General features: G+C 71.0%; 33 protein-coding genes, 1 tRNA gene, 1 pseudogene and 1 riboswitch. Of the genes and pseudogenes, 16 read left to right on the plus strand and 19 right to left on the minus strand.

Going from position 1 to position 42413, the window contains the following annotated elements; all coding sequences use genetic code 11:
* The first annotated feature begins 48 nt into the window (after positions 1-48).
* Entirely contained in the window at positions 49-954 is a 906-nt protein-coding gene (locus EF387_RS08230; RefSeq protein WP_202918176.1) for an RNA polymerase sigma factor SigF, read from the plus strand.
* A 429-nt stretch (positions 955-1383) separates the two neighbouring features.
* Positions 1384-3087: a ricin-type beta-trefoil lectin domain protein gene (locus EF387_RS49400; protein ID WP_202918177.1), complete on the plus strand. Its 1704-nt coding sequence runs from the start codon at positions 1384-1386 to the stop codon at positions 3085-3087.
* Positions 3088-3166: 79 nt separating this feature from the next.
* On the opposite strand, the gene hutI is transcribed toward EF387_RS49400, so the two are convergent.
* The 4 genes from hutI to hutU are packed head-to-tail and all read right to left on the minus strand — an operon-like array spanning position 3167 to position 8635.
* Positions 3167-4384, minus strand: coding sequence for an imidazolonepropionase (gene hutI / locus EF387_RS08240; RefSeq protein ID WP_128375849.1), 1218 nt, complete (start codon positions 4382-4384; stop codon positions 3167-3169).
* Complete coding sequence (locus tag EF387_RS08245) at positions 4381-5730, minus strand: formimidoylglutamate deiminase (protein ID WP_128375850.1); 1350 nt, start codon at positions 5728-5730, stop codon at positions 4381-4383. The genes hutI and EF387_RS08245 overlap by 4 nt, the downstream gene beginning before the upstream one ends.
* Positions 5727-6929 carry an allantoate amidohydrolase gene (locus EF387_RS08250; protein WP_128375944.1) on the minus strand — a complete coding sequence of 401 codons (1203 nt, stop codon included), beginning with the start codon at positions 6927-6929 and terminating at the stop codon, positions 5727-5729. Before EF387_RS08250 ends, EF387_RS08245 begins: the two co-directional genes overlap by 4 nt.
* A 41-nt stretch (positions 6930-6970) precedes the next feature.
* Positions 6971-8635 (minus strand): urocanate hydratase, encoded by a 1665-nt coding sequence (gene hutU, locus EF387_RS08255; protein WP_128375851.1) that lies wholly within the window; start codon positions 8633-8635, stop codon positions 6971-6973.
* A 276-nt stretch (positions 8636-8911) separates the two neighbouring features.
* Here hutU and EF387_RS08260 point away from each other — a divergent pair, with 276 nt between their 5' ends.
* The 5 genes and pseudogenes from EF387_RS08260 to EF387_RS08280 all read left to right on the plus strand — a co-directional run bounded on the left by EF387_RS08260 (position 8912) and on the right by EF387_RS08280 (position 13601).
* Positions 8912-10384 carry a type III PLP-dependent enzyme domain-containing protein gene (locus tag EF387_RS08260; protein ID WP_128375852.1) on the plus strand — a complete coding sequence of 491 codons (1473 nt, stop codon included), beginning with the start codon at positions 8912-8914 and terminating at the stop codon, positions 10382-10384.
* Positions 10385-10557: 173 nt separating this feature from the next.
* Positions 10558-10965 carry a hypothetical protein gene (locus EF387_RS08265; RefSeq protein WP_128375853.1) on the plus strand — a complete coding sequence of 136 codons (408 nt, stop codon included), beginning with the start codon at positions 10558-10560 and terminating at the stop codon, positions 10963-10965.
* Positions 10962-11684: pseudogene (locus EF387_RS08270) on the plus strand (hypothetical protein); the annotation flags it as partial. The gene EF387_RS08265 and the pseudogene EF387_RS08270, both read left to right, overlap by 4 nt.
* A gap of 980 nt (positions 11685-12664) precedes the next feature.
* The gene (locus EF387_RS08275; protein ID WP_202918178.1) at positions 12665-13195 is read left to right on the plus strand and encodes a roadblock/LC7 domain-containing protein; all 531 of its coding nucleotides are present in this window, start codon (positions 12665-12667) and stop codon (positions 13193-13195) included.
* 31 nt (positions 13196-13226) lie between these two features.
* Complete coding sequence (locus tag EF387_RS08280) at positions 13227-13601, plus strand: roadblock/LC7 domain-containing protein (protein ID WP_128375855.1); 375 nt, start codon at positions 13227-13229, stop codon at positions 13599-13601.
* A 161-nt stretch (positions 13602-13762) separates the two neighbouring features.
* Here EF387_RS08280 and EF387_RS08285 read toward each other — a convergent pair whose 3' ends face one another.
* Positions 13763-14332 carry a hypothetical protein gene (locus tag EF387_RS08285; protein WP_128375856.1) on the minus strand — a complete coding sequence of 190 codons (570 nt, stop codon included), beginning with the start codon at positions 14330-14332 and terminating at the stop codon, positions 13763-13765.
* A gap of 140 nt (positions 14333-14472) precedes the next feature.
* Here EF387_RS08285 and EF387_RS47390 point away from each other — a divergent pair, with 140 nt between their 5' ends.
* On the plus strand, positions 14473-14778 hold the full coding sequence (locus tag EF387_RS47390) for a DUF7336 domain-containing protein (protein WP_238431402.1): 306 nt from the start codon (positions 14473-14475) through the stop codon (positions 14776-14778).
* Between the two features lie 52 nt (positions 14779-14830).
* Here EF387_RS47390 and EF387_RS08295 read toward each other — a convergent pair whose 3' ends face one another.
* Entirely contained in the window at positions 14831-15658 is an 828-nt protein-coding gene (locus EF387_RS08295) for a MurR/RpiR family transcriptional regulator (protein WP_128375857.1), read from the minus strand.
* 136 nt (positions 15659-15794) lie between these two features.
* Between EF387_RS08295 and EF387_RS08300 the strand changes: the two genes are divergently transcribed.
* Positions 15795-16220: a hypothetical protein gene (locus EF387_RS08300; RefSeq protein ID WP_128375858.1), complete on the plus strand. Its 426-nt coding sequence runs from the start codon at positions 15795-15797 to the stop codon at positions 16218-16220.
* Between the two features lie 627 nt (positions 16221-16847).
* Here the strand turns inward: EF387_RS08300 and EF387_RS08305 are convergent.
* Entirely contained in the window at positions 16848-18239 is a 1392-nt protein-coding gene (locus EF387_RS08305; RefSeq protein WP_128375859.1) for a cystathionine beta-synthase, read from the minus strand.
* A gap of 226 nt (positions 18240-18465) precedes the next feature.
* Here EF387_RS08305 and EF387_RS08310 point away from each other — a divergent pair, with 226 nt between their 5' ends.
* The 3 genes from EF387_RS08310 (at position 18466) to EF387_RS08320 (ending at position 22261) form a co-directional block, all read left to right on the plus strand.
* A complete protein-coding gene (locus EF387_RS08310; RefSeq protein WP_202918180.1) occupies positions 18466-19488 on the plus strand; it encodes an SGNH/GDSL hydrolase family protein in 1023 nt (340 codons plus the stop codon).
* Positions 19489-19980: 492 nt separating this feature from the next.
* The gene (locus EF387_RS08315; RefSeq protein ID WP_128375860.1) at positions 19981-21201 is read left to right on the plus strand and encodes an acetyl-CoA C-acetyltransferase; all 1221 of its coding nucleotides are present in this window, start codon (positions 19981-19983) and stop codon (positions 21199-21201) included.
* Positions 21202-21478: 277 nt separating this feature from the next.
* The gene (locus tag EF387_RS08320) at positions 21479-22261 is read left to right on the plus strand and encodes a hypothetical protein (RefSeq protein WP_128375947.1); all 783 of its coding nucleotides are present in this window, start codon (positions 21479-21481) and stop codon (positions 22259-22261) included.
* Positions 22262-22335: 74 nt separating this feature from the next.
* On the opposite strand, the gene EF387_RS08325 is transcribed toward EF387_RS08320, so the two are convergent.
* Positions 22336-22647 (minus strand): hypothetical protein, encoded by a 312-nt coding sequence (locus tag EF387_RS08325; RefSeq protein WP_202918181.1) that lies wholly within the window; start codon positions 22645-22647, stop codon positions 22336-22338.
* A gap of 101 nt (positions 22648-22748) precedes the next feature.
* Here EF387_RS08325 and EF387_RS08330 point away from each other — a divergent pair, with 101 nt between their 5' ends.
* Positions 22749-22979 carry a DUF4287 domain-containing protein gene (locus EF387_RS08330; protein WP_128375861.1) on the plus strand — a complete coding sequence of 77 codons (231 nt, stop codon included), beginning with the start codon at positions 22749-22751 and terminating at the stop codon, positions 22977-22979.
* 183 nt (positions 22980-23162) lie between these two features.
* Here the strand turns inward: EF387_RS08330 and EF387_RS08335 are convergent, their stop codons facing one another.
* On the minus strand, positions 23163-24059 hold the full coding sequence (locus EF387_RS08335; protein ID WP_128375862.1) for a Bax inhibitor-1/YccA family protein: 897 nt from the start codon (positions 24057-24059) through the stop codon (positions 23163-23165).
* Between the two features lie 1048 nt (positions 24060-25107).
* On the opposite strand from EF387_RS08335, the gene EF387_RS08345 reads away from it, so the two are divergent.
* On the plus strand, positions 25108-25311 hold the full coding sequence (locus EF387_RS08345) for a DUF1330 domain-containing protein (protein ID WP_420802542.1): 204 nt from the start codon (positions 25108-25110) through the stop codon (positions 25309-25311).
* Positions 25312-25813: 502 nt separating this feature from the next.
* Here EF387_RS08345 and EF387_RS08350 read toward each other — a convergent pair.
* Positions 25814-25896: transfer RNA gene (locus tag EF387_RS08350), tRNA-Leu, on the minus strand.
* Positions 25897-26335: 439 nt separating this feature from the next.
* Here EF387_RS08350 and EF387_RS08355 point away from each other — a divergent pair.
* Together EF387_RS08355 and EF387_RS08360 are read left to right on the plus strand one after the other, a co-directional pair.
* Complete coding sequence (locus tag EF387_RS08355) at positions 26336-27106, plus strand: ABC transporter ATP-binding protein (RefSeq protein ID WP_128375863.1); 771 nt, start codon at positions 26336-26338, stop codon at positions 27104-27106.
* Positions 27107-27696: 590 nt separating this feature from the next.
* Positions 27697-30237 (plus strand): ABC transporter permease, encoded by a 2541-nt coding sequence (locus EF387_RS08360; RefSeq protein ID WP_128375864.1) that lies wholly within the window; start codon positions 27697-27699, stop codon positions 30235-30237.
* Positions 30238-30404: 167 nt separating this feature from the next.
* Here EF387_RS08360 and EF387_RS08365 read toward each other — a convergent pair whose 3' ends face one another.
* The 9 genes from EF387_RS08365 to EF387_RS08405 all read right to left on the minus strand — a co-directional run bounded on the left by EF387_RS08365 (position 30405) and on the right by EF387_RS08405 (position 42197).
* The gene (locus EF387_RS08365) at positions 30405-31706 is read right to left on the minus strand and encodes a class I SAM-dependent methyltransferase (RefSeq protein ID WP_128375865.1); all 1302 of its coding nucleotides are present in this window, start codon (positions 31704-31706) and stop codon (positions 30405-30407) included.
* 277 nt (positions 31707-31983) lie between these two features.
* Positions 31984-33390, minus strand: coding sequence for an NAD(P)/FAD-dependent oxidoreductase (locus EF387_RS08370; RefSeq protein WP_128375866.1), 1407 nt, complete (start codon positions 33388-33390; stop codon positions 31984-31986).
* Positions 33391-33799: 409 nt separating this feature from the next.
* Positions 33800-34786, minus strand: a complete 987-nt coding sequence (locus EF387_RS08375; RefSeq protein ID WP_128375867.1) for a Ppx/GppA phosphatase family protein — start codon at positions 34784-34786, stop codon at positions 33800-33802.
* Positions 34783-35400, minus strand: a complete 618-nt coding sequence (locus tag EF387_RS08380; protein WP_128375868.1) for a DUF501 domain-containing protein — start codon at positions 35398-35400, stop codon at positions 34783-34785. Before EF387_RS08380 ends, EF387_RS08375 begins: the two co-directional genes overlap by 4 nt.
* Positions 35401-35453: 53 nt before the next feature.
* The gene (locus EF387_RS08385) at positions 35454-35966 is read right to left on the minus strand and encodes an FtsB family cell division protein (protein WP_128375869.1); all 513 of its coding nucleotides are present in this window, start codon (positions 35964-35966) and stop codon (positions 35454-35456) included.
* 111 nt (positions 35967-36077) lie between these two features.
* Positions 36078-37358 carry a phosphopyruvate hydratase gene (gene eno, locus EF387_RS08390; protein WP_128375870.1) on the minus strand — a complete coding sequence of 427 codons (1281 nt, stop codon included), beginning with the start codon at positions 37356-37358 and terminating at the stop codon, positions 36078-36080.
* A gap of 1229 nt (positions 37359-38587) precedes the next feature.
* Complete coding sequence (locus EF387_RS08395) at positions 38588-39268, minus strand: LysM peptidoglycan-binding domain-containing protein (RefSeq protein ID WP_128375871.1); 681 nt, start codon at positions 39266-39268, stop codon at positions 38588-38590.
* A 4-nt stretch (positions 39269-39272) separates the two neighbouring features.
* Positions 39273-39437: riboswitch (cyclic di-AMP (ydaO/yuaA leader) on the minus strand.
* A gap of 199 nt (positions 39438-39636) precedes the next feature.
* The gene (locus EF387_RS08400) at positions 39637-40722 is read right to left on the minus strand and encodes a LysM peptidoglycan-binding domain-containing protein (RefSeq protein ID WP_128375872.1); all 1086 of its coding nucleotides are present in this window, start codon (positions 40720-40722) and stop codon (positions 39637-39639) included.
* A 179-nt stretch (positions 40723-40901) separates the two neighbouring features.
* Complete coding sequence (locus EF387_RS08405) at positions 40902-42197, minus strand: cytochrome P450 family protein (RefSeq protein WP_128375873.1); 1296 nt, start codon at positions 42195-42197, stop codon at positions 40902-40904.
* Positions 42198-42413: the final 216 nt, after the last annotated feature.

The following is a 42413-nucleotide window of genomic DNA, read 5'->3' on the forward strand; positions in this document are numbered from 1 at the left end:
CACACCGCAGTGCACGAAAGAGGCATCGGCGGCCATACGCCGAGAACGATGGAGGACACCATGTCACCCCGGCTCGACGGATCGCATACCCAGCAGGCGACGTCGACACCCCCACCGGAACCCGAAGAATCCGACGCGTCCCCGGAGGCCCTCGCCGGGCTCCCCGAGATCCCCCCGTACGACGAGGTGGGACCCGCGGACGCCCGGGCCCTCTCCAAGACCCTCTTCGAGCGGCTCGCATCCCTCGAGGAAGGCACGCACGACTATTCCTATGTGCGCAACACCCTGGTCGAACTGAACCTCGCGCTGGTCAAGTTCGCCGCCGCCCGGTTCCGCTCCCGCAGCGAGCCGATGGAGGACATTATCCAGGTCGGCACGATCGGCCTGATCAAGGCGATCGACCGCTTCGAGCTGACTCGTGGGGTCGAGTTCCCCACTTTCGCGATGCCGACCATCGTCGGCGAGATCAAGCGGTTCTTCCGCGACACGAGCTGGTCGGTACGGGTCCCCCGCAGACTGCAGGAGCTCCGGCTCGACCTGGCCAAGGCGGGCGACGAACTGGCTCAGCAGCTCGACCGCGCTCCGACGGTGGGAGAGCTGGCGGAGCGGCTCGGCATCTCCAACGACGAAGTCGTCGAGGGCATGGCCGCGTCGAACGCGTACACAGCTTCGTCCCTCGACGCCCAGCCGGAGGAGGACGACTCCGAGGGCGCCCTCGCGGACCGCATCGGCTACGAGGACCACGGACTCGAGGGCATCGAGTACGTCGAGTCCCTCAAGCCGTTGATAGCTGAGCTGCCCTCGCGGGACCGCAAGATCCTCTCCCTGCGCTTCGTCGCCGGCATGACCCAGTCGGAGATCGGCGATGAACTGGGCATCTCCCAGATGCACGTGTCCCGGTTGCTGTCCCGCACCCTGGTGCGCCTGCGCAAGGGCCTGACACTCGACGAGTAAGACGAACGAGACGGCTCGACACGAGACGGCTCGACGAACGAGACGACGAGAAGAACAACAGGAAACAGAGGGACAGAGCACCTGCCTCCACCGCACGCCCCGGCCCCACCCGGGGCGTGCGCGCGTTGCGGCGCAGCAAGTCCCCGTCCCCCTCTACCCTCACCGGCATCCCACCGCCAGGCAGGCACCGGCCGCTTTCCAACCACTTCCAGACTTAGTACGGACCTAGGGCCTGCCAACCCCCCGCAAAAGAGACACACAGCCGGACCAAGGCCTCCACCGTTACCAAGTCGCGGCCTAACCATGCTCGTTACCGGAGGAAACACCTTTTCCCCCCGGAGCACCCTCGTTCACTATGGGCACCCCACGTACCGCCGGTAGCACAACCGCGGGCCGAGAACATGCGGGGTTTGCAAGGAGGGCCGGGGAATGACACGGGGCGGGCACAATGAGGACGGGACCTCGGCCGAGGAGGGTGTGCACACCACCGCTCCGGACGCGCGGCTGACCGAGCTGCTGCGCGGCGACACCGCCACCGCCTTCCCGGCACTGCGGGAACTGCGCCGCCGCTACCGCCCCTCCGTACTGCGGTACGCCCGCCTGTGCACCGCCGGGGAAGCGGCCGCCCGCCAGCTCACAGCCCAGGCTTTCGCTCTGGCGACACGTGACACCGCCCGCGGCACCGAACCGCCCGGCCCCTGGCTCCACCAGCTTCTGCTGCTGGTCGGGCGGGCAGCCGCCGCGTGGGCCACCGACGACCGCGGCGAACGCCTCGACCCCGGTCATCTCGCCCAGCTCCGCACCGCGGGCCCCGACGGGCTGGTCCCGCCGATGCTCGCCGCGTTCCAGGGCCTGCCGTCCCGTGTGCAGGGCCTCGTCTGGTACGGGATCGTCGAGCAGGTGCCGGACCCGGTCACCGCCGCCTATCTGGGCTTCACCTCGCAGGAGGTGTCGTACGGGATCGACGCGGCCTTCGACGCGGTGCGCCGCGCAAGTCTCAGGGAACGGCTGGCCCGCAGCGGCGACCCGCGCTGCCAGGACTTCCGCCGGCTGATCGAGGCAGCGGCGGATCCGGGCCGCCCCCGGCACAGCGCCGATCTGCACGACCACATGATGCGGTGCGCCCACTGCTCCGCCGCGTACGAGGAGCTGACCGCGCTGCGCGAGAGCCCTCGCGAGGCGTTGGCCGAGGGGCTGCTGGGCTGGGGCGGAACCGCGTACGTCATGGGCGGCGCGGCCGAGTCGCGCACCCCCGCCCCGCTGCCCCGCACGCGCTGGTGGCCGTCGCGCCGGCTAGCGCTCGCCTCGGCCGCGTTCGGGGTCGCGGTCGTGCCGCTGCTCGCCTACCTGCTGTCGTCGGGCGGTTCGGGCCCGGCCCCGATGTCAGCGGAGGAGACGAGACCGATGACGGCGCCCCCGGCGACGATCACGGCGACCGTCTCCCCCACTCCGTCGCCGACGCCGTCGCGTTCGCAGAAGGCCAAGGTCCCGGCGTCGAGCTCGACCCGCCCGGCCACGAAGTCCCCCACCCCGAAGCCGAGTCCGACGCGTGCGAAGCCCTCGGACCCGAAGGCGGCGAACGGCGGGTACGCGCAGTTCGTGAACGTCGGCACCGGCATGTGTCTCGACATCCGGGGCGGCGACATGGCCCTGGGCACGGATGTCTTCGCCACGCCCTGCTCCGCGTCGCGGACACAGAAGTGGCGCGTCGACACCGCCCGCGGGGTCATCCGGTCGTACGCGAATCCCGGCTTCTGCCTGGACAGCCGGGGCTACCGGGGCGGCGGGTACCCCGGAGGGGGCGGTTACCCGGGTGGTGGTGGCTATCCCGGCGGATACGGGGGAGGCGGCTCGTACAGCGGCGGCTCGTACGGCGGCGGTGGCTGGTACGGAGGCGGCTACGGCGGTGGCGACCACACCGGCTCTTACGACTGGGGCTACCGGACCATCGGGATCTGGGAGTGCTCCGCCGTCGACGGCCCCAACGGCATGAACCTGAAGTTCTCCGTGAACGGCGACGGAACGATCCGCCCGGCCGTCAATCCCTCCCTCGCGGTGACCGAGTACGGGGACAGCGTGGGCCTGACGGGCAGCCAGGGCCGCCCCGAACAGCGCTGGCGGACCGGGAACTGAGCCCCCGTCTGCGACGGGCTACGGCTCCGCGACCGCGTACGGCTGCGTATGACGGTGCGCACCGGGTCGCGCGCGCTGGTCAGACCTCCCGTACGCCCCGCCGCCACACCGCCGAGACCAGGGGGACGCCTGGTCGGTAGGCCAGGTGGACATGGCTCGGGGCGTCCAGGATCGCGAGATCGGCGAACGCGCCCGGGATGAGCCGGCCGACGTCGGTGCGGCGCAGGGCCGCCGCGCCGCCCGCCGTGGCCGACCAGACCGCCTCGTCGGGGGTCATCCCCATGTCCCGTACGGCGAGTGCGACGCAGAACGGCACGGAGGTCGTGAAGGACGAGCCCGGGTTGCAGTCGGTGGACAGCGCGACGGTCGCGCCCGCGTCCAGCAGCCGCCGTGCGTTCGGCCACTCGGCGCGAGTGGAGAACTCCGCGCCGGGCAGCAGAGTGGCGACGGTGCGGCTGCCCGCGAGCGCGTCCACGTCGGCGTCCGTGAGATGGGTGCAGTGGTCGGCGCTCGCGGCGTCCACTTCCACCGCGAGCTGGACGCCGGGTCCGTAGGAGAGCTGGTTGGCGTGGACCCGTGGGTGCAGCCCCCTGGCCTTGCCGGCCGCGAGGACCGTGCGCGCCTGGCCGCCGTCGAACGCGCCCTTCTCGCAGAACACGTCGATCCACCGGGCGTGGGGTGCGCAGGCGTCGAGCATCTCGCCGGTCACCAGCTCCACGTAACCGGCCGGGTCCGCCTCGTACTCGGGAGCGACGATGTGCGCGCCGAGGTAGGTGACCTCGTCGGTGTGCCGGGCGGCGATGCGCAGGGCGCGGGCCTCGTCCTCGACGGTCAGCCCGTAGCCGGACTTGGTCTCGAAGGTGGTCGTGCCCTGGCGCAGGGCCTCGCGCAGATAGCGGGTGAGGTTCCGCTCCAGTTCCTCGTCGGAGGCGTGGCGGGTGGCGACGACGGTGGTGGCGATGCCGCCCGCGGAGTAGGTGCGGCCGGACATCCGGGCGTTGAACTCCTGGGTGCGGTCACCGGCGAAGACCAGGTGCGAGTGGGAGTCGACGAAGCCCGGAATCACCGCGCGGCCGCCGGCGTCGACCCGGTTGTCAGTGGCGGGTGCTTTGCTTGTCTCACCGATCCACGCGATGCGGTCGCCTTCGATGACGACGGCCGCGTCCTGGATCAGACCGAGGGGAGAGGTGTCGCCGAGGGAGGGGTCGTTGGTGACGAGACTGGCGATGTTGGTGATGGCGGTGGTGGTTCCACTGCCGGCGCTGGTGGCGCTGGTGATGCCGCTGCCGGTGGTCATGATGTCCTCGCTGGGGTGCGCAGGGCTTCGACGGCGTCCGCGAGCGCGGTGGGCACATCCGGTACGAGCGTGTGCACCCCGTCGCGTACGACGTGGCGGCCGCCGACGACCGTATGCCGCACATCCGCGGCCGTCGCGGCGAATACGGCCGTCTCGGCGCCGAACCGCGGCAGCGGTCCGGCCGTCCTGACCGAGTCGAGGGCGATGGTCGTGAAATCGGCCAGACTGCCCGCCTCCAGGGTGCCCGCCCCGTCCCAGCCGAGGGCGGCGTGCCCGTCCGCGGATGCGGCGCGCAGCAGGGCGGCGGCCGTCCAGTGACCTCGGGTCCGGCTGCGCAGACGCTCGTCGAGTTCCATGGCGCGGGCCTCTTCGAGCAGGTCGATGACGGCGTGGCTGTCGGAGCCGAGCGAGAGCGGTGAGCCGGCCTTCTGCAGCGCTGCCGCCGGGCCGATGCCGTCGGCCAGGTCGCGTTCGGTGGTGGGACACATGCAGGTGCCGGTGCCCGAGCCGCCGATGAGGCGGATGTCCTCGTCCGTCAGATGGGTGTTGTGCACTCCGGTGGTGCGCGGGCCCAGCACTCCGTGGTCGGCGAGGAGCTGGGTGGGCGTGCGGCCGTGGGCCTCCCGGCAGGCGTCGTTCTCGGCGGTCTGCTCGGAGAGGTGGACGTGGAGGGGGGTGCCGCGCTCCTCCACCCAGCGCACCACGGTCGCCAACTGGTCCGCGGGGACGGCGCGCACCGAGTGAACGGCGGCACCGATCCGTACGTGATCGCGATCCTTGAGAACTGAACAGCGTTCCGCCCAGGCATCCGCTGTGCCGTCGGAGAAGCGGAGCTGATGGCTGTTCGGGGGCAGCCCGAAGCCGGAGGAGAGGTACACCGTGTCGAGCAGGGTGATCCGGAGGCCGGCATCGTGCGCGGCGGCGATCAGGGCCTCGCCCATGGCGTTCGGGTCGGCGTACGGGGTGCCGCCCGGGGCGTGGTGGACGTAGTGGAACTCCCCGACGGCGGTGATCCCCGCGAGGGCCATCTCGGCGTACACCGCGCGGGCGAGCGCGTGGTAGGTGTCGGGGGTGAGGTGGTCCGCGATCCGGTACATCACCTCGCGCCAGGTCCAGAAGGTGCCGGAGCCGACCTGGACGGTGGCGCGCAGGGCGCGGTGGAAGGCGTGGCTGTGGGTGTTGGCGAGGCCGGGGAGGGTGAGGCCGCGCAGGACCTCCGCGCCGGGTGGCGGGGCGGGCGTCCCCTCGCGCACGGCCGCGATCCTGCCGTCCCGCACCTCGACGGTCACATCCGGCTCGACGTGGTCGCCGAGCCAGGCGTGCTCCAGCCAGTACGTCTGCGTCACCTGCGGGCCAGCCCTTCCAGTACGTCGGCGAGTGCGGTCACCCCGGCCACACAGTCGTCCTCGGCGGCGTACTCCGCCGGGGAGTGCGAGATTCCGGTGGGGTTGCGCACGAACAGCATGGCGGTCGGCACGGTCCCGGAGAGGATTCCGGCGTCGTGTCCCGCACCCGTACCCAGAACGGGGACCTTGAGGCCTGCTTCCTTGCCGAGGATGCGGGCGAGTTCGTCGCGCAGGGCGTGGTCGAACTCGACGACGGGGGTGAACGACTCGCGGACGACGTCGAGTTCGACGCCGTGCTCGGCCGCGAAGTCGTGGGCCGCCTCCTCGATGCCGGTGACCATGGCGTCCAGGGTGGTCTGGTCGGCGGCCCGGGAGTCGAGCCAGCCGCGCACCAGGGAGGGGATGGCGTTGACGCCGTTGGGCTCGACGGCGATCTTGCCGAAGGTGGCGACGGCGCCGGCGAGCCGTGCCTCACGGCGGGCGGCGAGGACGGTCTCGGCGTACGAGAGCATCGGGTCGCGCCGGTCCCCCAGGCGGGTGGTGCCCGCGTGGTTGGCCTGCCCGCGGAAGTCGAACCGCCACCGGCCGTGGGGCCAGATGGCGCTGGCGATCCCGACCCGGTCACCGTTCAGGTCGAGCGCCCTCCCCTGCTCGACATGGAGTTCGACGAACGCCCCGATCCGGGAGAGCCGCTCGGGATCGGCCCCGATGGCGTCGGGGTCGTAGCCGGCGGCCTCCATGGCCTGCGGAAGGGTGATCCCGTCGGCGTCGGTGAGCCGGTGGGCCTCCGCGATGCCGAGCCGGCCCGCCGTCAGCCGTGACCCCACACAGGCGAGCCCGAACCGCGCCCCCTCCTCGTCACCGAAGTTGACGATGCCGAGGGGTTTGCCGAACTCCACTCCCCTGCCGCGTAGTTCGTCCAGCGCGGCGAATGCGGACACGACACCGAGGGGCCCGTCGAAGGCTCCCCCGTCGGGCACGGAGTCGAGGTGCGAGCCGGTGACGACGGCGTCCCCGGCGGCGGGATCGCCCAGCCAGGCCCACTGGTTGCCGTTCCGGTCGACCTCGTAGGCCAGCCCGCGCGCCTCGGCCTGTTCCCGGAACCAGCTCCGGCAGTCCGAGTCGGCCGCGGTCCAGGCGAACCGTCGGTAGCCGCCGGAGCCGGGGTGCCGTCCCACGGGCGAGAGGTCGCGCCACATCTCCTGGAAGGCGGCCGGGGCGGGCGGGTGGCCGTTCCGCGTCACGCCGGCTCCTCCCGCATCGGAACCCGGACCCCGCGCTCGTCGGCGACCGACTCGGCGATGTCGTACCCGGCGTCGACGTGCCGGATGACGCCCATCCCGGGGTCGTTGGTGAGGACGCGCCGGATTTTCTCGCCCGCGAGCGCCGTCCCGTCGGCCACGGTCACCTGGCCGGCGTGGATCGAGCGGCCCATACCGACGCCGCCCCCGTGGTGGATGGACACCCACGACGCCCCGGACGCCACGTTCACCATCGCGTTCAGCAGCGGCCAGTCCGCGATCGCGTCGGAGCCGTCGAGCATGGCCTCGGTCTCGCGGTAGGGGGAGGCGACGGAGCCGCAGTCGAGGTGGTCGCGGCCGATGACGAGCGGAGCGGTCAGCTCGCCGGAGGCGACCATGTCGTTGAAGCGTTCGCCCGCGCGGTCGCGTTCGCCGTAGCCGAGCCAGCAGATCCGGGCGGGCAGGCCCTGGAAGTGGACGCGCTCCCCGGCCATCCTGATCCAGCGGGCGAGGGACTCGTTCTCCGGGAAGAGGTCCAGGATCGCCTTGTCCGTGGTGGCGATGTCCTTGGGGTCGCCGGAGAGCGCGGCCCACCGGAAGGGGCCCTTGCCCTCGCAGAAGAGCGGGCGAATGTAGGCGGGCACGAAGCCGGGGAAGGCGAACGCCCGCTCGTACCCGGCGAGCTGGGCTTCTCCGCGGATGGAGTTGCCGTAGTCGAAGACCTCTGCGCCGGCGTCGAGGAAGCCGACCATCGCCTCGACGTGCCGCGCCATGGACTCCCGGGCGCGGGTGGTGAAGCCCGCCGGGTCCTTGGCCGCGTAGGAGGCCATCTCCTCGAATTCCACACCCAGCGGGAGGTAGGCGAGCGGGTCGTGGGCGGAGGTCTGGTCGGTGACGATGTCGATGGGGGCGCCCATCGCGAGGAGTCGCGGGAGGAGTTCGGCGGCGTTGCCGAGGACGCCGATGGACAGCGGGCGGCGGGCGTCGCGTGCCTCGACGGCCAGTTGGAGGGCTTGGTCGAGGGAGTCGGCCCGCACATCGAGGTACCGGTGCTCGATACGGCGCTCGATGGCGCGCGGATCGCAGTCGATACAGATCGCGACACCGTCGTTCATGGTGACGGCGAGGGGCTGGGCGCCGCCCATGCCGCCGAGACCGGCGGTCAGTGTGATGGTTCCGGCCAGCGAGCCGCCGAACTTCTTCGCGGCGACGGCGGCGAACGTCTCGTAGGTGCCCTGCAGGATGCCCTGGGTGCCGATGTAGATCCACGACCCGGCGGTCATCTGCCCGTACATGGTCAGGCCGAGCTGCTCCAGCCGTCGGAACTCCTCCCAGTTGGCCCAGTCGCCGACGAGATTGGAGTTGGCGATGAGGACGCGCGGCGCCCATTCGTGGGTCCGCATGACACCCACGGGGCGGCCGGACTGGACGAGCATCGTCTCATCCGGCTTCAGGGTCCGCAGCGTACGGACCATGGCGTCGAAGGAGCGCCAGTCGCGGGCGGCCTTGCCGGTGCCTCCGTAGACGACGAGCTTGTCGGGGTGTTCGGCGACCTCGGGGTCGAGGTTGTTCTGCAGCATCCGCAGGGCGGCCTCCTGCTGCCATCCCAGGGCGCTCAGTTCCGTGCCGCGCGGTGCCGAGACGGGCGGGCGGGGTCCTGACATGGTCTGCCTCCTGGTGGCTGATGCTCCTGGCGGTCTGCCGCCCCGGACGGGTGTGGCTCCGGGCGGATTGTTACAGCAGATATTCACATCCTGACTAGATGAATAGTTCTAGTCAATAGGACGTGAGGGTAGGCGCGAGGCGCGCGCCGGTCCGCGCCGGGCGTGGCCGGGGCGTGGGCCGGTGCGGACAGGACGCGGACCGGGCGGCCGCCTGGGGCGCATACCCGGACAAACGCGCCGGTTCGCGAACGACTGATCGGTGATTGGGTGGGGTGTATGGGTATCGATGCGCACACGACGGGTGACGGACAGGACGCCCAGGGAAATCAGTCGGACGCCGTGGTTGCGACCGCCGCCGAGCGCGCGCGACGACGTGACCGGGCCGTACGGGCCGCCGTCGAACAGGGGATCGTCGGTCCGGAGGCACCGGTCGTGGGGTTGCTGGACGTCGAGGGCATCCGTGAGTCCGCACGCGGACTGCGGGACGCCTTCCGGGCCGTGACCCGCGCCCCGGTGCTGCACGCCTTCGCGGTGAAGGCCACCCCGCTGGTCCCCGTGCTGCGGCTGCTGGACACCGAGGGGGTCGGGGCCGAGGTGGCCAGCGCCGGCGAGCTGGCGCTGGCCCGGGCGGCGGGGGTGCCGCCGGAACGCACCGTCCTCGACTCACCCGCGAAGACGGAGGCCGAACTGCGCGAGGCGCTCGCGCTGGGTATCGCCGTCAACGCCGACAACCCGCAGGAACTGGACCGGATCGACGCACTGCTGCACGCACCGGCCACCGGCCGCACCGGGGCCTACGCGGCCACCTCACCCACTCCGGCCACTCGCTCCCCCATCGGGATACGGGTGAACCCCCAGGTCGGCGAGGGTTCCATCGAGGCGCTGTCCACGGCGTCGACGACCTCCAAGTTCGGGGTTGCGTTGAAGGACGAGGGGGCGCGCGACTGGGTCCTGCGCACCTATGCACAGCGCCCCTGGCTGACCAGGCTGCACGCCCACTCGGGCTCCCAGGGCATGCCCCTGGAACTCATGGCGCGAGCCGTGGCGGAGACCTACGAACTCGCCGAGGAGATCAACCGGCGCGCCGGCCGCCAGCAGGTCGACACCATCGACATCGGCGGCGGACTGCCGGTGAACTTCCACTCCGACGCCGACGAGCCCACCTACGCGCGGTACGCGCTGCTCCTCGCCGAAACCGTCCCGGGGTTGTTCGACGGGCGCTACGGACTGGTCACCGAGTTCGGGCGTTCGCTGTTGGCCAAGCACGGCACCGTCCTCGCCCGCGTCGAGTACGCGAAGACCGCGGGCGGCCGGGCGATCGCGGTCACCCACGCGGGCGTGCAGGTCGCCACGCGAACCGTCTACGCCCCGACGTCCTGGCCGCTGCGGATCGCGGCGTACGACGCAAAGGGGCGCCCGCGGACGGGGCCCGCGGTCGTGCAGGACGTCGCGGGGCCGGCCTGTTTCGCGGGTGACCTGCTGGCCCGGGGACGCGCTCTGCCCCGGCTCGAACAGGGTGACTACGCCGCCGCACTCGACACCGGCGCGTATTACTTCGCGCACCACTACGCGTACAACTCGCTCCCCCGCCCCGGGATCCACGGTTTCACCCGGGCCGACGGAGAGGTCCGCTTCGCGACCGTGCGCGCCCCGCAGACACTCGAGGAGATCGTCGAGGAAGCGGGCGGGGCCCACCTCTCAGCGCTGACCGACCTCGACCGCACCACATCGGCCGACGATCCCAGCTGACCTCTGTTGGCCATTTTTGATCGGATCAACTGACCTTGGAAAACAGGCCAGTTGACCTACCTTAGCCACCGTCGGCATGTTCCACAGGAAAATGCCGGATCCCTAACCCGCCGCACATACGTTGCGTAGCCTCTTCGTCACTCAGCCGTATCCGAGGCGGGAGGGGAGCCACGGTGCCCGGAATCGACGAGTGTCTGCTGGAAGCCATGCGATTGCCCGGTGCCCTGGGCGCCGCGGTGGTCGACTGGACCAGCGGGTTGGCTCTGGGCACGGTCGGGGACTCGCCCAACGGCGACCACGAGGCGACGGCGGCCGAGGCCGCGGAACTCGCCCGGCTGGCCGCCGAGCACCGGGCCTTCGGCCCCGAGGAGGGCTCCGACTGGTCGGAGTCCGCCGGTGAGGCGCTGCCGGTCGAGGACCTCATCGTCAGCAACCGCGACACCTACCACGTGCTGCGGTTCGTGCGGACGACCTTCGACAGCAGTGTCTTCCTGCACCTGTGGATGGCGCGGTCGGACGGCAACCTCGCGCTGGCCCGGATCCGGCTCGGGGAGATGGCCGAGCGGCTGGTGCTGGGATGACAGCGACCAGAACGGCCGCTCGTGAGGCCGTCTCGCCGATCCTGAGCCGGCTCGCCGCGGAGCGGGCCACCGGCGTGCTGACCAGGGAACTCGGCACGCTCTACCTGGCGGAGGGACAGGTGGTGCACGCCGAGTCCCCCGCGACACCGGGCCTCGACGTGCTGCTCACCGCCAGGGGTGTGCTGCACAGCGACGGCTGGTGGGAAGCGGTGAGCGAGGCCGGGGCGCGGCGGCGGGTGGGGCGGTTCCTCGTGGACAGCGGGCGCGTTCCGGAAGGCGCGCTGGAACTGTGCCACCTGGGGGCGCTGTTCGACGCGGCGTTCTTCGTACTGGGGCCGAGCAGCCTCCCCGCTCGGTTCCGGTACGGGGTGGCGCACTGGATCGGGCCGGTCCGGCCGGTGCCGGTGGCCTCGGTGGAGCGCGAGACGGTGCGCCGCCGGGAGCTGCTGCACCGGATCTGGCCCGACCCGGCGACGGACACCGCGCCACTGGTGCGGACCGGGCTGCGCGGTCCGGTCTCGCCCCGGCAGCGGCCGGTGCTCGACCGGGTGGACGGCGTGCGCACCGCGTCGGACATCTCAGTCGCGCTGGGCCGCCCCGCGTTCCACACCCTGGTCGACCTGCGCCGGCTGGCGGCGGCCGGGCTGGTGAGGGCGGAACACCCGGCGAACCCGGCAGTCTCCGCGCCCGCGCGGGCGGCGCGGGCACCCCGGACGGCACCGTCGGGAGCCGGGCCACCGCCGGTCCGCACCGCCGAGCCCCTGCCGAGCCGGGCAGCCGGGCCACCGCCGGGCTCCGGGCCACCGCCGGGCTCCGGGCCTCTGCCGGGCTCGGGAGCGCCGCAGAGACCGACGGCGCCGCGGGGGCCGATGGCGCCGGCCCCCGGGGCACCGCTAGGGGTGGCGGCACGACCGGGTCCGAGCGCACCACCGATGCCGACGGCACCACCGCGCGTCGTGGCACTCACCGGCGGCCCGGCGTTTCCCGGATCGGACGCACTCACGGGCATCCGGGCGCTCCCCGGCGCAGGAGCACACGTGGCGAGCATCAGCCCGCCGAACGCCGCGACGACCACCGCCCCGGTGGGCCCCGCGGGCACGGAAGCAGCCACCGTGCCCGCGGGCCCCCCGGGTCCCGGAGCACCGGCTCAACCGGTGAGACCTCCGAGCGCGGGCACCCTCACCGCGCCCCCGGAACCACCGAGCACGGAACAACCCACCGCACCCGCCCCCCAGGCGGGCGGCTCACGAACCACGGCAACACCCGCCCACCCGACGGGCGGACCACGAACCACGGCAACACCCGGGCCCCAAACAGGCGGACAACGAACCACCGCACGAACCACCGCAGCACCCGCCCCCCAGGCCGGCACCCCGGGCAGGAGCCCGCTCCCCACCCGGAGTCGTGCCCCCGGAACCGGCGCACCCGAGGCCGGAACCGGCTCCCCGCCCGCCAGGAGCAGCACCCCGAGCACGGAACCACCCACCGCACCACCCAGCGCACCGCTCACCACACAACCCACCGCACCCGCCCCCCAGGCGGACGCCCCCGTCGCCACCGCCCACACCGAAGAACTGCGCACCCTGTTCGCCCAAGGGGCGCACGACGACCCCGACATCGCCCTGCTGCGCCGGCTCAGAGACGCACTGGAGGCCCTGTGATCCGCGCGCTCCGACAGCGTGCCGAGAGGAGACTGCTCATGGCGGCCGAGGCCGAAGTCCTCGACGAACTCCATCGGTTGCGGGCCCGTGTGCCACAGCTGACCGGCGCTCTCGCGGCGAGTGTCGACGGTCTCGTACTGGCCCAGGACACCCCCGGCGTGGAGCCGGAGGGCGTGGCCGCGCTCACCGCCGCCGCCCTCGGAGTCGCGGTGCGGCTGGCGGACGCGACCTCTCAGGGCGACTTCCGCGAGCTGCTCGTCCGCGGCACCGACGGCTATGTGGCGACCTACGCGGCGGGCTCCTCCGCCGTGCTGACGCTGCTTGCCGAGGACGCCGTCAACGTCGGGCGGCTGCATCTGGAGGGACGGCGCTCCAGTTCGCGGATCGGGGAGCTGGTCGAGGAAGCGGCGGCCCGGCCGGAGCCGGTGCGCACCCGGTCTCCCACCGGGAACCGCAGCCGGGCCGCCACCGAGCCCCCGCCGCCTCTGCCGACCAGGACCCCACGCGGCGGCGCCCGTACCCCAGCGCCGAACACCACCACCACCGAACGGGCCGGCAAGAGCCGTTGAACCCGAGAACACCGAAAGGACACATCCGATCATGGCCAACACCGAAACCGCGCTCAAAGAGGCACTGGCTTCCATCGAGGGTGCGACCGGAGCAGCCCTCGTCGACTACACCAGCGGCATGGCACTGGGCACCATCGGCGGCAGCAAGGGCTTCGACCTGAACGTGGCCGCCGCCGGGAACACCGACGTGGTCCGGGCCAAGCTCCGCACCATGGAACACCTGGGCCTGAAGGGCGAGATCGAGGACATCCTGATCACCCTGTCCGACCAGTACCACCTGATCCGGCTCATCCAGGGCCGGGGAGGCAACGGGCTGTTCCTGTACCTGGTGCTGGACAACAAGCGGGCCAACCTCGCGATGGCCCGGCACCAGCTGAAGAGGATCGAGAGCGACCTGGAGGTCTGAGAACCGGGCCGGCACTCATCGCCCGTACGCGGGCCGGCAACGGCCCGTACACGGTCGACTGCCCGCAAGGCGGCGGCGGGCAGTCGGCCGGCTCCCGCCCCTCACGGTGAGTGCCTCGCGGCACCGTCCGCGAGGCGGCCGCACCGACGCGGCGAGCGAACTCAGCGACGCCGCGCCCCTCCAGGCGCGGCGTCGCCCGCTTCCACACCGGTGGCACGGTAGGCCTGGACCGGCTTGCCCGCCGGTGTTCCGGCGCGCGGGCCGAGCCAGTCGACGCGAACCCAGTGCAGTGCCTCGTCGCCCCGTTCGCCACGGCCCAGCCACCCGGCCTTGAGCCACAGCCCGACCCCGGCGCCCGCCAGCAGCATCCCGCCGGCCGCGGGCACCACGAACGAACTGCCGAGCGCGGCGGCGAAGGCGAGCAGCAGCAGCCAGCGGTGACCGCGGCGCCAGTTGCGGACGGTCACCGCCCGGTCCTGGAGAACGTCGTGCTTGCCCGCCCGGGCGGCGGAGCCGACGAGAGCGGCGTACCGCCCGCGCCGCGCGTACGCGACGACGGCCGCGGCCAGGATGAACAGTGCGGCTCCCGCCAGCACCCCGATACGGCGTCCGGTGATGCCCTCCGGTAGCACCCCGACGCCCGCCGCGACCACCCCGGTCCACCAGAGCGGCGCGGCTCCGGCCCGTACGACGACGGCCACCCGAGCCAGTCCCTGTCCTCCGCGCGCCACGTCCCGCCTCCTCGGAATCCCGTGTTTCGGCTGCAGTTGCCTGTTCGGTGGGGGAGGTTAGCGACGGAAGGTGAGACGAGTCTGAGAACGGCTCCCTCCGACGCCCCCGAAAACACCAGGTGATCGACGAGGTGACCGAAATGGACGGGCAGAGCCGGGTTCATCTGCTGTGGCATGTCAGGCACGCGGAACCGGCCGATGGTTCCGAGGCCCGGCACTTCGCCGAGGAGGACGACTGCTGGGCCGACGAGGCCGAGGGAGACGACGTGAAACTCCTCGGCGTGTACTCCAGTCGGGACAAGGCCGCCGAGCGCATCGCCCGGGCGCGCCTGCTCCCGGGTTTCCGCGAGGAGCCGAAGTGCTTCTACATCGAGGAGTTCACGGTGGACTCGGACGAATGGACCGAAGGGTTCGTGACCGTCAAGGAGCCCGAGGCGGTGGACTGAGTCACCGTTCCTGAAGACTGCCGATTCCCTGCTCCCGAAGAGTGCCGGTTCCCTACTCCACGAACAGCCCCCGCGCCGCGGCCCGTGCGTCGAACTCCTCCAGGCGGGCCTGGGCGTCCGGCAGGTCGTCGCACATCGCCTCCAGCAGTACACGCCCCAGCAGCATGGGAGCGCAGGCCGTGTCGAAGGCCAGGCCCGTGCCGACCGCGGCGGGGAGCAGCAGGTCGGAGATCTTGGCGACTGGGGCGAAGGCCGAATCGGCGACCGTCACCACCGTCAGGCCCGCCTCCTTCGCGTGTGTCAGGGCCTCCACGACCTCGCGCGGATGGCGCGGCAGCGCGAAGCACAGCAGGGTCGTGGCACCGGCACGCACCGCGGCGTCGACGCGGTCGTCGAGCATCGTGCCGCCCTCGTTCAGCAGCCGTACGTCCGGGTGGACCTTGGCCGCGAAGTAGGCGAAGCCGTGCGCCTGCGCGGCCGCGGCACGCAGCCCGAGCACCGGCAGCGGGCGGGAGTCCGCGAGCAGCCGGCCGGCCTCCCGGATCGGCCGCGGGTCGGCGAGGGCGGCGGCCAGATGGCGCAGGTTCTCGATCTCGGCCTCGACGGCCTGCTGGTACTCGTTGGACGAGACCGGCTCCGCGGCCGGCTCGGAGGGCACGACCTCACGCAGGTGCCTGCGCAGCGCGGGGTAGCCGTCGAAGCCGAGCGCCACCGCGAACCGGGTCACGGAGGGCTGGCTGACCCCGGCCAGCTCGGCGAGCTCCACACTCGACAGGAACGGCACGTCCGCCGCCCGCCGCACCATGCTGTGCGCGATCCTGCGCTGGGTGGGCGTCAGGCGGTGCCCCTCGAAGAGCGCCTGCAGCCTGTCCACGCTCATGACGTGCTACCCCTCCAGATCTTCGTTACCGCGCCGTATTCAGATGACAAGAACTCTGCATGACCTTATGCAGGCCGGGCAACAGGGGGGTTAGCCCCAGTGTCGGACCGGCCCCGGCTCCGTACCGTGATGCGGTATGGAAGCACGGGACGCGGAACTCAAGAAGGAACTCGACGCCACCCTGCACGCGCGCAGGGAACTGGGCGACGAGTACGAGTCCGCGCTGGTCGACTCGTTCCTGGAGAAGGTCGAGCAGCGTCTGGACGGGGCGGTTGACCGGCGGGTGCGCCGACAGCTCGCCGAACAGCAGCTGGTGGTGGCGCGTGGCGCCGGCCGTCCGCAGCAGTCCCACGACTCGTGGGGGGAGCGCTTCGGCTTCGCCATCGTCTCGCTGATCCTCGCGATCCCGCTGTCGGCGATCGCTGTCGAGCAGGCGGACCTGGGGGGCCTCGTCGTCGCCTGGGCGGGAATCGTAGCGGTCAACTGGGCTCAGGCGGTCCGCCACTTCCCGTCCTTCGGACGCAACCGCCGCGAGATGAAGAGCTCGGACTGGGACGAGTGAAGCGAGCGCGGACGGCGGGCAACTGCGGAAGCAGGCAGCGGCTGACGCGGAAAGCCCGGCGACGGCCACGCGACCGACGCGGCTGACGCGGAAAGCCCGGCGCTAACCCTGCGGGCCCCGCACGGGAAACGGGAAACGAGAAACACGGGAAGCCCGGCGACGGCCACGCGACCGACGCGGCTGACGCGGAAAGCCCGGCGCTAACCCTGCGGGCCCCGCACGGGAAACGGGAAACGAGAAACACGGGAAGCCCGGCGCACACCCCGCGCCCGGTGGGGGGTAGCGCGGGGACCGCCGCACCCCCCGTTGCCGAGGGGGCGGGACGACGGCGGTCCCCGCGAGGGACGCGGGCCGGGTCAGGGCCGGGCTGCGCGTCCTGGCGTCCATGGAGGTCCGGGAGCCGCTCCGGAGGTCCTTGGCGCCGTTTCTGTGCCGGCCGGGGCGGGGAGCCGCTCCCGCCCTGCCGACACCCACCAATGTGCCGGAGTCGTGTTAAGCGAGTGCTGCGCGGACGTGACGCCCTCGTACCACTTCCGCGAAGTCACCGCCGTACTCCCCGACACCCCAATTACCGTGCCGGCACCGGCAGTTCACCGGCCGTTTCACCGGACGTCTTACTGGGGGTTGTTACGCCCGGCCGCCCTTGGCCAGGAAGGAGAGCAGGTCCTGGCGGCTGACCACACCGGTCGGCTTGCCCTCCACGAGCACGATCGCCGCGTCGGCCGCGCCCAGCACCTTCATCAGGTCCTCGACCGGCTCCCCGGAACCCACCTGTGGCAGCGGCGCCGACATGTGCTTCTCCAGCGGGTCGGACAGCGAGGCCCGCTTGGCGAACAGCGCGTCGAGCAGTTCGCGTTCGACGACCGACCCGACGACCTCCGCGGCCATCACGTCCGGGTGTCCGGCGCCCGGCTTCACGATCGGCATCTGCGAGACGCCGTACTCGCGCAGCACCTCGATCGCCTCGCCGACCGTCTCGTCCGGGTGCATGTGCACCAGGGAGGGCATGGAGCCGCCCTCCTTGTCGTTGAGGACGTCGGCGACCCGGGCGCTCGGGCCGGCGTCCTCGAGGAAGCCGTAGTCGGCCATCCACTCGTCGTTGAAGATCTTGCTGAGGTAGCCGCGTCCGCTGTCGGGCAGCAGCACGACCACGACGTCGTCCGGCCCGAGCCGCTCGGCCACCCGCAGCGCGCCGACGACCGCCATCCCGCACGATCCGCCCACCAGCAGCCCCTCCTCCCTGGCGAGCCGCCGGGTCATCTGGAAGGAGTCCTTGTCGGAGACGGCGACGATCTCGTCGGCGACCGTGCGGTCGTATGCCTCCGGCCAGAAGTCCTCACCGACACCCTCGACGAGGTAGGGCCGCCCGGAACCGCCGGAGTACACGGACCCCTCCGGGTCGGCGCCGATCACCTTCACCCGGCCGTCACTGACGTCCTTCAGGTACCGCCCGGTGCCGGAGATGGTGCCACCGGTGCCGACGCCCGCCACGAAGTGCGTGATCCGCCCCTCGGTCTGCTCCCACAGCTCGGGACCGGTGGAGTGGTAGTGCGACAGGGGGTTGTTCGGGTTCGAGTACTGGTCGGGCTTCCATGCGCCGGGCGTCTCGCGCACCAGGCGGTCGGAGACGTTGTAGTACGAGTCCGGGTGCTCGGGGTCGACGGCGGTCGGGCAGACGACGACCTCGGCCCCGTACGCACGCAGGACGTTGATCTTGTCGGTGGAGACCTTGTCGGGGCAGACGAAGATGCACTTGTAGCCCTTCTGCTGGGCCACGATCGCGAGCCCCACGCCCGTGTTGCCGCTGGTCGGCTCGACGATCGTGCCGCCCGGCTGCAGCGCGCCGCTGGCTTCCGCGGCTTCGATCATGCGCAGGGCGATGCGGTCCTTCACGCTGCCGCCGGGGTTGAAGTACTCGACCTTCGCCAGGACGGTCGCCTGGATACCCGCGGTCACGTTGTTGAGCCTCACCAGCGGGGTGTTGCCGACGAGACTGATCATCGAGTCGTGGATCTGCACCGTTGTCTCCGGAGCTGCAATCGGGATGCACACCTGGAGTGCGCATGTGTTGGTGCTCGCCAGCCTAGGCCCTCCCGCCCCACCGGCGACGTTCGCCCGAACGGCGGACATCGCGCCGCGTACGGCCCCTCGTCCCCTACCGGGCGTTCACTCCGCGTTGCGATTGGCCGACGGTCCCTACGGGGCAAGGAGTGGTTGTACGGCTAGGAGGAGGTGGCGGCTTCGCATGTCGAGGGCGAGGGTGGCACGGCGGATCGCGGCGGGCGCCGCGTACGGCGGCGGAGGGATCGGGCTGCTGGGCGCGGCGACCGTCGGTCTGGTGCTCGCCGAGGTGCAGATGGCGAAACGACAAGTGGGCAACGGCAGCATCCCGCGCCCACCGAGCGCGGAGGGCCTGTACGGGCACACCTGTGCCGGCGGTGGGGAACCGCTGCGGCTGACCATGCTCGGCGACTCGACGGCCGCCGGGCAGGGGGTACGCCGGGCCGGACAGACACCGGGCGCCCTGCTGGCCTCCGGGCTGGCCGCGGTCGCCGAGCGGCCGGTGCGACTACGGAACGTGGCGTTGCCGGGGGCCCAGTCCGACGACCTGGAGCGGCAGGTGGGGCTGGCCCTGGAGGACCCGCAGCGGGTGCCGGACGTGTGCGTGATCATGATCGGCGCGAACGACGTGACCCATCGGATGCCACCCGCACGCTCGGTGCGCTGCCTGGCCTCGGCGGTACGGCGGCTGCGCACCGCCGGGGCGGAGGTGGTCGTCGGCACCTGCCCTGATCTCGGGACCATCGAGCCGGTCCAGCAACCGCTGCGCTGGCTGGCCCGGCGTGCCTCGCGCCAGCTGGCGGCGGCGCAGACGATCGGGACGGTGGAACAGGGCGGCCGGACGGTGTCGCTGGGCGACCTGCTGGGGCCGGAGTTCGCGGCGAACCCGAGGGAGCTGTTCGGTCCCGACAACTACCACCCCTCGGCGGAGGGCTACGAGACGGCGGCGATGGCGGTCCTGCCCACGGTGTGCGCCGCGCTCGGCCTGTGGCCGGCGGACGAGGAACGTCCGGACGTCTCCCGCCGCGAGGGTTTCCTGCCGGTGGCCCGGGCCGCGGCGGAGGCCGCGGGGGAGGGCGGCACGGAGGTCGCGGCGGCCATGCCGACCGGGCCCCGTGGCCCCTGGGCCCTCCTCAAGCGCCGCCGTCGCCGTCGGCTGCCCGCGGAGGAGCCCGCGCCGACCCCGGCGGCGGAACGGTCGGTCTGAGCGGGGCGGGCCGGCCCTGCCCCGCTCAACGCCAGTGCCCCGCCAGACAACGTCCGCCCCGTCGCGTCGCATCGCATCGCATCGCATCGCCCGGCACGCTCCCCCAAGCTCTCGACTTCGCTCGAGCCGGGGGACCCCCATGGCGGAAAGCTCCTTGATGGGCAACGTTGGCTGCCGGGGCACTAGCCTCGAAGGGGGCTGCTCCCCGTTGCACCCTGAACCCCTGAACCCCTGAACCCCGCTGAACCCCCGTCGAGCCGCCACCGAACCCCGCTGCCCCGCCGGACGCGCGCCGGTGCCAGGGCCGCGGCAGTTGGCGGGGGCGACCAACAAGGGGCTGGCGCTTCACGGAGGCGACCCCGCCAGCGAAAAAGCAAGCGCTTAGAAAAGTGCGGCCGGAGTCACATGGCCATAACGGTGACCCTTGCCCATACGGACGGGTAACTTCGGCCTCAGGTCCGCCAAGTGCCACCCGTAGCCAATGGAGCCGTGATGCCCGAAGCCGTGATCGTCTCTGCCGCCCGCTCACCGATCGGACGCGCCTTCAAGGGCTCGCTCAAGGAACTGCGCCCGGACGACCTCACCGCCATGATCGTCCAGGCGGCCCTCGACAAGATCCCCGAGCTGGACCCCAAGGACATCGACGACCTGATGCTCGGCTGCGGTCTGCCGGGCGGTGAGGCGGGCCACAACCTGGGCCGGATCGTCGCCGTGCAGATGGGGATGGACCACCTCCCGGGCTGCACCATCACCCGCTACTGTTCGTCCTCGCTCCAGACCTCCCGCATGGCCCTGCACGCCATCAAGGCCGGTGAGGGCGACGTCTTCATCTCGGCGGGCGTGGAGACGGTGTCCCGCAGCGTCAAGGGCACCAGCGACGGCCTGCCGGACACCCACAACCCCCTCTTCGCCGAGGCCGAGGCCCGCACCGCGCAGGTCGCCGAGAGCGAGGGCGCGTCCTGGCACGACCCGCGCGAGGACGGCCTGCTGCCCGACCCGTACATCGCGATGGGCCAGACCGCCGAGAACCTCGCCCGGCTGAAGGGCGTCACCCGCGAGGAGATGGACGAGTTCGGCGTCCGCTCCCAGAACCTCGCCGAGCAGGCCATCGCCAAGGGCTTCTGGGAGCGCGAGATCACCCCGGTGACGCTCCCCGACGGCACGGTCGTCTCCAAGGACGACGGCCCCCGCCCCGGAGTCACCCTCGAGGGCGTAGCCGGCCTCAAGCCGGTCTTCCGCCCGGACGGCCTCGTCACCGCCGGCAACTGCTGCCCCCTGAACGACGGCGCCGCGGCCCTGGTCATCATGTCCGACACCAAGGCCCGCGAGCTGGGTCTCACCCCGCTCGCCCGCATCGTCTCGACCGGCGTCTCGGGCCTGTCCCCCGAGATCATGGGCTACGGCCCGGTCGAGGCCAGCAAGCAAGCCCTGAAGCGCGCGGGCCTGACCATCGACGACATCGACCTGGTCGAGATCAACGAGGCCTTCGCCGCCCAGGTGATCCCCTCCTACCGCGACCTGAACATCCCGCTGGACAAGCTGAACGTGAACGGCGGCGCCATCGCCGTCGGCCACCCCTTCGGCATGACCGGGGCCCGCATCACCGCCACCCTGATCAACTCCCTCCAGTTCCACGACAAGCAGTTCGGTCTGGAGACCATGTGCGTGGGCGGCGGCCAGGGCATGGCGATGGTCATCGAACGACTGAGCTGAGCCCTGAACCCACCGCGCCTTCAGCGGCGCGGACCGGCCCTGGGCACCCGTACTCCACGGGCGCCCGGGCCGTTCGTGATCCAATCTCCCCCATGATGTGACCTATCTGCCGCCTGTGGTTGATTTGCGCAGGCCAGGACGGGCGTACGGCTGACCGCCGAACGCAAAATCCTGTCCCATTCGTGACGTAATGCACTGACAGCCGGATAGTCCGCCCTTCAAGCTGATGTAGGAAGTCGGGGGTCGACTTTGAACCGGGAGTACGTCAGTGAGCGCCATGTCCCTAGCCCTTCTCCTCACCACGGCCGTCGTGGCGGTGGTGGGAGGCGCGGTCCTGCGTGCCGTGGTCGGACTGCGCCGGCAGATCGCGGAGCTGCGTGTCGAACTGGCCGAGGGACGTGGCGCGGGAGTGCGGGCCGTCGTACCCGCCGCCCGCACCGCCCCCCACACCGAGGAGATACGCGCCGCCGTGGCCGAGGCGCTCGCCGAGGAGCGGGAGCGGGAGCTGGCCGAGGCGCGTGCCTTCTGGGCCGCGCAGGAGGCCCGTGACGTGGCGGACGCGCCCTCCCTGCTGGGACTGCCGGAGGCCGAGCTGTTCCTGCCCAGGCCGGCCGATTTCGCCGGTCTGGAGGCGCTGGAGCCGGTCGCCGAGCCGGTCGAGCCCGCCGACGAGTTCGCCGCCGACTCCCCCGAGCTGGCCGCGGCCCGGCGCCGCCACCCCTCGCACCCCGACTTCGTGCCCGTCCAGTCGCCGGTCGTGGGCGACCACGAGCGCACCGTGACGTGCCTGGAGGAGCTGGCCGCCGCCCGCACCGAACTGGCGGACGTCCGCCCCGGACCACTGGGCACCCTCGACGTCTACGTCTTCGCCGACGGTACGACCCTGTGCATGACCCCGGGCCACCGGGAGACCGCCGAGCAGCTCGCCACCGCCCTGCGCGCCGGCCAGGCCCCGGCCCTCCTCGGCGGTTCCACGATCGCGGGCGCCTACGCCCTGACGTTCTCCTGCGGCGACCACAACGTCTACGTCCTCGCGGACCGGGTCATCGCCTCGCTGTAGCCCTCACACAGCGCGGGGCGCACCTCCGGGTCGCGCGCCCCGTTCTCGTACTTCGCGCCGGTCCGTGCCCCGGCTCACACCCCAGCCTTCTTCTGCGCCTCGGCCACCAGCCCGACCGCCTCCTCGAGCTGCGTCTCGTCCTGCAGGACGACGGCGAGATCGTGGGCGGCGACCATGATCTGGTCGGCGGCTGCGAACATGCCCGCGTCGGGCATCTCGCGAGGGGGTTCCGAGGGGGACTCCAGACGCTGGGCGCGAAGTGACAATTCCCTGGCCAGAGCCAGTGCCTCGGCTGCCGCGCCGCGCTGCAGGCGACTCTGCGGGGCGGCCCTGAGGCGGTCGGCGAAATGGTCCACGGCGAGCGTCAAAGGCGTCGTATCGAGCACGCCGCGAGCCTACGCACCTTTCCAGGACTGTTGCCAACGCTTCAGCCGTCAGGCACGGTGGCGTCAAGGACCGGCTACATCGAACTGCGTCGGAGGCGCCGATGTCCCAAGTCTTCTCCGAGGAGACCCATCGCAATCTGCTCGCTCGCATCCCCCACTGCACCGGTCGTGAGATTTCCGACTGGCTGCGCACGGTCGACGAAGGCCCCGCTCTCTTCCGCTTCGAGGAGAAGGTCAGCTGGCTCCGCGCCGAGCACAACCTCGCGTACGGCCACGCCAAGGCGATCATCCACGAATACGACCTGAGGCGGGCCGCGCGCAAACTGCTTTGAGCGCGTTCCCGGCACCGATCCACAGTCCCCCGAGATTCGCGCATCGCGCACTGGAGGAGAGACCACTGCACAACGGGAAAGGGCCCGCGAACCGAGGTTCGCGGGCCCTTTCCATCAGCCATCGGCCGGACTCAGGTCGGACTCGACCGGACTGCGGCGACCATCATCGGATGAATCGGATGATCAGTCGTCACCGCTGAAGATCGCGACCAGGCGCAGCATCTCGATGTAGATCCACACCAGGGTCATGGTCAGGCCGAACGCGGCCAGCCAGGCCTCCTCGCGCGGGGCACCGTAGGCGACACCGTCCTCGATCTGCTTGAAGTCGAGGGTCAGGAAGAACGCACCGAGCACGATCGCGATGATGCCCACGATGGCGCCCAGCGGGCCCATGCTGCGCAGACCGCCGTCATCGGCGACACCGAAGGCGACCAGCAGCAGGTTGACCGCCATCACCAGGATGAAGGCGATGGCGATGGCCATGCCGATCCGGGCGTAACGGGCGGTGACACGGATCCAGCCCGCCTTGTAGATCAGCAGGGTGGCGCCGCTGACGGCCATCGTGCCGAGCACCGCCTGGAACGGGGCACCGCTGAACTCGGTGTTGAACATCTCGCTGATGACACCCAGGAAGACGCCCTCGAAGGCGGCGTACCCGAGGATCAGCGCAGGCGAGGCCTTGCGCTTGAAGGACTGGACGATCGCCAGCACGAACGCGACGAGGGCCGCGCCGATCGCCAGACCGTAGCTGCTGGACGAGACCGGCAGGAGGGCCCAGGCGAGGATCGCGCCGATCACGACGGTGCCGAGCGTCATGGCGGAGCGCATGACGACGTCGTCCATCGTCATCCGGCCGGTGGAGACCGGAGCCTGCGGCGGCGCGCCCTGCTGGAGGTCCTGCGGGGCGTAAGGGTTCTGCGCGTAGGGGTTCTGCGCGTACGGGTTGCCGGACGGCTGGGCGTAGGGGTTCCCCTGCGTGCCGACAGCGGGTCCCCCGGCCTGCGGCGCCGCGTTGAAGCCCGCGTAGCCGTTGTCGCGGCTGAACCCCCGTCGCGAGAAGACCGGGTTGCTGCTCCTCATTTCACTCCTCCATGGCCACCCTCCGTGGCCTTGGCTCAAGAGTAATGGACAGGCAAAGGATTGACCCTAGTGCTTGGGGAGGATCTTTCCCTCGTCCATGACGAGCAACACGCTACGCGCATACTCCATTCCCGGCGTGGACTGGTACGAAGCCGAGACATGGGTGATACGCGACCCCGCGCGCCGGACGCCGCGGGAGGACGAACGCGAGGCCCCCGCGTACGCCATCGGGGTGGCCGGCCGGTCGGGAATCAGGGTGGCCGGTCGGGCGGGAATCGGGCCGGCCGGTCGGGCGGCATACGTCCACGGGTCTCCACGGGTCGCGCACCGCGGCCGGGTGCCCTCGCCGCTCCGGTGTCCGGGGCGGAAGTCCCGTCCCCAAACACCGGTTTCCGTCAGGAAAGACGCGCTGCCCTCCAGACGGAACACAAGCTGTACGTGGGCACGAACGGTGCCAACCGGTCGACCCGAGCGCCGACTGGTCCGGCCCCGCGGAGGGACCCCGACCACGATTCGACGACTGCGGGTTATCCGTTCGCGCAGCGGCAGCGAAGCCCACACTCCCTGCACGGGATTGATTCGGCGTTGAGCATCGGGGACGACACCGGGCGCCGTGGCGCTTACCCCGGAGGTAATCGCGGCCTGCGGCGCGCGTGGCTACGTTCGTGCCGTCGTAGTCGGAACGGACGAAGGAGCCGGACGCGCCTGCCTATGGTTTCGCGCACCTGCGTGACCGCCGCCCCACCCCGACATCCTCGAGTACCTGGAACGCAACCAGGACACCCTCGACCCGTTCCACGGCCGCTGCCTGATCCATGGACCACCGACCGAGGTGGTCGAGGGGAGCTGGCAGGGCAGCATGGTGCTGATCGAGTTCCCGGACCTGGGGTCTGTGTCGGAAGTGGCGTCGTTCGCCCGAAGGGCGGGCCGGGCGGCGTCTGGTGCGTGCTCTCGGTGTGCCGGGCGGAAGTCCTCGTACTGGATGTACTTGGGCTTTCGCCCGGTGCGGCGAGTGGGGGTGCCCCCTGCTCGGAGAGCTTGGGGGAGCGTGCCAGGCGTCGGCCGGCAGGCGCCACTTCCGACACAGGCCCTAGTCGATGCCCGGGCCTGGTACGCCTCCCCCGCCTACCAGGAGATCCTGCGGCTGCGGACCGACCACATCGACGGGGACGTGGTGCTCGTCGGGGGCGTCGGTGACGGATACGACCCGCGTGAGCGCGCAGCGAAGCTCCGGGCGGAGACGGCCGCGTAGCCGGGCTGGGCCGGTGACCGCGGTCGGCCGGCCCGGGGGTGGGTCGGCGTGAGGTGGGACGGCCTGAGGCGGGTCGGCCCAGGGGTGTGTCGGGAACGCGGGCGTTCGGGCCTGTCCATAGGCCACACGCACTGCCTCCCGGTCTGTGCCCCGGGCGTTCGCCTCGGTGTCCGCCTCCGGGCCCGGATGCCATGCGGCCGCGCATGTGACGGCTCGTCGGTGCAGTCCGCTTCCCACTCCCACCACCACCGGCACGTCGGCTCATGCGCGTCCGGGTGCGGACTGCACTCGCATCGAACCGCTCGGTCCGAACGGAGCCGTACGGTATCCGCCGAGGCGCCGTTCCCCTTGATGGCTCGCGCCTTCCCCGTCGGCGTTCTTCCGCCCAACCACCCACGCCGTGGCGGGGAGATACGTCCGTGCGCCCCCCATGCGCCCAGGGCGCGCACGAAGAACGGCGCCTCCCCGCCGGTTGGCGGGTCAGACGCCGTGCTCCACGTCGTGCCCGGAACCGGACTTGAACCGGTACGCCCCCGAGGGGCAGCGAGGTTTAAGCTCGCCGTGTCTGCATTCCACCATCCGGGCAGGCCATCGGCTCCGTGTGGAGGCTCCGAGCCTATCCGGACGCGTCCCCCGAACAGCGGTACCACAGCCCGATGTTGTCTTATTTTATTGACGTCTGAGGGTGCATCAGGCCACAGAATGGTCCATCAGCACTTGCCAAAAGCCCTCCGACCACTGCGCACACGGCCGTACGGAATGACGGAATTTCACCGTCCCCACACCGCCCGAACGAGGGCTTCCCTGTGCACACGGAAGTCCTCACTCTTCCGAGGCAGCCGACGGACCGTCATATCCGGGACAGTATCGGGGCCGCCCTCATCCCCAGGTATGACACCGGTGCGCCGGGTCCGACTGGAGTCGCCCCCGAGAACCAGAACTGCGACTGACTACACGACGGCGCTCGGCCCGGACGATGGGTCAAGACATCAAAACGACGCCGTCCTGACAGGAGCACCTCCCTGTGACCACCACCCCCATCGCCGACCGGAGCACCGCGGTCGCAGCCCGCGCCACGGAACTGTCGAAGGTCTACGGACAGGGTGAGACCCAGGTGGTCGCCCTGGACCGGGTCTCCGTCGACTTCCGGCAGGCCGAGTTCACCGCCATCATGGGTCCCTCGGGATCCGGCAAGTCGACGCTGATGCACTGCGTCGCGGGCCTGGACAGTTTCAGCAGCGGTTCCGTGCGCATCGGTGACACCGAGTTGGGCTCGCTGAAGGACAAGCAGCTCACCAAGTTGCGCCGGGACAAGATCGGGTTCATCTTCCAGGCCTTCAACCTGCTGCCCACTCTCTCGGCGCTGGAGAACATCACGCTGCCGATGGACATCGCGGGCCGCAAGCCGGACAAAGAGTGGCTGGGCAGCGTGATCAGCATGGTGGGGCTCGCCGACCGGCTCTCCCACCGCCCCACCCAGCTCTCCGGCGGCCAGCAGCAGCGCGTCGCGGTGGCCCGGGCACTGGCCTCCAAGCCCGAGATCATCTTCGGTGACGAGCCGACCGGGAACCTGGACTCGCGCTCGGGCGCCGAGGTGCTGGGCTTCCTGCGCAACTCCGTACGGGAGTTGGGGCAGACGGTGGTGATGGTGACGCACGACCCGGTGGCCGCGGCGTACGCGGACCGGGTGGTGTTCCTCGCGGACGGCCGGATCGTGGACGAGATGTACGCGCCCAGTGCGGACTCCGTGCTGGACCGCATGAAGCGCTTCGACGGCAAGGGCCGCACGAGCTGAGGGCTGCCGCCCGACCAACCGTGTTTCCCGGGGCTGCCGCCCCGGACCGCCCCTGAATCGGCCCGAACAGCCCCGGCCTCGACCTCCCCCAAGCTCTCGGCTCGCACGATCAGGGGACTCCCATGCCGGGCTGCATGTGCCTGACCTGGACTGTTTACCTGCGGGGCTGTGCCCTGCGGGGCCGTGACCTGCGGAGGCTGTTACCTGCCGGGGCTGTTGCCTGCGGAGGCTGTTACCTGCGGAGGCTGTTACCTGCCGGGGCTGTTGCCTGCGGGGGCTGTTGCCTGCGGGGGCTGTTGCCTGCGGGACGCCTTGGCGGCGCGGGGAACCGCGCGATCAGCCACCCCGGCCCGCAGACCACGACCCAGCCCGGGGACGCGCCCCTGAAGGGGCGCGGGACTGTGGGCGTTGCGCGGCTCCGCCCTCCGCCGCGTGGGCGCACTCAGCCACGACTCACCCGCAGATGCGCGTCAGGGCCCGGGGCCCCGGAAACCACGCGGGGTCCCAGACGGGCGCAGCCGCCTTGCAGGGCCGACGGGCGCAGCCCACGGCGCACCCCCACCCACCTCCACCTCACCTGGACCAAACCCATGCTTCGTACCGCCTTGCGCAACGTTCTCGCGCACAAGGCCCGGCTCCTGATGACCGTGCTCGCCGTGATGCTCGGCGTGGCCTTCGTGTCGGGGACCCTGGTCTTCACCAACACCATCTCCAAGGCCTACGAGAAGAGTTCCGCGAAGGGCTTCGACCACGTCGACGTCGCCATCGAGCCCGAGTACGAAGAGGACCGGGGCGACAAGATCGGCACGGAGCGGAAGCTCACCCCCGCGCTGCTGGAGAAGACCGCGAACGTCCCGGGTGCGGCCTCCGCCATCGGGGTCGTGAGCGACTTCACCGCCATCGCCGGCAAGGACGGCAAGCTCGTCGGAGACGGCTTCCAGTCCTCCGGCAGCAACTACTGGGGGGAGAAGGACCCGCGCTACCCGCTGAAGGACGGCCGCGCCCCGAAGGGCGCGAATGAGATCGCGCTCGACTCGGAGACCGCCCGCCGCACGGGCTACCGGATCGGCGACACCGTACGGCTGTCCGTGGACGGCCCGGTGCTGACCCCGAAGGTCACCGCGATCTTCACCACCGACGACGGCAACGTCGCCGCCGGTGGTAGCCTCGTTCTGTTCGACACGCCGACCGCGCAGAAGCTGTTCCACAAGGAGGGCGCCTACGACGAGATCGACGTGAAGGCGGCGTCCGGCACCAGCCAGAGCGCTCTGCGCGCGGAGCTGGAAAAGGTGGTTCCCGCGAAGACCGCCTCCATGACGACCGGTCAGCAACTCGCCGACGACCAGGCGCGGCAGATCTCCGCGGGCATGAGCTCGATGCGGACGATGCTGCTGGTCTTCGCCGGTATCGCGCTGTTCGTGGGTGTGTTCATCATCGCCAACACCTTCACCATGCTCGTCGCCCAGCGCACCAAGGAACTGGCGCTGATGCGCGCGGTCGGCGCCTCGCGCCGCCAGGTGACGCGTTCGGTGCTGCTGGAGGCGGCCGTGGTCGGCGCGGTCGCGGCCGTCACCGGTCTCGCCGTCGGTGTCGGCATCGGCGCCGGCATGCGCTCCCTGGTGGGCACGCTCGGCGCCGTCGTCCCGGACGGCCCGCTGGTCATCACCCCTTCGACGGTCTTGACCGCGCTGGTCGTCGGCATCGTCGTCACCATGCTGGCCGCCTGGCTGCCGGGCCGCCGCGCCGCGAAGATCCCGCCGGTGGCCGCGATGAGCAGCGTTCACGCCCAGGCCACTACCAAGTCCCTGGTGCTGCGCAACACGTTCGGCGCGCTGCTGTCCGGTGCGGGCATCGCCGCCGTCCTCGTCGGCAGCCAGGCGAAGAGCGCCAGCGACGGCCAGGTCCCGATGGGGCTCGGTGCGGCCCTGCTGGTGATCGGTGTGTTCGTGCTCACGCCGCTGCTGTCCCGTCCACTGATCGCCGCCGCGGCCCCTGTCCTGCGTGTCTTCGGCGTCAGCGGCAAGCTCGCCCGGCAGAACTCGGTGCGCAACCCGCGCCGCACCGCGGCCACCGCCTCCGCGCTGATGATCGGCCTCACGCTGATCACCGGTCTGACGGTGATCGCGGGCAGTGTGCAGCAGGCGATCGACAAGATGGCCACCGCCGCGCTGAAGGCGGACTACGTGGTGTCCATGGCGAACGGCAACTCGCTCTCGCCCGACGTCGACAAGAAGCTCGCCTCGGTCGACGGCGTCACCGCCACCAGCCCGATGCGGAACGCCTACGTACGCGTCAACAGCGAACTCACCCACTATGTGACGGGCGTCAACGGCGCCGCGATCGGCAAGCTCACCGACCTCAAGGTCGCGGAGGGCTCGTTCAAGGTCGGCGGCACGGACGTCGTCGTGGACGAGGACACCGCCAAGGAGCGGAACTGGAAAGCCGGTTCCCGGTTCAAGGTCGCGTACGAGGACGGCAAGACCCAGCAGCTCACGGTCGCCGGCGTCTACGAGGGCAATGAACTCATCCGCGGCGTACTGCTGGACAACACGACCCTGACGCCGCATCTGACCTCGCCGGAACCCTCCGACATGGAGGTGATGGTGAAGACCGCGGGCGGCGCGAATGAGGCGACCAAGGACAAGCTGGCGGAGGCACTCGGCGACAACCCGGCGATCCGCGTCCAGGACAAGCAGGACGTCTCCAACGAGATCGCACAGATCTTCACCCTGATGCTCAACATGCTCTACGGCCTGCTGGCGATGGCGGTGATCGTCGCGGTCCTCGGGGTCATCAACACTCTCGCGATGTCCGTCTTCGAGCGCTCGCAGGAGATCGGGATGCTCCGCGCCATCGGTCTGGAGCGCGGCGGCATCAAGCGAATGGTGCGGCTGGAGTCGCTGGTCATCTCGCTGTTCGGAGGGGTGCTGGGGATCGGCCTGGGCGTGTTCTTCGGCTGGGCGGCCGGTGAACTGATCGGCAGCGCGCTCAAGACGTACGAACTGGTCATGCCGTGGGGCCGGATCGGCCTGTTCCTGCTGCTGGCCGCGGTGGTCGGCGTCCTGGCCGCCCTGTGGCCGGCCCGCCGCGCGTCCCGGCTGAACATGCTGGCGGCCATCAAGGCCGAGTAACCGGGTGACTCCACGAGGGTGAGGGGCCCCGCCCGGCTGTGCTGCCGGGCGGGGCCCCTCACCGTTCCTGCTGGGTCTGTCCGGATGTGTTCCTACTGGGTGTGCCCCCTGTGCCCCTACTGGGTGTGTGCCCAATGGGTGTTTGCCCAATGGTGAGCGGGCGTCCCTCAGCCGGCGCCCCAGACGCGCGCTCGGAGCGGCATCCCCGACTCTCCCGATTTCACCGTCCTGACCGCGAGCACCTGGTTGACGCCGATGGTGTTGTGCTCGAAGCCGAGGGCGGAGGCGGCCATGTACAGGCGCCAGACACGGGCCCGGCCGGGGCTGGTCAGCTGCATGGCGCGCGGCCACTGCGCCTCCAGGTTTGCCACCCAGCGGCGCAGGGTGAGGGCGTAGTGCTCACGGATGGACTCCGCGTCGCGCACCTCGAAGCCGGCGCGTTCCAGCTGGGTCACGGTGGTGCCGAGCGGGGCCAGTTCGCCGCCGGGGAAGACATAGGCGTCGATGAAGCCGTCGATCGCGTACGAGGACTCGTCGGCGACGGGGCGGCGGGAGATCTGGTGGTTGAGGAGCCGTCCGCCGGGTCTGAGCAGCGCGTACAGGTCCTGCGCGTACTCCAGGTACCGCTGGGCGCCCACGTGCTCGGCCATCCCGATGGAGGAGATCGCGTCGTAGGGGCCGTCGGCGACGTCGCGGTAGTCCTGGACGCGGATCTCCACCCGGTCGGCGAGGCCCTCTTCGGCGACCCGCTTGCGGGCGTACGCGGCCTGCTCCAGGGAGAGGGTGACACCGACGACGCTGACGCCGTACTCGCGGGCCGCGTGGACCGCCATCGAGCCCCAGCCGCAGCCCACGTCGAGCAGGCGCATGCCCGGTTCGAGGTCCAGCTTGCGGCAGACGAGGTCGAGCTTGTCGCGCTGGGCGTCCTCCAGGGTGCCGTCCGGGGAGTCCCAGTAGGCGCACGAGTAGACCATGGACGGGCCGAGGACGATCTCGTAGAAGTCGTTGCCGACGTCGTAGTGGTGGCTGATGGCCCGCTTGTCGCTGCGTCTGGTGTGCAGGTGGAGCCGGCCCGGTCTGCGGGTCTCCTCGCGGGGCGGGGCCGGGGGCAGGTAGGGGCCCGCCAGCTTCACCAGCGCGAGGGCGGCGGAGCGCACCTCGGGGTCGCGCAGTGCGTCGAGCGCGCCACGGGCGTCCTCGCCGCGTTCCCAGACCAGTCCGGAGAGGATGTCGAGACCCGCGTACAGGCCGTCCTCGATGTCGAGCTCTCCGGCGACCCAGGCACGGGCCAGCCCCAGCTCGCCGGGCTTCCACAGCAACCGGCGCAGCGCCCTGCGGCTGCGAATCACCAGGACGGGGGCACCGGGCGGGCCCGCCTCGGAGCCGTCCCAGGCGCGGACGCGCATCGGGAACGGCACCCCCAGCAACTGTTCGGCGAGCCCCTTCAGCCGCAACGCGGCGTCTGCCATGACGCACACCTCCGTGACGACGAACCGTGATGACGAATCCCGCGGACAGACGTTCCGTAAACGGACATCTGGCGAAACGGACGACTCGTTAAACACCCAAAGAGGCAGGGCTCAGTCCCGTAACGGTGTTACGGGCAGGCAAAAAAGCTGTATCCGGCATCTACTGCGGACGGGCACGCTGCCGGGGGTTCGACGGGGACGCCGAAGGGGCCTCCCGCACCACGGATGGCGGGAGGCCCCTTCGGGACGATCGGTGACCTAGGTCAGGCGCACCGGCTCAGGAAGCCTTGGCCTTCTCCTCGGTCTTCTGCGGCGACAGCTGCGACTGGGCGGACTTGGCCGCGGCCGGTGCGGGCTTGGCGGCCTCGTAGAACTCCTCGCGGGGGTTCTCCATGGCGCCGAGCGAGACGACTTCGCGCTTGAGGAACATCGCCAGCGTCCAGTCGGCGAAGACCCGGATCTTGCGGTTCCAGGTCGGCATCGCCAGGCCGTGGTAGCCGCGGTGCATGTACCAGGCGAGCCGGCCCTTGAGCTTGATCTTCATCTTGCCCATGACGATCATCGCGACGCCCTTGTGCAGGCCGAGCCCGGCCACCGCGCCCTTGTTTGCGTGGCTGTACTCCTGCTGCGGGAAGCCCCGCAGGCCGGAGAGCACGTTGTCGCCGAGGACCTTCGCCTGACGCAGCGCGTGCTGGGCGTTCGGCGGGCACCAGGCGTTCTCCACGCCGGCCTTGCGGGCCGCCACGTCGGGCACCTGGGCGTTGTCGCCGGCGGCCCAGATGTAGTCGGTGCCCGTGACCTGGAGGGTCGGCTGGCAGTCGACGTGACCGCGCGGACCCAGCGGGAGGCCGAAGCGGGAGAGCACCGGGTTCGGCTTGACGCCCGCCGTCCACACGATCGTGTTGGAGTCGACCTCGAGTCCGTTCTTCAGGACGACGTGGCCGTCGACGCAGGACTCCATGGAGGTGGAGAGGTAGATCTCGACCCCGCGGCTCTCCAGGTGCTCCTTGCCGTACTGGCCGAGCTTGGGGCCGACCTCGGGGAGAATCTTGTCAGCGGCGTCGACGAGGATGAAGCGCATGTCCTCACGGGACACGTTGGTGTAGTACTTGGCCGCGTCGCGGGCCATGTCCTCGACCTCGCCGATGGTCTCCGCACCGGCGAAACCGCCACCGATGAAGACGAAGGTGAGCGCCTTGCGGCGGATCTCCTCGTCGGTGGTGGAGTCGGCCTTGTCGAGCTGCTCGAGGACGTGGTTGCGCAGGCCGATGGACTCCTCGATGCCCTTCATGCCGATGCCCTGCTCGGCGAGGCCGGGGATCGGGAAGGTGCGGGAGACCGCGCCCATCGCGATGACCAGGTAGTCGAAGGGCAGCTCGTAGGCCTCGCCGACCAGCGGCGCGACCGTGGCGACCTTGCGGTCCTGGTCGATGGTGGTGACCCGGCCGGTGAGGACCTCCGCCTTCGGCAGCACGCGTCGCAGCGGGACGACGACGTGCCGGGGGGAGATGCTGCCGGCGGCGGCTTCGGGGAGGAAGGGCTGGTAGGTCATGTACGAGCGCGGGTCGACAACCGTGACGGTCGCCTCGCCGTAGCGCATCTTCTTCAGAATGCGACGAGCCGCGTACAGGCCTACGTACCCACCGCCTACTACGAGGATCCTGGGACGCTCCGTGGTGCTCATGCCATCGAGTATCCACCCGGCCTGAGGGGGTCGCTCGTGCGCCCCTTCACAAGCTCCTTCACACCCTCTGCTACACTGCGCGACCCGCGTGACACAGGCCATAGCCGGCGCGGGGAACCCCGCCTCCCACAACTACGTTGTCAACACCGCGTGAGCTGCCGCTTGGCCCTTCACAAGGGGCCGAACGACCCTTCCGCCCGGCATCCGGACGGACCCTCCCCCGACACCCGCCCGACACCCCGGACACCCCTGTCGGCCGCGCGGAGCTCTCACCGACCTCAAATCCGCCCCCAGCAGGGCTGATTTCCTTGTGAAGAACTTCACGAAGTTTCTCGCGAGCAGCGCTCCGAGGATGCTCTCGCGCCCCCTCGGAGCCGCTCATACGTTATCCGATCTGCTCAGCAGAGGGCTACCGACCAGTAGGAACATGCCATTCCGGTCGGCCTGAAGTGGCCTGGGCGACCGACCATGCGATGCCGTCGAGGATGTCGTGCTCGCTCACCACGACCTCCCGCGCACCGATCCGCTCCATGATCGACAGCAGCACCAGCGCACCGGCGCCGATCACGTCGACCCGGCCGGGGTGCATCACCGGGATCGCGGCGCGTTCGGCGTGGGTGGAGGCGAGGAGCCGCTCGGTGATCCCGCGCACCCGCTCGTACGGGACACGGGAGTGGTGGATCGCCTCGGAGCGGTACTCGGGCAGGCCCAGCGCGATGCCCGCCACCGTGGTGACCGAGCCCGCGAGACCCACCAGGGTGCGGGCCTCGTGCAGCGGCACCGACTGCTCCGCGAGGTCCAGCGCGGCCTCGATGTCGGCGCGCATCGCCTCGATCTGCGCGGGCTCCGGCGGATCGGTGACCGCCCCGTCCCGCAGGAGGTGCCGCTCCGTCATCCGCACGCAGCCGATGTCGACCGAGCGGGCGGCACGGACGTGGTCGTCGCCCACGACGAACTCCGTGGAGCCTCCGCCGATGTCCACGACCAGGTAGGGCCGGGCGAGGTCGGTCCGGCCGGTCAGCTCCTTGGTGGCGCCGGTGAAGGAGAACTCCGCCTCCTGGTCGCCGGTGATGACCTCGGGCTCGACACCGAGGATGTCCAGCACGCCCCGGACGAAGTCGTCGCGGTTCTCGGCGTCGCGGGAGGCGGAGGTGGCGACGAAGCGCAGGCGCTCGGCGCCGTGTTCCTTGATGACGGCCGCGTACTCGCGGCAGGCCGCGAAGGTCCGCTCCAGGGCCTCGGGGGCGAGCCGGCCCGTGCGGTCGACGCCCTGGCCGAGGCGGACGATGGTCATGCGGCGGTCGAGGTCGACGAGTTCCCCGGTGGCCGGGTCGGCGTCGGCGACGAGCAGCCGGATGGAGTTGGTACCGCAGTCGATGGCGGCGACCCGGGTCACCGGCCGTCCCCCTTCTCGCCGTACTCGGCGTTCGCGCCGTTCTCGGCGTTCTCGGCGTTCGCGCCGTTCTCGGCGTTCTCGGCGTGCGTGTCCTTGTCATCGGCCGTCGTCACGCACGCCCCCTTGCGCCACCACTCCGGCAGCATGGCGATCGCCTCGTCGCCGAGCGGGTTGACGCCCGGTCCCGCGGCCAGGGAGTGGCCCACCAGGACGTGCAGGCACTTCACCCGGTCCGGCATCCCGCCCGCGCTCGGGAAGCCTTTCAGCTCCTCGATCTCGTCCCGGCGCCGGATGTAGTCCTCGTGTGCCGCACGGTAGGCGGCGGCCAGCTCGGGGTCCTGCTCCAGCCGGGCCGTCATCTCCTTCATCACGCCGTTGGCCTCGAGGGTGCCGATGGCGGAGGCGGCCCTGGGACACGTCAGGTAGTACAGCGTCGGGAACGGTGTCCCGTCCGGCAGCCGCGGCGCCGTCTCGACCACATCGGGCTGCCCGCACGGGCACCGGTGCGCGATCGCGCGCAGACCGCGCGGAGGGCGGCCGAGCTGCTGCTTGAAGGCCTCGACGTCCGCGGCGGTGGGTTCGGTGCGCGGAGTGGGCGGCGGGGGCGTTTCCATACTGTCTTTCTATCGGTTCCGCGAGCGGTCCTGGTCCCGTGGGCGGAACGGCTCTACTGGTCGGTGCGGTCGGCCTTGTCGACGCCGTCCCAGAGGTTGGTGTACCAGGGGCGGTCGGCTGCCTGCCAGCGGGCGCGGGACTGCCGGGCCGCGCTGGGGTCGATCACGATGTAGCCGGTCTCCCCCGGCATCACATAGTGCAACCGCCGGCGGATCTGCTGCTCCGCGTACGCGTCGTCCTGCCAACGCGCCTTGAGGTCACGCAGGCGTTCGACCCGCTCCGCGGTCTGCTCCCGCTCCCGCTCCATGTCGGAGATCTCGGCGCGCTGGGACACGTACTGCCTTATCGGGTACGCCAGCGCCACGACGAGGGAGCACAGCACCAGGGCGAGCAGGGCCGCGCGGCCGGTGAGCCGGGAGCGGCGGGCCTGGCGCTTGGTCTGGGAGCGGTAGACGCGGGCCGCCGTCTGCTCGCCGATCAGCCGCAGCCTGGTCGCGGTGGAGAAGCGGTCCGAGGATCGGTCTGCGGATCGGTTCGAGGTCCGGTCACGGTCCTTCGCGGCCATGAGTCCTGCCTCCCCGATGCCTGCCCGTCACGCGCGTACGTCCCCGCACACGGTACGGGACCGGGTACGGGGACGTACGGACGACCTGGCTGGATCTTGACCGGGTACGGGTCAGCCCTTGAAGCGCGGGAAGGCGCTGCGGCCCGCGTACACGGCGGCGTCGTCGAGGATCTCCTCGATGCGCAGCAGCTGGTTGTACTTGGCGACGCGCTCGGAGCGGGCCGGGGCGCCGGTCTTGATCTGGCCGCAGTTGGTGGCGACGGCGAGGTCGGCGATGGTGACGTCCTCGGTCTCGCCGGAGCGGTGGGACATCATGCACTTGAAGCCGTTGCGCTGGGCGAGCTCGACGGCGTCCAGGGTCTCGGTGAGCGAGCCGATCTGGTTCACCTTGACCAGCAGGGCGTTGGCGGCGCCCTCCTCGATGCCGCGGGCGAGACGCTCGGGGTTGGTGACGAACAGGTCGTCGCCGACGAGCTGGACCTTGTCACCGAGCTTGTCGGTGATGGTCTTCCAGCCGGCCCAGTCGTCCTCGAACAGCGGGTCCTCGATGGAGACGAGCGGGTACGCCTCGACGAGCTCGGCGTAGTACTCGGTCATCTCGGCGGCGGAGCGCTCCTTGCCCTCGAAGAGGTACGTGCCGTCCTTGTAGAACTCGGAGGCGGCGACGTCGAGGGCGAGGGCGATCTGCTCGCCGGGGGCGTAGCCGGCTTCCTTGATGGCCTCGAGGATGAGGTCGAGGGCCTCGCGGTTGGAGCCGAGGTTCGGGGCGAAGCCGCCCTCGTCGCCGAGACCGGTGGCAAGGCCACGGCTCTTCAGGACCTTCTTCAGGGTGTGATAGACCTCGGCGCCCCAGCGCAGGGCCTCGGAGAAGGACTCCGCGCCGATCGGGGCGATCATGAACTCCTGGATGTCCACGTTGGAGTCGGCGTGCGAGCCGCCGTTGAGGATGTTCATCATCGGCACCGGCAGCAGGTGCGCGTTCGGGCCGCCCAGGTAGCGGAACAGCGGCAGGTCGCTGGCCTCGGAGGCGGCGTGGGCGACGGCGAGGGAGACGCCGAGGATGGCGTTGGCGCCGAGCGATCCCTTGTTGTCGGTGGCGTCCAGGTCGATCATGGCCTGGTCGATCAGCCGCTGCTCGGTGGCGTCGTAGCCGACGAGCTCCGGGCCGAGCTGCTCGATGACGGCGAGGACGGCCTTCTCCACGCCCTTGCCCAGGTAGCGGCCCGTGTCCCCGTCACGGAGTTCGACGGCCTCGAAGGCGCCCGTGGAGGCGCCGGACGGAACGGCGGCACGGCCCGTGCTGCCGTCGTCGAGGCCGACCTCGACCTCGACGGTGGGGTTGCCTCGCGAGTCGAGGATTTCCCTGGCTACGACGACGTCGATGGACGGCACGAGCATCTCCTTCTGGGATGTGACGCATGTTGTGCGGGGGCCCGGCCCGTGCGGGGCCTACGTGGCCTTGCGCCTAGAGCCTAACGGGCCCGGAGGCTTCGGCCGGCCGCAGACCACCCCGTGGACAGAAGGAAGAGTAAACATTGTTCCTGCGTTGAACAAAGGGGGCCCGGGGGGCCGCGTGGAACAAAGGGGCCCGGGACCGGCCACCGCCCGGGCAACCCGCCGGGCCGCGCCCCGAAACTCTTGGGCTTCGCCCGGAAGGCGCACGGGGGCCCAGAGCCCGAAAGGCGCGCGGGGCCCCAGCCCGGAAGGCGCGCGGACGCCCAGCCCCGAAGGCGCGCGGGCGCCCCAGACCGGAACGCGCGCGGGGCCCAGCCTCCGCAAGCGTGCGGGGGCCCAGCCCCGAAGGGCGTGGGCGCCCCAGCCCGGAACGCGCGTCGGGCTCCGTCCCGAAGGCGGGTCAAGTCCCGTCCGGTGGGCGCGTTGGGGGCCCGCCGGAAGTGCGCGTCAGGTCCCGCGCGGCTGGCGCATCGCGGACCGCCCGGAAGTGCGCGTCGGGCTCCCGTCCGGAAGACCCGTCGGCACCCCGCCCAGCAGACGCGTCGCGGCCGGCCCCGGAGAGCGCGTCGGGTCCCGCCCGGAAGGCGCATCGCGGACCGCCCGGAAGCGGGGGTCGGGGTGCCGTCCGGAAGTGCGCGTCGGCGCCCCGCCCAGCAGACGCGTCGCGGCCGGCCCCGGAGAGCGCGTCGGGTCCCGCCCGGAAGGCGCATCGCGGACCGCCCGGAAGTGCGCGTCGGGCTCCCGTCCGGAAGACCCGTCGGCACCCCGCCCAGCAGACGCGTCGCGGCCGGCCCCGGAGAGCGCGTCGGGTCCCGCCCGGAAGGCGCATCGCGGCCCGCCCGGAAGCGGGGGTCGGGGTGCCGTCCGGAAGTGCGCGTCGGCGCCCCGCCCAGCAGACGCGTCGCGGCCGGCCCCGGAGAGCGCGTCGGGTCCCGCCCGGAAGGCCTTCGCGGCCCGCCCCGAAGGTGGCGTCGGGGCCCGGCCGGAAACGCGTCGGGGCCCCGGCCCGTGACGAAAAAAGCCCCGCCCCGGCGCGTACGGGGGACACGCGCCGGGGCGGGGAGCCCGTGGGGACGGGGTGGCCCTCATCCGGGATCCCCATCACTGGGATCCCACATGTAAGAGGGCTGTGGCTGCCCTTGGGTTCAGCTGTCGCGCCGGACTTTTCAGCCGAGGTGCAGCTGCTGACCCGGGTAGATCAGGTTGGCGTCCTCGATGATGTCCTTGTTCAGCTCGAACAGCTTCTGCCAGCCGCCCTCGACGTTCTTCTCAGCGGCGATCGAGCTGAGGGTGTCACCCTCGACGACCTTGTACTCGCCGTCGCCCTTCTTGACCTTCTTACCGGTCGGGGTCTCGACGGTCTTCTGGGCCACCGGGCGCTCCTGCGAGCGGGAGGCGCGCTCCTCGCTAGGGGTGGTGCTCTGCGGCGCCGGCGTACCGCTGTCGGCGGCCGCGGAACCACCGCCGCTGTACGGGGTGTTGGACAGGCCCGTGCCGCACACCGGCCAGGCGCCCTTGCCCTGGCCCGCGAGGACCTTCTCGGCGATCTCGATCTGCTGGGCCTTGCTGGCCTGGTCGGCGCTGGCGGCGTACTGCGTGCCGCCGTACGCGGCCCAGGTGGAGGCGGAGAACTGCAGGCCGCCGTAGTAGCCGTTGCCGGTGTTGATGGACCAGTTGCCGCCCGACTCGCACTGGGCCACGGCGTCCCACTCGGCGGCGGTGGCGGCCGAGGCGGTGCCGGAGGCCATCAGCGGAGCGGCGATGGCGGCACCGGTGACACCGACGAACGCGACGAGACGGGAAGCCTTCTTCGGACGACGGTGCTTGCCCTTGCAGGAATGCAGCATGGAGTTGTCCCCTCACCGACGCCTGCGAGGTGAGCTGTCGGGTTCGGGCCGAGAGAGTTGCCCGGCCGCGCACCGAAGTGCGCGGCTTCACCCCAAGCCGTCCCCGCTCAACCACCGGGCACGGCACTTACCTTGGGTCCCCCGCTCCTGCCTGCGGCGCTTGACGCGACGACTGTCCCCGCACGGCCGCTGGCAGGATTCGGCGTTGCGACCGTCGGTGCCCGCTGTGGCGAGCGGTCACGACCGTAAACATGCGATCCGCATATTTTCAAAGACGATCAGGGCTTCTGAGATCTATCTCTCACCCCGAGCAAATCCGACATTCAGCGCGAACTACTGCGTTTTTTCGCCCGATTCGGGGGCCTTGGTCACTGACCGCCCGAGGTGTCGCCGACGCCGACCTCAAGGCTCTGACCGGGAATGATGAGATCCGGGTCGGCACCCACCTCGCCCTTGTTGGCGTCATAGAGAGTCGTCCACCCGCCTTGGAGGTCAAGGGAGTCGGCGATGGACGAGAGGCTGTCCCCGGGACGCACGGTGTACGAGCCGTCGACCTCCTCGCGTGCGACGCCGGAGCCGCGCGAGGCATGCCGCGCGGAGGAGTCGCCCTCACGGTCCCCCGTGAGGCTCTCGTCGGCACTGACGCCGCGGTGACGGCCTGACCCGACACCGTCCGAAGAGTCGGCGCTATGAACCGAGTTGTCCGTTGAGACCGATTCGCCACTGCCGGTCGGTTCGTCGGTGTTTTCAGCGTTTGTGGCGTTTTCCGCGTTTTCAGTATTTGCGGTGTTTGGGGTGTTTGAGCGTCCTGTGCCCGTGTTGGCGCTGTTGTTCCCACCCGAGAACGTGTCGGCCTCGGTGACATCCGAGGTCGCGCCGGAGTCCGCGCCGGAGTCCGCGCGCTCGCCCGCGTCGCGGTCCGTGCCCGAGCCCGCACTCAACCCCGTACCCGAGGACGACGAAGAGCGGGACAACGAGGACAAGGACGACGAGGACGAGGACGACGAGGACGACGACGAGGGCGGAGAGGTCGACGAGGACGACTCGGGAACACCCGTATCCACGCCGGGCGATTCCTTGCTGTCGGCGAGCCCCGCGGTCAGCCCGCAAGTGGGCCAGGTCCGGATACCGGTGTCGGCGAGGATCTTCTCGCCCACGGCGATCTGCTGGGAGCGGCTGGCCAGGTTCGGCGACATGGCGTAGTCGAGACCGCCGTACTCCTCCCACTGCGCCTGGGACAACTGGAGCCCGCCGTAGAGGCCGTTGCCGGTGTCCGCGCTCCAGGCGCCGTCGCTCTCGCACTGCGCGACCTGGTCCCAGGCAGTGCTGCTGGCGGCACTGGCGCCCGAGGCGCTGAGCAGGGGAATGGCGATGGCGGAACCGGTGACTCCCGCCGCCATGAGGAGGGCGGGGGCCTGGCGGGGGCGACGGTGACGACCGTTCCCGGAGAGCATGCGGTTGCCCTTTCGCTGTACGGGCTGCGATGTGTGTGACCGCGCTGCGTCGTGTGACGTACACGTTCTCGCCGAGTGAACGTAGTGGCGGACGATCACTTGTCACAAGTCGATGCAGTGCAGATCACACAAAGATCACAAAGATGAAGGGCCGTCACCTTCTTGTGACGCGCGTAGGCCTACTCGGACCTCTCCAAAGGGGTGAACTCCACCGGAAGTGTGCGCAATCCACGCATGATGAGGCCGCCCCGCCAGCGCAACTCCACCGGGTCCACCGCGAGTTCCAGGTCCGGGAGCCTGGTCAGCAGGGTGGCCAGCGCGGTCTGGCCCTCCAGGCGGGCGAGCGGGGCACCGAGGCAGTAGTGGATGCCGTGGCCGTAGCCGAGGTGCTGGTTGTCGCGACGCGCGAGGTCGAGGGTGTCGGGGTCGGGGAAGCGGGCCGGGTCACGGTCGGCTGCGGCCAGGACGACGAGCACGGGGTCGCCGGTGTCGATGGACTGCCCGCCGATGGTGAGGGGTTGGGTGGCGAACCGCCAGGTCGCCAGCTCAACGGGCCCGTCGTACCGGAGGAGTTCCTCGACGGCGGTCTCCAGCAGGCCGGATTCGTTCGCCTCGATCGCCTTCTGGAGCCGTGTGCGCTGCTCGGGGTGGGTGAGCAGCGCGTAGGTGCCGTTGCCGATGAGGTTGACGGTGGTCTCGAAGCCGGCGAACAGCAGGATGAAGGCCATGGCGGCGGCCTCGTTCTCGGTCAGGTGCTCGCCGTGGTCGGAGGCGCGGATGAGACCGGAGATGAGGTCCTCGCCGGGCGCCGGGTGTTCCGGGAGGGCGGCGCGCTTGCGGTGGATGAGCTCGGCGAGATAGCCGCGCATCTTCTTCACCGACCGTGCGACCCCGCCTCGGGGACCTCCCCCGTGCCGGATCATCATCCCGGCCCAGTCGCGGAAGTCGTCCTGGTCCTCCCGGGGAACGCCGAGCAGGTCGCAGATGGCGTAGATGGGCAGCGGGAAGGCGAACTCGTGGATGAGGTCGGCGGAGCCCCGCTCGGCGAACCGGTCGATGAGCCCGTCGGCCAGTTCCTGCACCCGTGGGGCGAACTCGGCCACCCGGCGGGGCGTGAAGGCCTTGGAGACCAGCCGCCGCAGCCGGGTGTGGTCCGGGGGATCGATGTTGAGCAGATGCGTCATCAGCTCGGCCTTGCGCTCCCCCGGGATGCCGGTCTTGCCCTTTGCGTGCTCGGGTTCGTCGTGGTGCGCGGGGTTCTTGGACAGCCGCGCGTCCGCGAGGGCCTGCCGGGCGTCGGCGTACCGGGTGACCAGCCAGGCCTCCACCCCACTGGGCAGTCTGGTCCGGTGCACGGGCGCGTGCTCCCGGAGCCAGGCGTACGCCGGGTAAGGGTTCGTCGCGAACTCCCAGGTGAAGAGTTCGGGGGCGGCGGCGTCGAGGGCCGCTTCGGTGGGGCTGGGTTCGTCGGTCACGCCTCGACGTTAGCCAGGCGTGCGCGGGGATGACGGGTCGGCCTCAGGCGGGGAACCGGGATCAACGCCGGGTCGGCCCCAGGCAGAAACCCGGACCACGCCCGGACAGCCCCAGGCAGAAACCCGGACCACGCCCGGACAGCCCCAGGCAGAAACCCGGACCACGCCCGGACAGCCCCAGGCAGAAACCCGGACCACGCCCGGACAGCCCCAGGC

This window comes from Streptomyces cavernae, assembly GCF_004023625.1.
Taxonomy (GTDB): domain Bacteria; phylum Actinomycetota; class Actinomycetes; order Streptomycetales; family Streptomycetaceae; genus Streptomyces; species Streptomyces cavernae.

Coding starts and splice junctions, on each gene's coding strand:
- EF387_RS47390 (WP_238431402.1), top strand. CDS start 14,473: ATGGACGGGCAGAGCCGGGTTCATCTGCTGTGGCATGTCAGGCACGCG.
- EF387_RS08260 (WP_128375852.1), top strand. CDS start 8,912: ATGGGTATCGATGCGCACACGACGGGTGACGGACAGGACGCCCAGGGA.
- EF387_RS08370 (WP_128375866.1), bottom strand. CDS start 33,390: ATGAGCACCACGGAGCGTCCCAGGATCCTCGTAGTAGGCGGTGGGTAC.
- EF387_RS08385 (WP_128375869.1), bottom strand. CDS start 35,966: ATGGCCGCGAAGGACCGTGACCGGACCTCGAACCGATCCGCAGACCGA.
- EF387_RS08280 (WP_128375855.1), top strand. CDS start 13,227: ATGGCCAACACCGAAACCGCGCTCAAAGAGGCACTGGCTTCCATCGAG.
- EF387_RS08300 (WP_128375858.1), top strand. CDS start 15,795: ATGGAAGCACGGGACGCGGAACTCAAGAAGGAACTCGACGCCACCCTG.
- EF387_RS08330 (WP_128375861.1), top strand. CDS start 22,749: ATGTCCCAAGTCTTCTCCGAGGAGACCCATCGCAATCTGCTCGCTCGC.
- EF387_RS08380 (WP_128375868.1), bottom strand. CDS start 35,400: ATGGAAACGCCCCCGCCGCCCACTCCGCGCACCGAACCCACCGCCGCG.
- hutU (WP_128375851.1), bottom strand. CDS start 8,635: ATGTCAGGACCCCGCCCGCCCGTCTCGGCACCGCGCGGCACGGAACTG.
- EF387_RS08315 (WP_128375860.1), top strand. CDS start 19,981: ATGCCCGAAGCCGTGATCGTCTCTGCCGCCCGCTCACCGATCGGACGC.
- EF387_RS08400 (WP_128375872.1), bottom strand. CDS start 40,722: ATGCTCTCCGGGAACGGTCGTCACCGTCGCCCCCGCCAGGCCCCCGCC.
- EF387_RS08295 (WP_128375857.1), bottom strand. CDS start 15,658: ATGAGCGTGGACAGGCTGCAGGCGCTCTTCGAGGGGCACCGCCTGACG.
- EF387_RS08320 (WP_128375947.1), top strand. CDS start 21,479: ATGTCCCTAGCCCTTCTCCTCACCACGGCCGTCGTGGCGGTGGTGGGA.
- hutI (WP_128375849.1), bottom strand. CDS start 4,384: ATGACCACCGGCAGCGGCATCACCAGCGCCACCAGCGCCGGCAGTGGA.
- EF387_RS08365 (WP_128375865.1), bottom strand. CDS start 31,706: ATGGCAGACGCCGCGTTGCGGCTGAAGGGGCTCGCCGAACAGTTGCTG.
- EF387_RS08395 (WP_128375871.1), bottom strand. CDS start 39,268: ATGCTGCATTCCTGCAAGGGCAAGCACCGTCGTCCGAAGAAGGCTTCC.
- EF387_RS08310 (WP_202918180.1), top strand. CDS start 18,466: ATGTCGAGGGCGAGGGTGGCACGGCGGATCGCGGCGGGCGCCGCGTAC.
- EF387_RS08250 (WP_128375944.1), bottom strand. CDS start 6,929: ATGTGGCGCGACCTCTCGCCCGTGGGACGGCACCCCGGCTCCGGCGGC.
- EF387_RS08360 (WP_128375864.1), top strand. CDS start 27,697: ATGCTTCGTACCGCCTTGCGCAACGTTCTCGCGCACAAGGCCCGGCTC.
- EF387_RS08335 (WP_128375862.1), bottom strand. CDS start 24,059: ATGAGGAGCAGCAACCCGGTCTTCTCGCGACGGGGGTTCAGCCGCGAC.
- EF387_RS49400 (WP_202918177.1), top strand. CDS start 1,384: ATGACACGGGGCGGGCACAATGAGGACGGGACCTCGGCCGAGGAGGGT.
- EF387_RS08275 (WP_202918178.1), top strand. CDS start 12,665: ATGGCGGCCGAGGCCGAAGTCCTCGACGAACTCCATCGGTTGCGGGCC.
- EF387_RS08230 (WP_202918176.1), top strand. CDS start 49: ATGGAGGACACCATGTCACCCCGGCTCGACGGATCGCATACCCAGCAG.